The following is a 55711-nucleotide window of genomic DNA, read 5'->3' on the forward strand; positions in this document are numbered from 1 at the left end:
CCGCCTGCACCTCCGGGACCATGCCCCAGCCCAGCCCCAGGGCGATCGCCTCCACGAACCCCTCGGAGGTGGGGACGGCGTGCCGGACCGGGCCGGCACCGCCGGCGCCCTGACGCAACTCCCGGACGAAACGGTCCTGGTAGGAGTCGCGCCGGTCGAAGGTCACCACCGGCGCCTCGGCCAGCGCGTCGCCCAGCGGCCCGGCGAGAAACCGCTCCACGAAGTCGGGGGCGGCCGCCGCGACGTACCGCATCCGGCCCAGCGGACGTACCGAGCAGCCCGACACCGCGTCGGGCGACGACGTCACCGCGGCCATCACCAGGCCCTCCCGCAGCAGGGTCGCGGTGTGCTCCTCGTCCTCGCGGTGCAGTTCGAAGGAGAGCGGCGGCACGTCCGGCACCCGGGTCAGCGCGGGCAGGAACCATGTCGCGAGCGAGTCGGCGTTGACCGCGATCGAAACGCGTGTCGGCTCGCCGTCCGGGCCCGCGCCGAGCTCGGACCACGCGTCCCGCTCCAGCCGGGCCAGCTGGCGCGCGAACCGCACGACCACCTCGCCCGACTCGGTCGGCCGCACCGGCTTCGCCCGCACGAGCAGCACCCGGCCCGTGCGCTGCTCCAGCGCCTTGACCCGCTGACTGACCGCCGACGGCGTCAGACGCAGCACCGCGGCGGCCGCGTCGAAGGTGCCCTCGTCGACCACCGCGAGCAGGGTCCGCACCTGGTCGAGCGGAAGCTCTGCCATCATGACCACATCACGAGAGCTAATGATACGTAAGAATCTTTAGCTGTACTCCAGTAAGGCTCCTGACTAGCGTCGATGCCATGACCGCCTCCCTCTCCGCCGCGGCCGCCGGCTTCGGCACCGGACTCTCGCTCATCGTCGCCATCGGTGCCCAGAACGCCTTCGTCCTGCGCCAGGGCATCCGTCGCGACGCGGTCCTCGCCGTCGTCGGCATCTGCGCCCTGTCCGACGCGGCCCTGATCGCCCTCGGCGTCGGCGGGGTCGGTGCGGTGGTCGTGGCCTGGCCGGGGGCGCTGACCGCGGTGGGCTGGATCGGCGGCGCGTTCCTGCTCTGCTACGGCGCCCTCGCCGCCCGGCGCGTGTTCCGGCCGTCCGGTGGCGCGCTGCGCATGGAGGGCGACACGGCCGGCTCCCGCAGGCGGGCCGTCCTGACCTGTCTCGCGCTGACCTGGCTCAACCCGCACGTCTACCTCGACACCGTGTTCCTTCTCGGCTCCGTGGCCGCCGACCGCGGTGACCTGCGCTGGACCTTCGGCCTCGGGGCGGCGCTGGCGAGTCTGGTGTGGTTCGCCGCGCTCGGCTTCGGCGGAAGCCTGCTCGGCCGCCTCCTGTCCCGCCCGTCCGCCTGGCGCGTGCTCGACGGACTGGTGGCCGCCACGATGATCGCCCTCGGCGCCCTGCTGATCGCCGGGGCCTAGCAGGCGCCGGGTCAACGGCCGTTCCACAAGCTGAGATTGCGCGTCCCGCATGCTCGGACCGAGGTGCCATAGTGAACCCTGGTTCCGAAAGATGTAACGAGCAACCAGGAAGTCCGTGGACACGAGCGAGAGCAGCACCGAACCGCAGACGCCGACCCCGGCCGAGGAGACGCCGACCCGGCGCGGCTGGCGCCGGTGGGCGATGGACACCCGACCGCTGCGCCGCCCGGCCTACCGCAGGCTGTGGAGCTCGACCGTCGTCACGGCCGTGGGCAGCCAGCTCACCGCGGTCGCCGTACCCAAGCAGGTCTACGACATCACCGGCTCCTCGGCCTGGGTCGGCTACGCGAGCCTCGCCGGGCTGCTGCCGCTGATGGTGTTCGCGCTGTGGGGCGGCGCCGTCGCCGACAGCGTGGACCGCCGCAAGCTGCTCCTGGTCACCAACTGCGGCATCGCCGTCACCTCGCTGCTGTTCTGGCTCCAGGCCGCCGCCGGACTGGAGTCGGTGGCCGCCCTGATGGTGCTGCTCGCCCTGCAACAGGCGTTCTGGGGCCTGAACGCGCCCGCCCGCAACGCCTCCATCGCCCGCCTGGTCCCCGCCGAGGAGCTGACCGCGGCCAACGCCCTCGGCTCGACCGTCGCGCAGACCGGCCAGGTGGTGGGGCCGCTGCTGGCGGGCGCCCTGATCCCGGTCATCGGGCTGCCCGAGCTGTATCTGATCGACGCCCTCGCCCTGTGCGTGACGGTGTGGGCGGTGTACAAGCTGCCCTCGCTGCCGCCCCTCGCCGGGCAGGCCAAGCGCCGGGCGGGCCTCAGGGAGATCGTGGAGGGGTTCCGCTACATCGCGCTGCACAAGGTGCTGCTGCTGTCGTTCCTCGCCGACTTCGTCGCGATGGTCCTCGGTATGCCCCGCGCCCTGTTCCCGCAGCTCGCCTCGGAGACCTACGCGCCGTACGGCGAAGGGCTCGCCCTCGGCCTGCTGTTCGCGGCCATCCCCATCGGAGCGGTGCTCGGCGGCCTGTTCTCCGGCACCTTCTCCCGGGCCCGCCGGCACGGCTGGATGGTCATCGGCGCCGTCGTCGCCTGGGGCGTGGCCATCACCGGTTTCGGGCTGAGCGACAGCCTGTGGCTCGCGGTGGCCTTCCTCGCCCTGGCCGGGGTGGCGGACATGGTCTCCATGGTGTTCCGCGGGGCGATCCTGCTGTCCGCGGCCACGGACGAGATGCGCGGCCGGATGCAGGGCGTCTTCACGGTCGTCGTCGCCGGCGGCCCGCGGCTCGCCGACGTCCTGCACGGCACCGCGGGCTCGGCCTTCGGCCCGCGCGTGGCGGTGGTCGGCGGCGGGCTCCTCGTCGTCGCCGTCATGCTGGGGCTGGCCGCCGTGGTGCCGGCGCTGCGGCGCTACCGTGTCTGACCCGCGAGGCGAGCCCTACAAGGCATGCCGCCGCATCGAGTACTGCTCCATGAGCTTGCCCCGGGTCATCTCCAGCCGGTGCGCGAGGATCTCGGCGACGTTGCGCACCAGGACCAGACCGAGCGCCGGGTCCTCCTCGCACAGGTGCAACACGGCCGCCGCCTCGAACTCGTAGGCGCGCACCGGGCTGAAGGCCACCGCGCCGAAGTCCCATTGGTGCGGCGGGAACAACCAGGACCAGCCCAGCAGATCCCCCGAGCCGAGACTGGCCACGGTCACCCGTTGCAGGGACGTCACCTGCTGGTCGAGGGAGACCGCACCCGAGCGGATGACCCAGAACCGGTCGGCCGTGCCGCCCGCCTCGAAGATCCGGGCGTCCTCCGGGAAGGAGACCTCCCGGGCGAGGCTCATCAGCCGCTGCCGTTGGGGCGGGGGCAGGGCGGTCAGCAGTTTCGTCGCTTTGGTCATGACGCGGGGCTCCTCGCCGGCGATTCGGTTCGGGGGCTTTCCCTACGCCCCATTTCAGCCGCTGCCGCCGCCTCGGGCACCTCGGCGGACGGCACTGATTCCGCTACCGGCGCCTCGCGGGCAAGAAAAAGCCCTGGCTGGACGGGGGAGGCCAGCCAGGGCAGTTCTGGGGTGATCGGCGGAGGACTGTCGTTGTCAACTCCACGACCACGTATGGATGAACCGTAAACCATCCCGGGGGATTGTGGGAAACCCAAAGCGGGCCACGTGACCGGTTTCACTCCTCGTCGGCCTCCAGCACCCTGATCGTCCTCAGTTCGGGGTCGCTCGGATCCGGCAGGTTCATCCCCGCGTCCTTACCCGTCCGCAGATACCGCAGCACGGGCTCGGTGAGCCGCTCACCCGGCAGCACCGCCGGGATCCCCGGCGGATACGGCGTGATCATCTCGGCCGCGATCCGTCCCGCGGCCTTCTTGACCGGCACGTTCTCGGCGGGCCCGAAGAACGCGTCGCGGGGCGAGCGGGCCCGCGCCAGCCGCAGCTCGGACGGCGCCGGCACCTCCACCCGCGGGGCGGGGCGCAGCTTCGGGGCGACGTGCGCGAGATCCCGCAGCGCGGACAGCAGCTCGGCGCTCGTCTCCCGGTCGTCGCCGTGGGTGAGCTGGGCGCCCAGGCGGCGGTGGTCGGCCAGATGCGCCTCGATGCTCCGCTCTTCCCGCAGCCAGTCCGCCGCCTGGAACCCCGTGATGCCGAGACCGGTGAGGTCCATGATGACCTGCAAGGGGTCCATGTCGTCGGCGAGCCCGGGACCGCACAAGTCCTCCCGGCCCTCGACGTGCAGCCCCTCGATCCGCCCCACGGCCGACCGCAGTCCGGCCACGAGGTCCAGTGCGCCGCCCATGAGTTCCTCGCCGTGCAGGGCCATCTGGCGCCGCCAGCCGTCCAGCCCGGCGTACAACAGCACCGACGGGCTGGTCGTGCCGAGCAGGTCCGCGCGCAGCTTCAGCACCTCGGGCGGCACCAGGTCGCCCTGGAGATGGAAGACGGACCCCTGCTCCAGGCCGCTGCCCATCTTGTGGATGCTCGTCACACAGATGTCGGCGCCCGCGTCCATCGCCCAGGACGGCAGGTCGGGGTGGAACGGCAGATGCGCGCCCCACGCCTCGTCCACGATCAGCGGCCGTCCGCGCCGGTGACACACCTCGGCTACGGCCCGCAGATCCGCGGTCGTCCCGTACGGCGTCGGACTGCTCACCAACGCGCCCTTGGCGTCGGGATGGTCGGCGAAGGCCTTCTCGAAGGCGTCGGCGGACGGCGGATGCGCGAGATGCCGCTCGGGGTCCCAGCGGGGCTCGACCCACACGGGTTCGACGCCGGACAGGATGAGCCCCGAGACCACCGCCTTGTGGGCGTCCCGGCCGATCAGCAAGCGCTCGTGCGGGCCCGCCACGGACAGCATCGCCGCCTTGACCGACAAAGAGCTGCCGCACGTGCTGAAGAACGTGTGCTCGGCGTGCACGGCGTCCGCCATCAGCTCCTCGGCACGCTCCAGCACCTGGTTCCGGGTGAGCCGGTCGTCGAGCCCGCCCGACGCCAGGACGTCACCGAGGAAGACCGCGTCGCCCAGCACCCTGCGCACCGACGGGTCGGCGCCCCGGGCCTGTTTGTGTCCGGGCGGCGTGAAGGACAGAAGGCCCTCGCGGTGATAGGCCTCCAGGGCTTCCAGTACCGGTGCTCGCGTGTGATCGACTGCCATGCGACCCCGGGTTCCCGAGAGCCAGGTCGTCAATCGCGACCGTCAGTGCTCACCGGCCCGCTTGCCCGGGGACACGATCTCGTCCAGCACCCGCAGAACCGACTCGAAGGCCAGCGTTCGTACGGTGGCCTCCCGTGCGCCCTCCGGATCGGTCGGGCGCAGGGCCTCGCTCCGAGTTCGCCACGCTCGCTCCTCCTCCAGGGCGCAGGCCCGTGCCCGCTGAATGCGCCGCAACAGCTCGTCTGAGTCCACGACATCCGTCATGCGTACCGGGTACCCCGGCAAAAGGGACGGAAGGCAGGTGTCTTCCAGGTTTGGCGGGCTCCGGATCGGTCAGCCGAAGAGAAGAGACCTGCGGTGCTCACGCGGCGTAGACAGTCCGCCGCGGCCGGCCGGTCATGGGCCGAGTCGGCCACGGTGCGGCATTCCGCCGCGGCCGACCGGCCAGGTGGCGTGGCGGCGAGAGCCCGCCCGTCGCGGCGGCCGGCGACCGAGGGCACAGAGGGGTCCGGATCGTCCCGAAACCGTCCAGGGAGCCCAGAAACATGTGTAGGGAGCACGCGACCGAATCCGCCCCCAAGCCGTCGGTATCCGCCGACACCCCATCGGGGCCCGCCCTCGAACCGTCGGCCGTCGGCCGCTGCCGGCTGCGCTGCCCGTGCCGGCCCGCCGACGCGCGGCGGGCCGTGGAGAGCGCGGTGGACGCGCGCTGCCGGGCCACCGGGACCACGTGCGACCGGGAGTCCGTCGCCGACGCCCTGCTCGTCGCCTCGGAGCTGACCACCAACGCCATCCTGCACGGCGGCGGGATCACCGACTTCCGCATCGACCTCGTCGAACCCGGGATACGGGTCTCGGTCAGCGACCGCAGCGACGCCCTGCCGGTGACCGAGGAACCCGTCGACCCGCGCGGCCGACGACGGATCGGCGGCCTCGGCTGGCCGATCGTGTGCCGGCTGGCACACGACGTCCGGGTCACCGGCCTGCCCTCCGGAGGCAAGTGCATCACCGCGGTCGTGCCCCTGTCCTGACACGACGTCTGTCTTCCCCCGGGAAGCGGAGTTTGCGCCCCGGGCAGCAGGGCAGACGCACCATCGTGCTTCGGACCGGAGGCGCGCGGCGGGAGAGGTACGACTGCTCCCGGGCCCTCCGGGTGTCCGGACAGCGCTCCTCCCGCGGCAATGACCCTGAAACCTTCCTTCAGGAGCGATCCCGCATGCTTATCGATAAATCGACGAGCCGTTCCGGCCTGACCACCGGTACGCCGACCACCGCCCCCCGGCGGCGGCACGACGACGCCCCCGACACCGCCCAGCTCTTCGCCCGTCTGAACTCCCTGGAGCCGGGCCCCGAACGAGACGCCGTCCGCGACGAACTCGTCACCGCCTGGCTTCCCATGGCCCACCGCATCGCCGGCCGGTTCCGTGAACGGGGCGAGTCCCTGGAGGACCTGCGGCAGGTCGCCGCCCTGGGACTCGTCAAGGCGGTCGACCGCTTCGAACCCGAGCGCGGCGCCTTCGAGAGCTACGCCGTGCCGACCATCACCGGCGAGGTCAAGCGACACTTCCGGGACCGCATGTGGGCGCTGCGGGTGCCCCGTCGGGTGCAGGAACTGCGCAACAAGGTGCGCGTGGCCCGCCGCGAGCTCACCCAGACCCCGGGCAGCGCCGAACCCAACGCGGCCGACCTCGCCGCCCACACCGGCCTGACCGAGGACGAGGTCAACGCGGGGCTGGAGGCGCTGGAGAGCTACAGCGCGCTGTCCCTGGACGCCGAACTCTCCTCCGGCGAAGACGGATACAGCCTCGCCGACACCCTGGGATCCTCGGACGCCTCCTACGACGTCGTGATCGACCGCGAGTCCGTCAAGGCGGGCCTGAGCAGGCTGCCCGAGCGGGAACGCGCCATTCTCTACATGCGGTTCTTCGAGGACATGACGCAGAGCCGCATCGCCGACCAGCTCGGCATCTCGCAGATGCACGTCTCGCGTCTGATCAGCCGCAGTTGCGCCCGGGTACGCGCCGAGGCGCTCGGCGAACGGGCCACGCTCTGAGCGCCCGACGGGCGGGGTGTGCCGTGCGGCGACCGGGGCATTCGCAGGGCGGGAGGCCAAGATGAATCCGACTGCCATCGCGCGCAACGGTCGTATGGACGCCGAACGCGCGGCACGTGGCTCCATGACCGAGTACGCGGCCCGCGCGGGGCTCACCGCCCGCGGAGTGATCTATCTGCTGGTGGGCGTGCTGGCGCTCCAGATCGCCTTCGGCGACGGCGAACAGCAGGCGGACCGCGGCGGCGCCCTCGCCGAACTGTCGGACAAGCCCTTCGGCGCCGTCCTGCTGTGGGCCCTGGGCGCCGGGCTCGTCGGCATGGCGTTGTGGCGGCTGTCGGAAGCGGTGTTCGGCTCGGTCGGACCGGAGGGCCGCACCGCCAAGAAGCGCCTGCTGGCGGTGGTCCGGCTGGTCTTCTACAGCTTCGTCGCCTACTCGGTGCTGTCGTTCGCGGCGGGCTCCGGCGGGGGCGGCAAGGGCTCCAGCGACAAGCAGTCGCGTGACGTCACGACTAGGGCGCTGGAGATGCCGGCCGGTCAGTGGCTGGTGGCGCTGGCCGGGGTCGGGATCGCCGTGGCGGGCGTGTGGATCGGCGCCCGGGCGGTGCTACGGGCGTACCACGACAAGCTCAAGCTCGGCGAGATGTCCCGGGGGGCGCGGCGCCTGGTGGACATCACCGGGGTGGGTGGCGGCGCGGCCCGCGGCCTCATCTTCGCGACCGCGGGCGCCTTCGCCGTACGGGCCGCCGTCGACTACGACCCCGACAAGGTCAAGGGCCTCGACGACACCCTCCGCTCCTTCGCCGACACCCCCCTGGGCCCCTCGCTCCTGGCCTGCGTGGCAGCCGGCCTGGTCCTCTTCGGCCTGTTCTCGTTCGCCATGGCCCGGTGGAGGAGGGTGTAGGACCCGGAATCATGCCCCGACGACCGGCCCGCCCCCCCGGCGGGCCGTGTCGTACGGCGGCGAGGGCGAGGGTGAGGGCCTGGCCGGGCTCAGCCCCGTGGTCCGGCCACCGGTACCCGTAGGGGCCGGGCCAGGCCCGTCACCCCCTCGTCCAGTCGTCCCAGATGGCGCAGCACCCGGTCCGTGACCCGGCCGTAGCGGGGTGAGCCCGCGGTGCCGGTGTCCAGGAGCGCGGCGATGCTCGGGCCGGTGCGGAGCTCCTCGGGGGAGTGTTCGTCGGCGACATGGGCTGCGAGGGCGCGGATGTTCTGAAGGATGCGCTCCCCGGCGCCGCGCAGCCGGGGGTCGGCCGCGATGGAGGGGTGCGTGGGCAGGAGCTCGGCGGTCGCCGCCAGGGCCCGTGCCTGGTAGGCGCAGGTCTCCAGGAGGGCCACGACATAGCGCGCCGTGTCCCGCCGCGCCCGCAACGGGGTGACGGGGTGGGTGAGCGGCTTGGTGGCGGCCCGCAGATCGGCCAGCGCCTGGTCCAGCTCGCGGGCCTGGTCCAGCAGATCGCCCGGCGGCCCGCCGCTGAGCTGGTCCACGGCGGTCTCGGTGACCTCAGCCAGCCGGTCCAGCACGGCGACGAGCAGGTCGTTGGTACGGCGGTCCGTCCGCACCGGCAGCACGAACGCCGCCGCCAGCACCCCGCAGGCCGCGCCGAGCGCCGTCTCCTCGACGCGCAGCACGAGCACCGAGAAGCTGTACGTGTGCAGCAGGGTGTAGAGCAGGCCCAGCGCGGCGGTCACGAAGAACGACATGAGCGTGTACGACAGCGGCGCCGAGTAGAACATCAGGAACACGCAGACCAGGACCAGCGCGAACGCCGTCCACGTATGGTGCCCGACCAGCGCCGCCAGCCCGATGCCCGCCACCACCCCGAGCACCGTGCCGACCAGCCGCCGGTAGCCCTTGACCAGGATCTCGCCCGTGGACGCGGTGTTGATGAAGACGATCCAGCAGGTCAGCACCGCCCAGTACCAGCGCTGACTGGACAGCAGCTCCCCGCCGAGGATGGCCAGCGACGACCCCACCGCCACCTGCACGGCCGCCCGCGTCGTCGGCCGCCGCAACCCCGTGAGCTCCTCCTGCGCCTCCTCCTCACCGGCGTCGATGGCCGCGTCCTCGGCGTCCAGTTCCTCCCGGGACCGTGCCGTGGCCGGAGTGTCGTCCGACTCGTCCTGCGGCCCGTCGAGCGCGACCCGCAGCCCCAGCACCGCGCGGGCGGCCTCACCGACACCCCGGAACACGTCCTGGACGGCCGGTGGCGCGGGCGGCAGGTTCTGCTCGTCCCGGTAGCCGAGGAGCCGGTTGCGAACATGCGACAGGGCTGTGCCGTGCTGCGCCGACACCGGACGCAGGACGAGCAGCCGCAGCGCCTCCAGATCCCGGCGCAGCGTGTCGATCGCCTCGTCCCGCACAGGCAGCAGCCCACCCGAGGGCACGGGCGCGCCCGGCAGATGCAGGGTCAGTGTGTCCGCCCGCTCGGCGCTGCGCGCGGTCAGCAGCAACAGCCCCAGCCGTTCGGCGGCCACCTCGGCGTCCGCCACCCGCCGCTGCACCAGCCGGGCCACGCCCTCGTCGGCGGTCCCGGCCTCCAGGCGGCCCTGGATCATCAAGGCGGTGTCGTGCAGCCGCGCGGTGCCCTCCCGCACATGCTCCAGGGCCCCGTCCACGTCCGCCGGCCCCGCGTCGAGCAGTTCCAGTTGCGCGGCCACCAGCCGGGCCAGCCGGGCACGGAAGGCCGACCGCAGCCGCTCCAGGGTCCCCGCGGGCGTCTCCGGCACCAGGGCGAACCGCACCAGCGCGCTGCTCGCGAAGGCGACGCCGATCGCCGCGTACAACTGGGGCAGGCCCGAGACCGTCGCGCCGACGAACAGGGACAGGAAGTACACCTGGAACCCGATCAGCCCGAGCGCGGTGCCCCGGTCCCCGAACCGCCGCCCGTAGACCGCGCAGAAGATCAACGCGACGAAGAACAGGTCACCGGCGACGACCCGGGAGGCGAGCAGCGCCCCCAGTGTCACGGCGGCCAGCGCCACCGGCAGCCCGAGCGCCAGGGTGACGGCCTGCGAGGACCGCTGCTTGTCGCGGACGGCGAAGGTGGCGACCATCGCGGCGATCGCCCCCGCCACGAGATGAGGCACGTCGGCGCCCAGCGGGGCGAGCACGGCCAGCGTCAGCGCGATGGCCCCGACCGTCCGCAGCCCCGCCGTCAGCCGCAACAGCCCGGGGTCCGACGCCGCCGCGAAGTCCCGCAGCCGCACCCGCCCGGCCCCCGTCACGACACACGGCCGGAACCCGGCCGACGTCCCCCACCACAACCACCCGCCCCGGCCTGCGCGCGCGGGATGACGGTAGCCGTTGCCCGACCGCCCACACGCCCGATCCGCACCGGCCCGGCGGCCCGCCCGTTCCCGACGCGCCCACTCACCGCGGGCGTCCCGGCTTGCGCGTTCGGCGCGTGTGAGATGACGGTGGGTGTCTTTGTCTGGCCGCCCACACGCGCCGCACACCCGATCCGCACCGGCCCGGCGGCCCGCCCGTTCCTCACGCGCCCACTCACCGCGGGCGCCCAGGCTTGCGCGTCCGGCGCGTGGGAGATGACGGTGGGTGTTGTTGTCCGGCCGCATACGCGCGCCGCACGCCCGATCCGCGCCGGCCCGGCGGCCCGCCCGTTCCCGACGCGCCCACTCACCGCGGGCGTCCCGGCTTGCGCGTTCGGCGCGTGTGAGATGACGGTGGGTGTCTTTGTCTGGCCGCCCACACGCGCCGCACACCCGAAACGCACCGGCCCCGCGGCCCGCACGTCCACCACGCTCCCGACGACCGCAAGCGCCTCGTTCTGCGGGTCCGGCTTGCGGTGGATTTCCGACGGTGTCCCGGTGCGTACGTTCGACGCTCCGGCCCGCACGTCCACCACGCGCCGGACGACCGCAGGCGCCTCGGCCTGCGCATCGGGCGCGTGGCGGAATCCAGTCGGCGACCCGGCCCGCACGTTCGCCGTGCGCCCGGTCACCATCGAAGTCCCGGCCCGCACGTTCGCCGTGCGCCCGGTCACCATCGAAGTCCCGGCCCGCACGTTCGCCGTGCGCGCGGTCACCAGGGGTGTCCCGGCCCGCACGTCCACCACGCGCCCGTCCCTCACCGGCACCCCGGCCCACGGGTCCGGCGTGCCGGCGTTGCCCGCCGGGGCCTCAGCCCGTGGTCGGGAGGGGCGGAAGGGGGCGGGCCGTGGCGTGTGCGGCATTGCTGTGCTCCTGTGGCCGGGGCTCTATTCCTGTCGCTCCGTTCCGTCCACGTGTGCCCGCACCTGATCCGGTGTGAGGTAGGCGTTCGTGTACTCGAAGTCCTTGAGCCGGGCCGCCCGGCGGTGCTGGAAGCCGGTGCGGACGAAATCGTCGCCCGCGATCGCGTTGAGCGTCCAGTTGGTCGCGACGCGCACCTTGGCCACATTGGTGCGCAGCGCCGCCCAGTGGTAGCCGCGGGCCGCGACCTGGGCGGGAAGCCCGCGCAGCTCGATGCCGAGCGGCTTGGACACGGCGTCCCTGCCGCCGAGGTCCACGACCAGACCGAGGTCCTTGTGGACGTACGGCGTCGTCGACCCCCCGCGCAGGGTGGCGATGACGTTGTCCGCGACGTGCTTGCCCTGCCGCATCGCGTGCTGCGCGGTCGGCGGGCAGATAGCGCCCTCCTCACCCTTGGCCTCGTCCGGGACCGCGGCGGAGTCGCCGAGCGCGAAGACCCCGTCCTGGCCCGGCATCCTCATGTCCGCGCCGACCACGAGCCGCCCGCGGAGCGTCTCGGCCCCCAGCGTCCCGATCAGCGGACTGGCCACCACACCCGCCGTCCAGATCAGCGTGTGCGTCGGGATCACCCGCCCGTCGGTGAAGGTGACCTCCTCCGGGCCCGCCTTGGCGATGGAGGTGCCGAGGGAGATGTCGACACCGCGCTTGGTGAGGATGTTCTGCGCGGTGCTGCCCAGCTTGTCGCCCAGTTCGGGCATCAGCTTCGGGGCGATGTCGATCAGATGCCACTTGATGAGCGCCGGGTCGATGCGCGGGTAGCGCTTGACGGCGGCGTGGGTGAGCTTCTGCAGACAGGCCGCGGTCTCGGTGCCCGCGTAACCGCCGCCGACCACCACGAACTGCAGCCGCGCGGCCCGCTCCGCCTCGTCATGGCTGGCATCGGCGAGGTCGAGCTGCGAGATGACGTGGTCACGGACGTACGCGGCCTCGGCGAGGGTCTTCATGCCGAACGCGTGGTCCGTGAGGCCGGGAATGTCGAAGGTGCGGGTCACACTGCCCGGCGCCAGCACGATGTAGTCGTACGGCTCGTCGACGATCTCGTCGGTGATGGTGCGGATCACGCACACCTTCGCCTTGAGGTCCACGCCGATGGCACCGCCGGGGATGATCCGGGTGCGGTACTTCCTGCTCCGCCGCAGCGACACGGCGATCGACTGGGGTGTCAGCACCCCGGAGGCCACCTGGGGGAGCAGCGGAAGGTAGAGCTGATAGGCGAACGGTGTCACCAGCGTGACGTCTGCCTCGTCCGCACCGAGTTTGCGTTCCAGCCGGCGTACACACTCCACGCCGGCGAAGCCTGCGCCAACCACCAGGATCCTGGGTCGTGTCACGGTCTTTCTTCCCTTCTGCGGCTCCGGCGGTCCGAGTCGAACGTCGATCGTCTGCCCTGGATCGCTGCTGCCCACCCCACCGATCCCACCGTGCCTCCAGCCGTTCCGCCAGCCGGGTGCGGCAGGCAGACGAACGCGTTGAGCACCACCATGCCCGCACTGGTGCGCGAGTGCACCGAAAGCGCGTGAAAGTCGTGTGTGACTCACCAGGGCAGAAACACATGCACGTCCTTGCCGTGCGACTCCGTCACCACGCTCACCTGCTCGCACAGGGCGTGGATCAGATGCCAGCCGACACCGCCGCCGCCGGTGCTCGGGTGGAAGGGCCTCGGGGCGGGCGGGGTGGGGTTGGAGTCGTGCAGGGTCACATGCACACCGTCGAAGGTCCGCCGCATGGTCAGCGAGAACTCCCCGGGCGCGTACTGCACGGCGTTGGCCGCCAGCTCGGTGACGACCAACAGGATGTCGTGCCAGTATTCGGGCGCACCGGGCGGACGGGCGTCGGCGAGGACACACAGGAAGTCCTCCGCGGCGAGCCGAGCGCTCGTCACGCTCTGCGGCTCACCCACGAAGCTCGTGGTGCGGCTCGGGATCTCCACGGAGGCCACTAGGTCGTCCCTACGGGTCATCGGGCATGTCCTTCGTCCAGCGTCCTTCGACGTCGACGCTTGTGCGAGTTCCCGAGGTCGCTGAGGTCAATCGGACCCCAGCGGGACTCTCTGTCACCGGAACACGTCGTCCGGGTCCTCCCAGCCGGTCGGCTCCTCGGGCACCCGCTGCCGGGTGCCGTGCGAGCGGGCCTGGTACATCGCGTCGATCTCGAAGGCGTAATGCTCGACGATCGCGTCCCGGCGCAGCTTCATCGACGGGGTCAGCAGGCCACGGGTGTGGTCGAAGGGCTGCGGCAGCACCCGGAAGACCCGTACGGACTCCGACCGGGACACGGCGCTGTTGGCCGCCGCGACGGCCCGGCCGATCTCCTCCCGCAGCGCGTTCTCCTCCCGCGCCTCCCGGCTCGGCGCGTCCCCCGGCAGCGCGAGCCCGCCGCGCCAGTGGACCAGGAAGTCCGGGTCCAGGGTGATCAGGGCACCGACGCAGGGCCGGTTGTCGCCCACCAGGACCGCCTGGTGGATGAGCGGATGCATCCGCAGCCGCTGCTCCAGGAAGGCCGGTACGACACTCTTGCCGCTGCTGGTGATGATCACGTCCTTCTTGCGGCCGGTGATCGTGAGATAGCCCTCCGGGTCCAGGTATCCGAGGTCGCCCGTGGCCAGCCAGCCGCTGCCGAGCGCCGTGCGGGTCGCGGCCTCGTCGTTGACGTAGCCCTGGAACACGGAGGGGCCGTGGACCAGGATCTCCCCGTCGTCGGCCACCCGGATGTCGGTGCCCGGCAGGGGTCGGCCGACGGTGCCGGACTTCTCCCGGCCCAGTGGCTGGCCGGTGACGCCCCCGCTCGTCTCCGTCAGGCCGTAGCCGTCGTTCACGTACACGCCGATGCCCTCGTAGAACAGGCACAGTTCGCGGCCCAGCGGGGACCCGCCGGAGGTCGCCCGCAGGACCCGGCCGCCCAGCGCGGCCCGCAGTCTGCGGTACACCGTCCGTTCGTACAGGGCGTGCTGCAACCGCAGATCGAGCCCGGGGCCCGCTCCCTGGCCCAGCCGCTGTCGTTCGACGGCCGCCGCGTAGTCCCGGGCCGTCTCCGCCGCCCGCTCGAACAGCGCACCGCGACCCGCCTGTTGTGCCGTGCGCAGAAAGGTCTTGTAGATCTTCTCGAAGAGCGAGGGCACCGCACAGAAGTACGTCGGCCGGAACGACATCAGGGACGCCGAGAGCGCCGCCTGGGTCAGATCCGGCTCATGGGCCATCAGCAGCCCGCCGCGCAGGCACAGCGTCTGCACCAGCAGGCCGTACACATGGGAGAACGGCAGGAAGGCGAGGACACTGCCCTGGCCGCCCGGCGGCACCACCGTGTGACCCCAGCCCTCCAGGAGCGTGTCGCAGGCGCTCGCCAGACCGCGGTGGCTCAGCGCGCAGCCCAGCGGCCGCCCCGAGGTGCCGGAGGTGTAGACGACGGCGGCGGTGGAGTCGGGCAGCACGATCCGGCGCAGTGACTCCACCGTGGTGAACGGAATGAACTGGCCCCGCTCCACGAGCTGTTCCAGCGCCCCCGTGTCCAGCTGCCACACATGCCGAAGCCGAGGCAGCGAGGCGCACACCGACCCGACCGTCATCACGCTCTGCTCGTCCTCGACGACCACGCCCACACAGTCCGCGTCCCGGAGGATCCATTCCACCTGGTCGCGCGACGACGTCGGATAGATCGGCACGACCTCGGCGCCGACCGCCCACAGGGCGTGGCTGATGACCGTCCACTCGTAACGGGTACGCGCCATGATCGCCACTCGGTGGCCCGGCGCGATCCCCGAGGCCACCAGCCCCTTGGCCAGGTCCACCACCTCGTCCCGCAGCTCCACCGCGGTCACCTCCTCCCAGGCGGGGGAGGAGGGATGGCCGGAGCGGCGCGCGAGCGTCGGCAGGGTCGGGTTGCGGTCCGCCGTCTCGAAGACGCTGTCGGCGAGCCCGCCGGTCAACGGGGAGACGGACGGGGGAGCGAGGGCGACGTCGCGCATGCGCTGCTCCTGTTGTGTACGGGGTGTGACTCCACCGATGAGAACCGTTATCGGCGGTGCCTGAATCTAGCCCAGGCGGGAGCGGCCGGTGTCTGGATTCGACAAGTAGCGCCGGTTTGTTGATCTCGCCGTGATCGAGGGGCTCGCCGCCCGTGCGACGCCTACTCCTGGGTGAGGTGCGCGCACTCCCTGACGACCTCCCGCAGACTGCCGGTCCGCTCCATCAGCTCCCGCTGCACCCGCGCCCCGTTGCCGCGCCGCAGCAGCTTCGCACAGGCCTCGCGCGCGCAGTCGAGGTCGCCGGTGTCGGCGAGCGCCTCCCCGATGTGGTCCAGCAGGGCCCGTACGACGGTCTCCGCGGGCAGCCGGTGCATGGTCGCCGGATGCAGCAGCTCCTCCGTCAGCCCGGACCGGGCGGCCCGCCAGGCGGCCAGCCGCAGCAGGCTCACACTGTGCGGCAGCGGCTCCCGCCCCGCCCGCCACTCCCGTGCCGCCGTCTCCACCAGGCCACGGGTGAGGGTGGCGACCAGGACGGCGGTCGAGGCGTGCAGACAGACGTCCGACACCCTGATCTCCACCGTCGGATAGCGCTGGGACAGTCGCGCGTCGAAGTAGACCATCGCCTCGTCGAGGATGACCCCGGTCGCGACCATGTCCGCGACCCGCCGGTGATAGCGCTCGGCCGAGCCGAACACCTCGGTCGGGCCGGCCGACGGCCAGCGCTGCCACACCCGGCTGCGATAACTGCTGTACCGCGTGTCCCCGCCTTGCCAGTACGGCGAGTTGGCGCTGATCGCGGAGAGCACCGACAGCCACGGCCGGATCCGGTCGATCACCGCGACGCCCTCGGCGTCGGACTCGACGGACACATGGACGTGGCACCCCAGGACGAGGTCCCTGCTGGTGATGCCGTACTGCTCGGCCATCCACCGGTACCGGCGTCCCACTCCGATGGACGGCCGGACCGGCAGGGGCGAGGTCGCCAGCGCCGCGACCGTGCAGCCGATGCCTTCGGCGAGCCGCGCCGCCTCCTTGCGACAGCGGACGATCTCCGCACCGAGATCCGCCATACCCGACTGCGGGTGCGTGGCGAACTCCAGCATCTCGGTGTGCAGTTCCTTCTCGAAGACCTGCTCGTCCCCGTCGTCCAGCGCGGCGCGCGCGAGCACGGCCGCGGACAGAGCCTGTGGCTCGCCGGTCTCGGGATCGATCAGGAGGAGCTCCTCCTCCACTCCGACGGTGCGCACGTGAGGCCGCCCTTCTGTCGCGACGACGGGGTCCGTACGCCCCGACTGCCCACGGGACGGCCGGTCACACGGGCGTCAGCCACACCGTCGCGAGCGGTGGCAGGGTGAGCGGCACGACACCGTCCTCCGGTTTGACCGGATCGGAGCCGCCGACACCGCCGCCGCCGTACCGTGCCGCGTCCGTGTTGAGGACCTCCCGCCAGGCGGGGACGTCGCCGGGGACGCCGAGACGGTAGTCGTGCCGGACGACCGGGGAGAAGTTGGAGACGGCGAGGAGAGGGGAGCCCTCGGCGTCGTAGCGCAGGAAGGCGAAGACGTTGTCGTCCGCCGCGTCGCCGATCACCCACCGGAAGCCGTCGGGGGTGGTGTCCCGCTGCCAGAGGGCGGGGGTGCGACGGTAGAGGCCGTTGAGGTCGCGGACCAGGTCCTGGACGCCACGGTGATCGGCTTCGGCGCCGTAGGCGGGATCGAGCAGCCACCAGTCGGGGCCGTCGGGCTCGGACCACTCGGAGCCCTGGGCGAACTCCTGCCCCATGAAGAGGAGTTGCTTGCCGGGGTGGGCCCACATGAAGCCGAGGTAGGCGCGGTGGGTGGCGCGCTGCTGCCACCAGTCACCGGGCATCTTGGAGACCAACGACCTCTTGCCGTGCACGACTTCGTCGTGGGAGATCGGCAGCACGTAGTTCTCGCTGTAGGCGTAGACCATCGAGAACGTCATCTCGTGGTGGTGGTACTTGCGGTGCACCGGCTCATGCTCCACGTACCCGAGCGAGTCGTGCATCCAGCCCATGTTCCACTTCAGGCCGAAACCCAGACCGCCGCTCTCGGTCGGCCGGGTCACCCCGTCCCAGGCGGTGGACTCCTCCGCGATCGTCATGACCCCCGGCACCCGCCGGTACACCGTCGCGTTCATCTCCTGGAGGAACTGCATCGCGTCCAGGTCCTCGCGCCCGCCGAACACATTGGGCGTCCACTGACCGGAGTCACGGGAGTAGTCGAGGTAGAGCATCGAGGCGACGGCGTCGACCCGCAGCCCGTCGATATGGAACTCCTCGCACCAGTACACGGCGTTGGCGACCAGGAAGTTGCGCACCTCCACCCGCCCGTAGTCGAACTCGTACGTCCCCCAGTCCGGATGCTCGGCCCGCCGCCAGTCACCGGGCTCGTACAGGGGCTGCCCGTCGAACCGCCCCAACGCCCAGTCGTCCTTGGGGAAATGAGCGGGCACCCAGTCCATGATCACGCCGATACCGGCCCGATGCAGGGCGTTCACCAGGTACTTGAAGTCGTCGGGCGAGCCGAGCCGGGCCGTCGGCGCGTAGAAGCCCGTCACCTGATAGCCCCAGGAACCGCTGAAGGGGTGATGGGCGACCGGCATCAGCTCGACGTGTGTGAAGCCGAGGTCCTTGACGTACTCCGGGAGCTGATCGGCGAGTTGACGGTATGTCAACCCGGGCCGCCAGGACGGCAGATGGACCTCGTACACCGAGAACGGCGCCACGTGCACCGGGACATCTCCCCGATGAGCCATCCACTCGGCGTCGTCCCACTCGTAGCGCGACACGCTCACGATCGACGCCGTGTCCGGGGGGACCTCGGCACGACGGGCCATCGGGTCCGCCTTCAGGAAGCGGTCGCCGTGCCGTGAGGTGATCTCGTACTTGTACCGGGCACCCTCACCGATCCCCGGCAGGAAGAGCTCCCACACCCCGGCCGCGCCCAGCGAACGCATCGGGAACGCCGTGCCGTCCCAGCAGGTGAAGTCCCCGGCGACGCGCACACCCTGGGCGTTCGGCGCCCACACCGTGAAGCGGGTGCCGGTCACGCCCTGATGGGTCATGGGCTCGGCGCCGAGCGCCTTCCACAGCTGCTCGTGCCGGCCCTCCCGGATGAGATGCAGATCGGTGTCGCCCAGGGCGGGGAGGAAGCGGTACGGGTCGTGGACCTCGTGCTCGCCGTCCTCGTACGCCACCAGCAGGGTGTACGAGGGGATCGCCGCCAGCGGGAGCACACCGGAGAAGAGGCCCTCGCCCTCCGAGACGAGCCGGCTGCGCTTCCCGTCGACGACCACGCTCACGGATCGCGCGAAGGGACGCAGGGCCCGGAAGACGATCCCGCCGGGCACCGGATGGGCGCCCAGCAGGGCGTGCGGATCGTGGTGAGCGCCCGCCAGCAGACGGGCACGGTCGCCGGGGTCCAGGGCGGGCGCGGCACGGCACGGAACCGGGCCACCCGCCTCGGAGGGTGAGATGTCACGCAGAGCCATGGCTTCAGCCTCCCCTTACGGCAAGACGCTCGATCGCGGCCATCGGAACCGGCAGCCAGTCGGGGCGATGCCGGGCTTCGTACAGGACTTCGTACACGGCTCTGTCCGTCTCGTAGGCGCGCAACAGACCGTGCTTCTTTCGTGGATCCCAGCCCGCCCGCGCGGCGTACCCGGCGCAGAAGGCCTCCCGGCAGCGGCGCGCCCACTCCGGACGCCAGGGGCGGCGCTGCCGGGCCGCGTAGTCGAAGGAACGCAGCATGCCGGCGATGTCCCGCACCGGCGAGTGGGCGCTGCGCCGCTCGGCGAGCGGACGGGACGGCTCGCCCTCGAAGTCGATGACGAACCACTCACGCCCGGCCCGCAGCACCTGCCCCAGATGCAGATCGCCGTGGATGCGCTGCGCGGGCGGACCGGAATCGCAGCCTTCCAGCGCCGCGAACGCGGTCCGCAGCCGCGGGACGAAAGGCTGGAGGGCGGGCACGCAGTGCGCGGCGGACGTCAGCCGCTCGGTCATCGCCGCCGCCGTGCGGCTGTTCTGGTCGCAGGCGGGACCGCCGGAGGTCTCGGTGCCGGTCCCGTCCGGGAAGGCGGCGGCCAGCGCGAGGTGGACGTCGGCTGTGGCCCGGCCCAGCTCGTGGGCCTGCGCCGTGAAGTCGTCGCCGCGGGCCAGCGCCTCCAGGGCCAGGGTCCAGCCGTCGGAGGCGTCGGGCAGGAACGGCTGGAGCACGCCGAGCGTGGCCTGGAAGGGATGCGTCGTCCGGAACCAGGCCACGGGCGCGGGCACCCGGCGGCACCCCTGGTCGGCCAGCGCTCCCGGCACCTCCAGGTCCGGGTTGACGCCGGGCTGGACGCGCCGGAAGACCTTCAGGATGAACGCGTCGCCGTACACCAGCGAGGAGTTGGACTGCTCGGCGTCCAGCAGCCGCGGCACCAGCCCGGTCGGCACGGACACCGACGGATCGGCCTCGAAGCGCAGGGGGCCCGCCGTGCCGGGATGCCGCAGCCGCTCCAGGAGCAGCTGCGCCGAACGAGGGTCCTGCAACGCGTCGAACACCGTCAGCCCGGCCAGCGGTCCGGACTCCGCCCGCCCGATCAGGGCCCGGCCGAGCCGCGGCGACAGATGCTTGCGCACGCCGAGCAGCAGCTGGTAGCAGTCCCCGGATCCGGCCGTGGTGCCGCCGGGGGCGGGGACGGGCGCGTGTCCGGTGTGGACCAGCAGATGCAGACAGCCAGGGAACAGCTCCGTCAGGGACAGCAGCGTGAGGTCCGTGACGGGCCGGTCCTTCCCGGCGAACCAGCGCTGCCGGGGCAGCCACTCGCGCAGTAGTCCCGCCAGCGAGGCCATGGGCTCCGCGACGGCCGTGCCGCTCGGGCTCGGGAATGCTGTCTTCGGCATGGTGACGCGTCCTTTCCTCGGCACACGCTCAAAGTCGGCGACCGATGCGGGATGCCACTCGGGAGAGCCGGAACCAGTAGAAACCGTGTCCCGCCAGCGTCAGCAGGTACGGCAGCTCACCGATGGCCGGGAACCGCACCCCGCCGAACAGCTCCACCGGGTGCCGTCCGTTGAAGGTGCTCAGGTCCAGCTCCGTGGGCTGTGCGAAGCGGGAGAAGTTGTGCACGCACAGGACCAGGTCGTCCTCGTACTCGCGAAGGAAGGCCAGTACGGCGGGGTTGGACGAGGGGAGTTCCGTGAACGTGCCGAGGCCGAACGCGGGGTTCTGCTTGCGGATCTCGATCATGCGGCGGGTCCAGTGCAGCAGCGAGGAGGGCGACGCCATCGACGCCTCGACGTTGGTGACCTGATGGCCGTAGACGGGATCCATGATGGTCGGCAGATACAGGCGCCCGGGGTCGGCCGTGGAGAAGCCCGCGTTGCGGTCCGGCGTCCACTGCATGGGGGTGCGGACGGCGTCGCGGTCGCCGAGCCAGATGTTGTCGCCCATGCCGATCTCGTCGCCGTAGTAGAGGATCGGTGAGCCGGGCAGGGACAGCAGCAGGGCGGTGAAGAGTTCGATCTGGTTGCGGTCGTTGTCGAGGAGGGGGGCGAGGCGCCGTCGGATGCCGATGTTGGCGCGCATACGCGGGTCTTTCGCGTATTCGGCCCACATGTAGTCGCGTTCCTCGTCTGTGACCATTTCGAGGGTGAGCTCGTCGTGGTTCCTGAGGAAGATGCCCCACTGGCAACTGGAAGGGATGGCGGGGGTCTTGGCGAGGATCTCCGAGACCGGGTAGCGGGATTCCCTGCGTACCGCCATGAAGATGCGGGGCATGACGGGGAAGTGGAAGGCCATGTGGCATTCGTCGCCGCCGGACTGGTAGTCGCCGAAGTAGTCGACGACGTCCTCGGGCCACTGGTTCGCCTCCGCCAGCAGCACCGTGTCCGGATACATGAGGTCGATCTCGCGGCGCACCCGCTTGAGGAACTCGTGGGAGGCGGGCAGGTTCTCGCAGTTGGTGCCCTCGGCGGCGTACAGATAGGGAACGGCGTCGAGCCGGAAGCCGTCGATGCCCAGGTCCAGCCAGAAGCGGAGGGCGGCGAGGATCTCTTCCTGGACCGCCGGGTTCTCGTAGTTGAGGTCGGGCTGGTGGGAGAAGAAGCGGTGCCAGTAGTACTGCTGGCGGACCGGGTCGAAGGTCCAGTTGGAGGTCTCGGTGTCGACGAAGATGATCCGGGCGTCCGGGTACTGCTTGTCGTCGTCGGCCCACATGTAGTAATCGCCGTAAGGGCCATCAGGGTTGGCGCGGGATTCCTGGAACCACGGGTGCTGGTCGCTGGTGTGGTTCATGACGAAGTCGATGATGACGCGCATGCCGCGCTGGTGGGCGGCGTCGACGAACTCGACGAAGTCGGCGAGGTCACCGAACTCGGGCAGGACGGCGGTGTAGTCGGAGACGTCGTAACCGCCGTCGCGCAACGGCGACTTGAAGAAGGGCGGCAGCCACAGGCAGTCGACGCCCAGCCATTGCAGGTAATCGAGTTTGGCGGTGAGGCCCTTGAGGTCGCCGACGCCGTCGCCGTTGCTGTCCTGGAAGGAGCGGACGAGCACCTCGTAGAAGACGGCGCGCTTGAACCAGTCGGGGTCCCGGTCCTTGGCCGGGGTGTCCTCGAAGGTGTCGTGGACGGGCTCGTTGACAGTCATGACGCGCTTGACCCTCCGCTCTGCGGTGTCGATGGCTGGACGTGGAGCACGTGCGCGGGGGACCGTCCCGGTTCCAGGCGCACATAGTTGCTCCTGCCCCAGCGGTAGGTCTCACCCGTCAGTTCGTCGTGCACGGACATGGATGCGTTCCCGTCCAGGCCGAGTTGCGGCATGTCCAACGAGACCGTGGCCTCCTGGGTGTGGTGGGGGTCGAGGTTGGCGATCACCACAACCGTGTCCGAGCCGGTGCGCTTGCTGTACGCGAGCACGGCGTCGTTGTCGGTGGTGTGGAAGCGGATGTTCCTGAGGCGCTGAAGGGCGGGGTGGCGGCGCCTGATGTCGTTGAGGCGGGTGATGAGAGGGGCGATGGTCTCGCTGGTGTCCCAGTCGCGAGGGCGGAGTTGGTATTTCTCGGAGTGGAGGTATTCCTCGCTGCCGTCCCTGAGGGGGGTGTTCTCGCAGAGTTCGTAGCCGCTGTAGATGCCCCAGGTGGGGGAGAGGGTGGCGGCCAGGACGGCGCGGACCTCGAAGGCGGGGCGTCCGCCGTGCTGGAGGTAGGCGTGCAGGATGTCGGGGGTGTTGGCGAAGAAGTTGGGCCGCATGGAGGCGGCGGCCTCGCCGGACAGTTCGGTGAGGTACTCGGTGAGTTCCTCTTTGGTGTTGCGCCAGGTGAAGTACGTGTAGGACTGCTGGAAGCCGATCTGCCCCAGGGTGTGCATCATGGCGGGCCGGGTGAAGGCCTCGGCGAGGAAGATGACGTCGGGGTCGGTGGTGTTGATGTCCGCGATCACCTGCTGCCAGAAGAGGACCGGTTTGGTGTGCGGGTTGTCGACGCGGAAGATCCGTACTCCGTGGTCCATCCAGTGCCGCAGGATGCGCAGGGTCTCGGCGACCAGGCCGTCGAGGTCGGCGTCGAAGGCGATGGGGTAGATGTCCTGGTACTTCTTGGGCGGGTTCTCGGCGTAGGCGATGGTGCCGTCGGGGCGGTGGTGGAACCACTCGGGGTGTTTGTGGACCCAGGGGTGGTCCGGGGAGCACTGCAACGCGAAGTCGAGGGCGATCTCCAGGCCGTGTTCCTGAGCCTTGGCGACGAAGTGGTCGAAGTCCTCGATGGTGCCCAGGTCCGGGTGGATCGCGTCGTGTCCGCCCTCGGGGGAGCCGATCGCCCAGGGCACGCCGACGTCCTGGGGGCCGGCCGACAGGGTGTTGTCGGGGCCTTTGCGGAAGGTCGTGCCGATGGGGTGGATCGGGGGGAGGTAGACGACGTCGAAGCCCATGGCGGCGATCGCGGGGAGCCTGCGGGCGGCGGTGCGGAAGGTGCCGTGGGGGCGTTCGGGGGTGCCCTCGGAGCGGGGGAAGAACTCGTACCAGGAGCCGTACAGGGCCCGTTCCCGTTCGACGAGGAGCGGCAGTGGCTCGGAGGCGGTGACGAACTCCCGCAGCGGGTGCGCGGCCAGCACCGCGTCCACCTCTGGCGTCAACGCCGCCGCCAACCGGGTGGAGACGGTCAGTGAGTCGTCGTGCAAAGTGTCCGCCGCGGCCTGCACCAGGGCCCGTTCCGGGCCGTCGGGGACCCCCGCGGCCGCTCGGTGGTGGAGGTCGGCGCCCTGCTCCAGGACGAGCCCCACGTCGATGCCGGCGGGGATCTTGATGCCGGCGTGGTGGCGCCAGGTGCTGATCGGATCGCCCCATGCCTCCACGTGGAAGGTCCACCGTCCCGTCGAGCCAGGGGTGACCTCCGCACCCCAGCGGTCGGTGCCGGGGGCGAGTTCACGCATCGGCGTCCAGGGGCCGGGGCGGCCCTCGGGATCGGTGAGGACGACGTTGGCGGCGACCGCGTCATGGCCCTCACGGAACACGGTCGCGGTGACCTGGAAGGTCTCGCCGGCGACCGCCTTGGCCGGGCTGCGGCCGCCGTCGACGGCGGGCCGGACATCCCGGACCGGGATACGGCCGATGGTGTCCCTCGCGCTCATGTCCTTCGCGCTCGTGGACCTGCTCATGCGTCTCGTCCTCATGGGGGCTCGCCTCTGCCGTGCCGAGGGCCGGGCCATGAGGCCCGGCCGGGGATCCAAGCTGCGCCGGAAGGGGTCTACCTCCCCGCGGAAGAACGCGTGAGCAGCACCGGCGGCCCCCGGTGGACCGGGGTGGTGGCACAGAGCTGCGCGTCCTGCTCCTGGAGGTAGGTGACGAGGCTGGTCCGCAGATAGCGTTCGGCGGCGTCGGCGGCCTCCCGGGCACAGCGCTTCCCCATCAGCACACAGAGGGTGTAGCCCGAGTCCTCGAAGGTGGCCCGTACGGTGCGGTCGGCGGGGGAGGCGAGCATCACGCGCTCCCAGGCCCGGTACCGCCGCAGTTGCCGGGCGACTTCGGCCTTGGCCGGTAGCAGCATGGTGCGGTTCACCTTCCATGGGGAGTTTCACTCATGGTGCACGGGTGGCGACGCAACGTCTTGTTGGAGCTTCAACCATCGCTGGTGGAACGGGCCGTGGCCTGGGTCGACGCGCTCGTGTTGCACGAATGGCGTAGCCCCCGCACGCTTGAGGTCACTCAGGAGCGATCATTGCTCACGCTACGCGTTCGGGGCTCGTCCCAAAGGGGCGAGAGGCGGAAGTGGAGCTTCGCCGGTGAGGAGCCAACGAAGATGAAGACCGCAGTGCCCTGCTACTACCACCTCGACGTGGAAGTCACCCCGGAGCGGGTCGGCCAGGTCAAGCGCATTCTGGCCGCTCATCTCCGGTACTGGGATCTCGACACCCTCGTCGAGCCCGTCTGTCGCGGTGCCGAAATGCTGTTGAAGGCCATCGACGAGCACGCGACCGACAAGGAGACGTCGATCGAGATGTGGTGGAACGGCCAGCATCTGATCACCGCGATCGGTGACAACGACCGCGATCTGCGCCCGGACCAGGACCTCCGCGGCTGTCTGGCGCACATCGCCGCGATGAGCGACGGGTGGGGCTGCTGCGCCACCGAGACCGGCAGCAAGGTCATCTGGTTCTCGCAGCGCGCCCGGGCCGGCGAGCGGGTCCCGCTGGTGCCGACGGCACCAGCGCCGAGCCTGCGCGAGGTGCTTCAGGTGCCGCGCGAGGAACCGGTCGTCGGCGGCGTCCTGGAGGACGCCCGGTGACCGCGGAACGCCGACGCACGGCAGGGGTGCCCGTCTGGAACGGGCACCCCTACCCGTTGGGTGCCTCGTTCGACGGCAAGGGCACCAACTTCGCGCTGTTCAGCGAGGTCGCCGAGTGTGTGGAGCTGGTCCTCGTCGAGGACGACGGCAGCCACCACAGCGTTCCGCTCGCCGAGGTCGACGGCTTCGTGTGGCACTGCTATCTGCCCGGGATCGGTCCGGGCCAGCGGTACGGCTACCGGGTGCACGGACCCTGGCAGCCGGAACTCGGCCACCGCTGCGATCCGGCGAAACTCCTCCTGGACCCGTACGCCAGGGCGGTGGACGGCCGGATGGACAACGACCCCTCGCTCTACGACCCCGAAGCGGACAGCGCCGGGCACACCCTGCTCGGCGTGGTCACGGACCCCGCCTTCGACTGGGGTACGGACAGCCCACCCCGGCGGCCCTACGCGGACACGGTCATCTACGAGGCCCATGTCCGCGGCCTGACCCGCACCCATCCCGACGTCCCCGCCGAACTCCGCGGCACCTACGCCGGGTTGGCCCACCCCGCGGTCCTCGAACATCTGACGTCCCTCGGCGTGACCGCGGTCGAGCTGATGCCGGTGCACCAGTTCGTGCACGACGGGGTGCTCCAGGACCGCGGTCTGTCCAACTACTGGGGCTACAACACCATCGGCTTCTTCGCCCCGCACAACGCCTACGCCGCCCAGGGCGGCCGCGGCGGGCAGGTCGCCGAGTTCAAGGCGATGGTGAAGGCGCTGCACGCGGCCGGCCTCGAAGTGATCCTGGACGTCGTCTACAACCACACCGCCGAGGGCAACGAGCGGGGGCCCACCCTCTCCTTCCGCGGCATCGACAACGCCTCCTACTACCGTCTGGTGGACGGCGACTGGGGCCACTACTACGACACCACCGGCACCGGCAACAGCCTGCTGATGCGCCACCCGTACGTCCTTCAGCTGATCATGGACTCGCTGCGCTACTGGGTGACCGAGATGCATGTCGACGGCTTCCGCTTCGATCTCGCGGCGACCCTGGCCCGGCAGTTCCACGAGGTGGACCGCCTGTCGGCGTTCTTCGACCTGATCCAGCAGGACCCGGTGATCAGCCGCGTCAAACTGATCGCGGAGCCGTGGGACGTGGGCGAGGGCGGCTACCAGGTCGGCAACTTCCCGCCGCTGTGGTCGGAGTGGAACGGCAAGTACCGGGACACCGTACGGGACTTCTGGCGCGGCGAGCCGGGCTCGCTCGGCGAGTTCGCGTCCCGGCTGACCGGCTCCTCCGACCTGTACCAGCGCAACCGGCGCCGACCGCGCGCCAGCGTCAACTTCGTCACCGCGCACGACGGTTTCACCCTGCGCGACCTCGTCTCGTACAACGACAAGCACAACGAGGCCAACGGGGAGGGTAATCGGGACGGCGAGAGCGTCAACCGGTCCTGGAACTGCGGGTTCGAGGGCGACACCGACGCCTGTGACGTCCGGGAACTGCGCGCCCGCCAGCAGCGCAATCTCCTCGCCACCCTGCTGCTGTCACAGGGCATCCCCATGCTGTGTCACGGCGACGAACTGGGCCGTACCCAGCGCGGCAACAACAACGCCTACTGCCAGGACAACGAAGTCTCCTGGATCGACTGGCGGTTGACCGGGGAGCAGCGTGACCTCGCCGACTTCACCGCTCGCCTCGTCGCCCTGCGCGCCGCCCATCCGGTGCTGCGCCGCCGTCGTTTCTTCCGCGGCGAGACCGTGACCTACGCGGGCCAGCCGCTGCCCGACCTCGTGTGGTTCGCGCCGGACGCGCGCGAGATGACGGACGGCGACTGGCTGCGGCCCGACGCGCACTCCGTCGGTGCCTTCCTCAACGGCGACGCCATCGCCGAGCCGGACTCCTGCGGCCGCCCCGTGGTCGACGACTCGTTCCTGCTGCTGCTCAACAGCTACTGGGAGCCGGTGGGCTTCCGGCTGCCGGAGGCGGCGTACGGCGAACGCTGGACGACGCTGATCGACACCGCAGAACCCCAAGGGGCGGAGGAGACGGAGCACAAGGCGGAGTCGGTGGTGAGTGTCGCGGCGCGCAGCCTCGTGCTGTTGTCACGGCCCTCGGCGGGCGCCCCGGTCAGCGGGCGCGACGCGCCGTCACCGTGAACTGGGCGCCGTCGGGGTCCCGCAGCACGGCCTCGGCGCCGGACTTGGACAGGACGCTGCCGCCGTGGACCTCCGCGGCGCGTGTGCACGCGGAGACGTCGGACACGAAGAAGTGCACCTGCCAGTGCGGGCGGATCGTGGGATCGGGCGCGGCGCCCAGCGCGCCCGACTCGATCCGGGCCACGATGTCGCCCTCGCTGCGCAGCACCACCTCGCCGCCCTCGTAGGTGACCTCGCAGCCCCCGGGTCGCTTCGAGGCCCAGTCGAGGATCTCGCCGTAGAAGATGGCGGCGTCGAAGGCGTCGCGGGTGTGCAGTCGGATGAAGGTCGGGGCCGCGCGGCGCCAGCTCTCCCAGTCGGAGAAGAGTTCGCCCTCCCAGATCCCGAAGGTCGCCCCGTCCCGGTCGGCCAGCAGCGCCGCGCGTCCGGGCGGCAGGGACAGTGGCCCGACCGCGGCCGTACCGCCCCGCTCCTGGGCCCGGGCCACGGTCTCGTCCGCGCTGCGTACGGCGAAGTACGGCGTCCAGGCCACCGCCATCTGCAACATCGAGGCGACCGCGGCGATCCCGGCCACCGGCGTGCCGTCCACCAGCGCCATCCGGAACCGGTCGCCCAGCTCGGCCGACCGCCACTCCCAGCCGAGGACGGCGGAGTAGAACGCCTCGGTGGCCTCCAGGTCGCGGCTGGTCAGGCTCACCCAGCAGGGCGCGCCGAACACGGAGTGCGTGGAGACGACATCCGTCGTACCACCGGGAAGCTTCATGTCGTGATTCATGGCAGTCGCGTCCTGACCTCGCCGGCCGGCAGCCACCGGTCCTGTTTCCAGTGTCCAACCGGAACTGTGCCGGGCGCCTGCCGAGTACCCTCGCGGCGCGCCCGAAACGACCTCGCGGGCCCAGTGGCATTGGGCCGGTCGAATGACGAGGATGGGGGATGTGACCCCAGGATCGCACGACCCGTCCGACGAGGTCGGCCGCATCTTCGAGCTGCAGGAAGAAGTCGAGCAGCTGAAGGAGGCCGTCACCTCGCACGCCGTGGTGGACCAGGCGATCGGCATGATGGTGGCCCTGGGGCGGGTGACGCCGGACGAGGGCTGGGTGGTCCTGAAGGACGTGTCCCAGCGCACGAACATCAAGCTCCGCAACGTCGCCGACCTCATCCTGATCTGGGGCCGCGACGGGGAGATGCCCCCGGAGATCCGGGCGGAGCTGGAGGCCGCTCTCGACCGTCACGGTCCGACCCAGATCCCCGAGGCCCCCTCGGAGTGACGGCTCAGCGCGCCTCCTCCTCCAGTTCGGTGCGCAGCTTGGCGAAGCAGGCGGTGAGCAGCCGGGAGACGTGCATCTGCGAGATGCCGAGCTGCCGCGCGATGCTGCTCTGCGTCATGCCTCGGAAGAAGCGCAGGTAGAGAATGGTCTGCTCGCGTTCCGGGAGGGCCAGCAGGCAGGGTGCGACGGAGACCCGGTCGACGACCACGTCGTAGCCGGGGTCGGCGTCGCCGAGCGCGTCGCCGAGGGCGTACCCGTCGGTGCCGGGCATCTCGGCCTCCAGTGACAGCGCGGAGAAGCACTCCAGCGCCTCCATGCCGGTGCGCACCTCGTCCTCGCTCAGCTGGGCGTGCTCGGCGATCTCGGCGACGGTCGGGGCGCGGCCGGGCGTCGTCTGTGACAGCTCCTTCGCGGAGCGCCGGACACGGTTGCGCAGGTCCTGGACCCGGCGCGGTACGTGCAGCGTCCACATGTGGTCACGGAAGTGGCGCTTGATCTCGCCGGTCACGGTCGGGACGGCGTACGCCTCGAAGGCGTGCCCGCGCTTCGGGTCGTAGTGGTCCACGGCCTTGACCAGGCCGAGGGCGGCGACCTGGTACAGGTCCTCCAGGGACTCGCCGCGGCCCTTGAAGCGGACGGCGATCCGCTCGGCCATGGGCAGCCACAGGCGGATCAGCTCGTCGCGCAGGGCTCGGCGTTCGGGTCCGTCCGGCAGGTCGGCCAGACGTACGAAGGCTTCGGTGGTGTCGGGGGCATCGTCGTGCGGGTGCGGCTTCGTCCTGGTCGTGACAGGCATCGTGCGCACCTCCCTCAGCGGGGGTCGGCTGGGACAGACACCATGGGAGGAGGGCTGCGCGGACGAGAGCGGAGGACGCCGGGGCCGAGGAGCGGCTCCCATGGACGTGCCTCCTGTCCGAAGCACATAAATGCGAATTCCCGTTATAAAACCTCCCAAACGACATTCGGCTCATCGCTTTGACTCTCTCTTGGGTTCATTACCTCTGCTACAGAGCTAATGTCGGCGATGTGGAACAGGAGACCTTCCCGGACGAGCTGGCCGACGCGCTCGTCGGGGTCCAGCGGCTGATCCGGCGCCGGCTGCGTCGGGAGATGCCCGCCCCGCAGCTGCGCGGCGCCGAGGTGGAGCTGCTGCGGCTCGTGGTGGCCCGGCCCGGCATCGGCATCTCGGACGCCGCCAAGGACCTCTACCTGGCGGGCAACTCGGTGTCGACGCTGGTCAACCAGCTGGCCCGGCAGGGCTATCTGGTCCGTGAGACCGACCCCGCCGACCGGCGGGCGGCCCGGCTGATGCCGACACCGGCGGCCGAGGCGCGGCTCGGCGAATGGCGCCGGCGGCGCGCCGACCTCGTACGCCAACAGGTCGCCAGGCTCGACGAGGCGGACCGGGACGCACTGGCCGCGGCCGTACCGGCCCTGCGGCTGCTGGCCGGGAACCTGCGTGAGGAAGGGGAGGAGTCATGACCCAGGACGCCGTCGCGTGCACCGGGCTCGCCTACGCCTTCGGCGGCACGCGCGCCGTGGACGGACTCGATCTGACCGTGGCCGAGGGAGAGGTCTTCGGACTGCTCGGCCCCAACGGTGCCGGGAAGACCACCGCGATCCGCTGCATCACCACCCTGCTGCCGGTACCGGCGGGCATGGTCCGGGTCTTCGGGCACGACACCGCCACGGAGCGGATGGCCGTACGACGGCTGCTCGGTTACGTCCCGCAGCAGCTGTCCGCCGACCAGAGCCTGACCGGCCGCGAGAACGTCGCCCTGTTCGCCCGCGTCTTCGACGTGCCCCGCCGGGAACGCGCCGCACGCGTCGGACAGGCCCTCGCCGCCGTCGACCTCACCGATGCCGCCGACCGGCTCGCCAAGACCTACTCCGGCGGCATGGTCCGCCGCCTCGAACTCGCCCAGGCCCTGGTCAGCGCGCCCCGGCTGCTGATCCTGGACGAGCCGACCATCGGCCTCGACCCGATCGCCCGCACCGGGGTGTGGGAGCACATCAACGCCGTCCGCGCGGCCACCGGCATGACGGTCCTCGTCACCACCCACTACATGGACGAGGCCGACCAGTACTGCGACCGGGTCGGCCTCATGCACCACGGCCGTGTCCGCGCCCTCGGCACCCCCGCCGAACTGCGCCAGGGCCTCGCCGCACGCCGCGGCACGACCACCCTGCCCACCCTTGAGGACGTCTTCCGCGAGGTCGCGGGCAGCGGTCTCGACGACGAGTCAGGAGACTTCCGCGATGTCCGAAGCACCCGCCGTACCGCAGGCCGTGTCGGCTGACGGCATCAACCTGCTGCTCCAGGCGCCCCGGCCCCGGGCGGGCTGGCGGCTGCTGCCCGCCCGGGTCGGTGCCATGTGCGTTGTCGAACTGCAGAAACTGCGCCACGACCGCACCGAGCTCTACACCCGCGCGGTCCAGCCGGCCCTCTGGCTGCTGATCTTCGGCCAGACCTTCACCCGCATCAAGGCGATCCCCACCGACGGCATCCCCTACATCGACTACCTCGCGCCCGGGATCATCGCCCAGTCCGCGATGTTCATCGCCATCTTCTACGGCATCCAGATCATCTGGGAACGCGACGCGGGCATCCTCAACAAGCTCCTCGTCACCCCGACCCCGCGCTCGGCGCTGATCACCGGCAAGGCCTTCGCGGCCGGTGTGAAGTCGCTCGTGCAGGCCGTGGTCGTCGTCCTCATCGCCGCCGTGCTCGGGGTCGCCCTGACCTGGAACCCGCTGAAGCTGCTCGGTGTCGCCGCGGTCGTCGTCCTCGGCTCGGCGTTCTTCTCCTGTCTGTCGATGACCATCGCCGGCATCGTCCTCAGCCGCGACCGGCTGATGGGTTTCGGACAGGCCATCACCATGCCGCTGTTCTTCGGCTCCAACGCCCTCTACCCGCTCTCCGTCATGCCCGGCTGGCTCCAGGCGGTCAGCAAGGTCAACCCGCTCAGCTATCAGGTGGACGCCCTGCGCGGCCTGCTCCTCGGCACGCCGGCACACCTCGCGCTCGATTTCGCGGTGCTCCTCGTCGCCGCCGCGCTCGGCATCGCCGCGGCCTCCTCACTGCTCGGCCGGCTCGCGCGCTGATCATGCGCGCGGACGTGATGTGCGGCACGCCCCGCCCACCGCGCGAGCACCGCTCCGGGCGGATTCTTCCTGCGCACGGCATGATCGCTGATCAAAGGGGGTGAATGGGCTGGCCACAGCGCATTCTGCTCATTTGACAGTGCACTGAGCACACAGATAGGAAGCAGCTCTCTGAGGGTGGAGAGGTGGATTGTGTACGAGCCGAACGTGGTCGGGGACTGGCAGGAGTACGACGAGCATGCCGGTCTGCGTGTCCGCGTCCACCGTCTGGAGGCCTCGGAGCCACCACGCGGACGGGACGACGCCGCTGAGGGGCTCACGTACTTCAGTGTCCGGGTGACCGTCGAGAACCGTGGCAGCCGGCACTCCACCATCCACCTGGAGGACGGCCAGATCGACGTCCGGGTCGGCCCCGACGGCGAGAGCGCGTTCATCGACTGGCGCAACTCGCAGTTCATCGAGGGCTTCGACGTCTACCCCCTGCGCCGGGCCACGGTGGTGCTCTACGCGGCCGGCCCCGAGGCGTCCCTGCACCAGGTCGACGTGCAGATCCAGCTGCGCGTCGACGAGGAGTGGGCCGAGCGCCGGCTGTGGAGCGGCGGGATCGGCCTGCTGGAGGGAACGGTCCAGCCGGGGGCCGCCCGGGAGGGCCTGGCCTGCCAGGTCAGCAACTTCCTGCGGGACCAGGCCGAAGAGGGCACCGCCTGACGGCGGTGCCGCGTACCGGTGCCGCGGTCAGTGCGGGATGCCGTCGATGATCTCGCGGGCACCCTGACGCAGCAGCGCCACGGCCACCGAGGTGCCGAGCGTCGCCGGGTCGAGACGGCCCGCCCACTCGTGGGCGTTCAGCCGCGTCTTGCCGTCCGGGGTGAACACGCAGGCCCGCAGCGACAGTTCGCCGCCGTGGTCCACGCGCGCGTACCCGGCGATCGGGCTGTTGCAGTGTCCCTGGAGGACGTGCAGGAACATGCGCTCCGCGGTGGCCTCCCGGTGCGTGTCCGGATCGCCGAGGCCGCTGACCGCGTCGATGAGCGCGGTGTCGCCCTCCCGGCACTGCAGGGCGAGGATTCCCGCGCCGATCGGCGGCATCATCGTCTCGGGGGACAGGATCTCGCTGATCACGTCCTCGCGGCCGATGCGTTCGAGGCCCGAGGCCGCGAGCAGCAGGGCGTCCGCCTCCCCGGCCGCCAGCTTCGCCAGCCGGCGGTTGGCGTTGCCACGGAACGGCACACACTGTAGATGCGGGTGCGTGGCGGCCAGTTGGGCCACCCGGCGCACCGAGGAGGTGCCGATCCGGGTGCCCTCGGGCAGCTCGTCCAGGGTGAGCCCGGCGGGGTGGATCAGCGCGTCGCGGATGTCGTCGCGCTTGAGGAAGGCGGCGAACGTGGTGCCGGCCGGAAGCGGCCGGTCGGCGGGCACGTCCTTCACACAGTGCACCGCGAGATCGGCCTGGCCGGCCAGCAGGGCCGCGTCGACCTCCTTGGTGAACGCCCCCTTGCCCTCGACCTGGGACAGGTCGCCCAGCCACTTGTCGCCGGTCGTCCTCACCGGCACGACCTCGGTGCGCACCCCGGGATGAAGGGCGGTCAACTCGGCGCGGACACGCTCCACTTGGGCCAGCGCCATGGGCGAGTCGCGGGAGACGATACGGATCAGTTCGGGCACGGACATGCGGACACGATAGACCCTCCCGGTGGAGTGTCCGTGCCGTACCGGCCGGATCAGACCAGGGGGTCGCTCATCTCCATCGAGCGCAGCGCCGCCGCCAGCGCCTGCTCGTCGCCGACGTCCAGGGCCGTGTCGGTGAGTTTGATGACGTGCTCGTCGCCGTGGGCGAGGGCGCGCTCCAGGACCTCCTCCGCGGTGAGACGGGCGGGCGGTGTGTGGACCACCGGTTCCACCGGGGCGTACATCGCGGTCACCGCGGCGGACGCGGTCCACGCCGCGTGCAGGCTGGGTGCCCACAGCTCGCGGGGCAGCGAATCCAGGCTGCGCAGCACGGCGTTGGGGGCGGTGGCCGCGTGCACCAGCATGGTCGGCTCGCCGTGCCCGTGGGTGGCGTAGCGGTGGGTCGCCGCGTGGACGAGCTCGGTGAGCCGGGCGCGGGCGGTGTCCGGGTCGCTCACGTCGTCCGCCCAGAGGGGCAGTTGGCGTACGGCGGCCAGTCGGTTCCTGAAGCCGACGGTGCCGGGCGCGATGGCCGGTACGGCGTCCAGGGCCCGGGCGGCGGTCGGCGCGCCCGGCAGGGTGGCGACGCCGGTCACCGGCTGATGCCGGGCCGCCCAGTAGCCGAGGGCGTGCGCGAACTCGGTCAGGCGGGGCGCGTTCTCCTCGGCCTCCAGGGCGCGCACGGCGTGGCCGACGCGGATGATGGTGTGGGTGGCGCCGCCGTACATGCCGGACAGCAGGCGTGGCCACCAGGTGGCGAGGACGTCCCGCCAGGGGTGTTCGGCCAGGGTGCGGGAGTAGAAGTCGATCCAGTCCGCTATCCGGCGCGGATCGCCCAGCGCCTCGGCCCAGTTGGCCTCCGTGACCGGCTCCGCGCGGTCGGGGAAGTCCTCCAGCCTGTCCCGGTACAGGTCCACCCAGCGGTGGACCGCGCCCTCCTGCCCGTGTGCCGCCAGTGCCTCGACGACCATCGGCGCGTGGTTCGTGAGCCAGCCGTCGAACTCCGGGCCGGCGGCGTGGAGGCGGTCGAGGGCTTCTTCGAGGTGTCCGGTCGTCGTCATGGTCGGACGGTATGCCGGGCGGGGGTGCGTCGTGATCGGGCGGGGGACGGAAACCCGCGGGCGCGGGACCTAGGTCCCGCGCCCGAGGACGTGACGGGTCAGGCGTTGGGGTCGAACGCGATGCCGGACGGCTTGGCCGAGGTGAGATGCGCGGCGAAGTTCGCGTCCTTGAGACCGAAGTTGGCGCTGCCGAAGTCGTAGGCGCTGAGCTTGTCGCGGAGGGCCGTGGACGGGTAGCCGTTCCAGCCGACCAGCGGCGGGTACTGCCAGGTGCCCTTGGCGTTCTCCGGCGGCTCGTCATTGGAGTTGGCGAGCCGGAAGCAGTGGGTGCTGATGCCGTCCTTGTGGTAGACGATCTTCGCGTGGGTGCCGTCGAAACGGACAGCGGAGGCGGCGCTCACCGTGAACGAGCCGTGGTTGGACGTCGACACGTACTGGACCGTGCCGTTCTGCACCCAGATCACGACGTGTTCCCAGTCGTGCCGGTGGCCGCCGATGCTGCTGTTGGCGAGGGCCTGGTCCTTCTCGAAGTACAGGCCGTACATGTAGGCGCACCAGCCGTTGTTGCACTTGTAGCGCGAGTAGCTGTTGGTGTTGTTCAGGTCCGAGAGGTCGTGGCAGTCGCCGCTCAGCGAACCGGTCGGGTTCAGGCCGCCGTTGACGGTCCCGTCGGGGCCGATCGCCGGCGAGGAGTAGCAGCCGTCGGTGTCGTAGTCGAAGGCGGGCTGGTAGGTGTACTCGGCGGCCTCGGCGTTGGTCGGCAGCGCCGAGGGCGGGGCGGCCAGGGCCGTACTGGGGAAGCCGAGCACGAGGGCGGCGGCGCCGGCCAGGCCGACGACCCATCTCTTGCGGTGGGTTCCGGAGGTTTTCGACGACACTGCGTCCTCCTCTTGGTGCGGGCGCAGCCCAACGGCTGTGGGGGAGAGGGAAGTTCCACTTCCCGGGCCAGGACAGCTTCCCGGCTTTTCATGTCCGCGCCAAGAGGTCGTAAGCGACTCATAGGTAACAAGCGTCCGAACGCTTGGATCTTGTTCGAGATCTCAGACCGGATCGTCCGGCAGATCGGCCGCCGAGTCCTCCGCGGCGAGGTCGGGACGCAGTCGCAGCCATGAGGGTTGGCGCAGCAGGCCCGCACGCGTCCGGGTGCTGTAGCGGACCTCACCGACCAGGCGGGGCAGGACCCAGTGGGCGCCCGCGACGCGCGGCACCGGGTCGAAGGGGCAGCCGTCCGTGGCGGCGGCCCGCAACAGCTCGGCGAGCTGCGTCCGTTCCGCTTCGCTCCACCCCGTACCGACACTGCCGACGTAGCGCAGTCGCCCGGCGCTCCGTTGCCCCACCAGGACCGAGCCCGGCAGCCCGGTGAGCCGTCCCTTGCCGGGCAGCCAACCGCCGACGATCACGTCCTCGCTGTGCATGTTCCGGATCTTGATCCAGGCGCGGGAACGCACCCCGGGCTCGTACACCGAGTCCAGCCGCTTGCAGACGAGGCCCTCCAGGCCGTGCGCGCGGGTCGCCTCCAGGGCCTGCGCGCCGTGTCCGACGAGGGCGCCGGGCGTGGACCAGAACGGGCCCTCCAGACCCAGCTGCTGAAGCTGTTCGCGCCGTCGCAGATAGGGCCGCGCGATCAACGGCCGCCCCGCCAGGTGCAGCAGGTCGAACAGCACCAGATGGACCGGCGTCTCGGCGGCCTTCCGCGCGGCCCGGGCGGGTGCGTGGGCCAGTCCCATCCGCGACTGGAGCAACTGGAAGTCGGCGCGCCCCTGTTCGTCGAGCGCCAGGATTTCCCCGTCCAGGACGGCTGCGGCCCCGCCGAGCGTGCCGCCCAGTGAGCCGAGTTCCGGGTAGGCGGCGGTGATGTCCTCCCCGGAGCGGGCGCGCAGCAGCACGCTTCCGTCCCCGGCCAGGTAGGCCACGACGCGCTGGCCGTCCTGCTTGGTCTCGTAGGCCCAGCGGTCGTCCTGCGTGGCGGGCGGCAGGGTGCCGGGGGTGGCCAGCATGGGTGGGATCAGGGGGAGGCTCACGGCTCAGTTGTCGACGCGCCCCCGCTCCCGCACGCGCGCGGGGGCGCGGTTTCCCCTGAACGGCGGCGAGGAGGCGGCCTCAGATGATGCCGCCGTTGGCCCGCAGCACCTGCCCGTTGACCCATCGGCCGGCGGGACCGACCAGGAACGACACCACCGAGGCGATGTCCTGCGGGGTGCCGAGGCGCTCCAGCGGGGGCTGCGCGGCCAGCCGGGCGACCGTCTCCTCGTCCTTGCCGTCCAGGAAGAGGTCGGTGGCGGTCGGTCCCGGCGCCACCACGTTCACGGTCACGTCACGGCCACGCAGCTCCCGCGCGAGGATCAGCGTCAGCGCCTCGACCGCGCCCTTGCTCGCGGCGTACGCCCCGTAGCCGGGGAAGGCGAGACCGACGACCGAGGACGAGAAGTTGACGAGGGCCCCGCCCGGACGCAGTCGTCGGGCGGCCTGCTGGTCGACGGCGAAGGTGCCGCGGATGTTGGTGCGGTACAGCGCGTCGAGGTCGGCGAGGTCCAGCTCCGCGACCGGGGCCAGCGGCATCCGGCCCGCCGCGTGCACGACCACGTCCACCCCGCCGTACACCGTCTCCGCCTGGTCGAACAGTGCGGCGACCTCGGTCTCGTCGCCCACGTCCGCGCGAGTGGCGACGGCGCTGCCGCCCTCCGCCCCGATCGCGGCCACGACCTCGTCGGCCGCCTCCTTGTTGCCCGCGTAGCCGACCACGACGGCGAAACCGTCGGTCGCGAGCCGGCGGGCGACCTGTCGTCCGATGCCGCGCGAACCGCCGGTCACGATCGCGACGCGCTGTCCGGTGCCGGGGTCGATGGTGGTCATGATGGCTCCCTCATGAGTTAGCGACGCTACGTTCATCTCGTAGCGACGATAACACAGGGCCGTAGCGATGCTATTCCCTCTTCGTATCGGCGCTACGAATGTCGTACCGTGCACCCATGGACGCGAGGGAAAAGATCCTGGAAGCCGCCGCGCGACTGCTGGCCGAGGCGCCGGCCGCCGAGGTCTCGACGCGGGCCGTGTGCGAGGCGGCCGGGGTCGGGGCACCGATGCTCTACCGGCTCTTCGGCGACAAGGCCGGACTGCTGGCCGCCGTGGTGGACCGGGGATTCGAGCAGTACCTCGCCTCCAAGCGGGCCGCCCGCCCCGGCGACGACCCGGTCGCGGACCTCAGGAGCGGCTGGGACAACCATCTGCGCTTCGCGCTGGAGCACCCCCACCACTACCGCCTGATGTACTCGCCCGAGCTGACCGTCCCGCCCGCCGCGGCACGCGAGGCCCACGCCCTGCTGCACGCGATCCTCGAACGCTGCGCGGCGGCCGGACGCCTCACCGTGCCGCCCGCCGTGGCCACGCAGGTGATCATGTCGGCCAACGTCGGGGCGGCCCTGTCGATGCTCACCAGGCCGGAGCAGTACCCGGACCCCGGCTTCGCGGCACGGCTGCGCGACGCGGTGATCGACTCGCTGACCCGCGCCGCCGCGCCGCAGCCGGCGGACGGGGTGCCCGTCGTCGCCGCCACGCTCGGGGCCCGGCTGCGCGCCGACCCGCCGCAGACCTTCACCGGGGCGGAGTCGGCCCTGCTCCAGCAGTGGCTGGACACCCTCGCCGACGGCTGAGTCAGCCGCGCGGCGAGGCCTGCACCAGCCCCGACTGGTAGGCGATGACGACGAGCTGCGCGCGGTCCCGGGCGCCCAGTTTCGTCATGGCCCGGTGCACATGCGTGCGTACGGTCAGCGGGCTGACGACCAGCTTCCCGGCGATCTCCTCGTTGGAGCACCCCTCGGCCACCCATGCCATCACCTCGCGCTCCCGGGCGGTCAGCGCCGCCAGGTCCTCCGGCACCGCCGGCCGGACGCCCTTCGCCGGAGCGGCCAGGAACCGGGTGATCACGGTACGGGTGGCGAGCGGGGAGAGCAGCGAATCGCCCGCCGCCACGGTCCGCACGCCCGCCAGCAGCGCGTCCGCGGTGACGTCCTTGCCGAGAAAGCCGCTCGCCCCGGCCCGCAGCGCCTCCGCGACGTACTCGTCGATCTCGAACGTGGTGAGGATCAGTACCCGGGTGTCCGCGAGGTCCGGGTCGGCGCAGATGGCGGAGGTGGCGGCGAGGCCGTCGGTGCCCGGCATCCGGATGTCCATCAGGACCAGGTCGGGACGGTGGGTGCGGGCCAGGGCGACGGCCTCCTCGCCGTCGGCGGCCTCGGCCACCACCTTCATGTCGTCGCAGGAGTCGATCAGGATCCGGAAGGTGGCCCGCAGCAGGGCCTGGTCGTCGGCGAGCAGTACACGGATGGTCATGGGTTCCGATCTTCCGGTTCCGGTGCGGTGGGTGCGGTGGGGTAGAGCGGCAGACGGGTGGTCACCTCGAAGCCGCCCTCGACGCGGTGACCTGCGTCGAGAGCGCCGCCGACGGACCTGGCCCGCTCCCGCATGCCGATCAGGCCGAAGCCCTGACCCGCGGAGGTGGGGACGGCCGCGGTGCCGTCGTCGGTGACGGTGAGCGTCAGATGGTCGACGGCGTAGCGCAGACGCACCCGGGCCGCCCCGGCCGCGGCGTGTTTGGTGACGTTCGTCAGCGCCTCCTGCACGATCCGGTACGCCGTCAGGTCCACGCCGGGCGACAGCGGTCGCGGCACCCCCTCGACGGCGACCTCGACGGACAGCCCGGCCGTCTCGAACGAGTCGGTCAGGTCGGCGAGTTGACCGAGGCCCGGACTCGGCGCGAGCGGCAGGTCGGGGTCGTCCGTCTGGCGCAGCAGGCCCACGGTCGCCTTCATCTCGCGCAGCGCCGAGGAGGTCGTCCCGGAGAGTTCGCTGAGGATCCGGCGCATCTGCTCGGGGTGGGTGTGCGCCAGATGGGCGGCCGTGCCGGCCTGGGCGTTGGCCAGGGCCAGATGGTGGGCGACGACGTCGTGCAGCTCTCGGGCGATGCGCATGCGCTCCTCGGCGACGCGGTGCCGGGCCTCCTTCTCCCGGCTCTGCTCGGCGTACTCGGCGCGGGCCTGAACGGCCTCGACGTAGGCGTCCCGGAGCCGGACCGCGGTGCCGACGGCGACCGGCAGCAGCAGCCAGGCGGCGGGGCCGATCGTCTTCAGCGGCCACGGATGGCCGACCGGATCGGCGAGGAACGCCGTGACGGCCAGCAGGGTGAGCGCGCCGAAGAAGGCGAACCGGGTGGTCCGGCGGTCGGTGCCCAGGGCCAGCCGGTAGAGAGCGATGATGAGCGGGCCCATGATCAGGGGCGTGAGGAGGTGCCCGAGGGCGCCGGCCCCGGCGGTGCACAGGGCGGTGACGGCGACGACCGTCCGTGGACGGCCGCGCTGCCAGAACAGGGAGCCGCAGGCGAGGGCGGCCAGGGCGAGGGTGGGCCCGACCGCGTCCGGCGGGTTCTCGTGCGGGAAGTGGATCTCGCTGCCGAGCAGGAAGCACGCGAACAGCAGCGCGGCCGTCATCGTGTCGACGGTGCGGGTGTGCTCGTCCGCGTAACGCTGCCAGGGGATGCTCATCGCGCTCTCCGCTCGGGGTCCTCAGGACATGGTCGGCGATGCCCGCCGGTAACGACGGGTGAGGGCCGCCCGTGTCGGGCGACCCTCTCGGGGGCCGGCGGTGCCGGGCGCCCCTCTTCGGGCGGAGAAGAGCCGGACGCGCGGTCGCCCGCGCTCCAGTCTTCCGGCCGGAGCCGCGCACGTCGTCGTCCGCCTGCCGACCATCCCGCTACTGAGTACGCAGTACGCGCCCCCGTGCCGGTCGTTCCCGGGTAGCACGGGCGGCACGGGGGTGTAGTCCGCTGCACCACCGTCCGGGAGCGCACACCCTCGTCATGGTGATCACGCGCCGGAATCGTGGACGCCACAAGGCCGACACCGTTCACCGTCCCGGAAGGACACCCCGATGAAGCCTCTGCTCTCCTCGCGTCCCGTGCTCTGGTTCCTGTTCGTGTTCAACCTCGCCGTCGCCGCGGCGGCCCCCTTCGTCGTGAGCGGTGGGCAGGCCGTCCTGACCGGTGTCGGCATGGGCGTCGTGTCGCTGGGGGCCGGGGTCAGCCTGCTGCGGACGCGGGACCGTTGAGGCGCCCCTGACGTGCGGTTGCGTAGGCTTCCGTCCTCGGGGCGGCAGCATCACGGGACATTGGACGGAAGGCGACGATGGCGGCAGGCAGGGCGGTACGGGCGGAGCAGGTCAGCGCGACCCGGGAGCTGATCCTGACGGCGGCCGAGCGGCTGTTCGCCGAGCGCGGTGTCTACGCCGTGTCCAACCGTCAGGTCAGCGAGGCCGCCGGACAGGGCAACAACGCCGCCGTCGGCTACCACTTCGGCACCAAGGCCGACCTGGTCCGCGCCATCATCCGCAAACACGCGGCCCGGATCGAGGAGATCCGGGTCCGGCTGCTGGCCGGCATCGGCGACTCCACGGACGTACGGGACTGGGTGGACTGTCTGGTGCGTCCGGTCCCCGAACACCTGGCGGCCCTCGGCAGCCCCACCTGGTACGCGAGGTTCTGCGCCCAGATCGTGACCGACCCGGCCCTGCACGAGATCATGGTCGAGGAGTCCCTCTCCTCGCCGTCCCTGCGGCAGATCGTCGAGGGGCTGCGGCGCTGTCTGCCCGAACTGCCGGTCGAAGTCCGCGCCGAACGCGGAGAGATGGCCCGCCATCTCATCCTGCACGTCTCCGCCGAGCGCGAGCGTGCCCTGGCCGACAACAGCCCCACACCGCGCGCCAGTTGGCAGGAGGCCGCCTCCGGTCTGGCCGACGCGATCATCGGGCTGTGGCTGGCTCCCGTGACCCCGGAACGCTGAGCGAACACTTCTCGGTATGTGAGCCGGGTCACGTCAGGAAGCCGTCAGGCATCTGACCGGAAGGCGTCAGCCGCCTCTGTTTGCCTGTGCATCGAGGCCTCGACCCCTTCCCCCCGGCGCTCCGCTCGCGGAGCCCCCCACCACCGAGGAGAACCATGGCCGACATCCTGGCCGTCCCCGTGTCCCAGGAGCCGGACACCACCCCCGAGTTCCCGATGCCCCGCGCGGCCCGCTGCCCCTTCGACCCGCCGCCCGCCCTCAAGGAGTTGCAGCGGGAAGCGCCCCTGACGCGGGTGCGGTTGTGGGACGGCAGCGAGCCATGGCTCGTGACCCGCTACGCCGAACAGCGCGCCGTCCTCGCCGACGCCCGGGTCAGCGCGGACCCCGACCGGCCCGGCTACCCCACCAAGGCCTCGCCCGACGCGGGCGAGGGCAAGCTCAGCTTCATCATGATGGACGACCCCGAACACGCCCGGCTGCGCCGGATGGTGACGGCCCCGTTCGCCATCAAGAAGGTCGAGGCGCTGCGCCCGGCCGTGCAGCGGATCGTCGACGGACTGATCGACGACATGCTGGCTCGGTCGGGACCCGTGGACCTGGTGGAGGCGTTCGCCCTGCCCCTTCCCTCCCTGGTCATCTGCGAACTGCTCGGCGTGCCCTACGACGACCACGCGTTCTTCCAGGACAGCACCAAGACCATGGTCCGTACGACCGCCACCCCGGCGGAACGGGGCGCGGCGAGCCGAGAGGTGGCCGGCTATCTCACCGAGCTCCTCGGGAAGCGGATCGCGGACCCCCGGGACGACCTGCTGTCGAGCATCGCGGGCCGTGTCACCGCCGGGGAGATCGACCACCGGCAGGCCACCGAGATGGCCCTGCTCCTGCTCATCGCGGGCCACGAGACGACGGCGAACATGATCGCCCTCGGTACCCTCGCCCTCCTCGAACACCCCGACCAGCTCGCCCTGTTGCGCGAGACCGACGACCCGAAGCTCGTCGCCTCGGCCGTCGAGGAACTGCTGCGCTATCTCCACATCACCCACCTGGGCCGGCGCCGCGCGGTCACCGAGGACATCGAGATCGGCGGCCAGGTCGTCCGGGCCGGCGAGGGCGTCATCATGGCCAACGAGATCGCCAACCGCGACCCCGAGGTCTTCCCCGACCCCGACCGCCTCGACCTCACCCGCGACGCCCGCCGCCACGTCGCCTTCGGCTTCGGCGTCCACCAGTGCCTCGGCCAGCCGCTGGCCCGCATGGAACTCCAGGTCGTCTACGGCACCCTCTACCGCCGTATCCCCACGCTGAAGCTCGCCTGCTCCCTGGAGGACGTGCGCTTCAAGGACGACGCGTTCATCTACGGCGTGCACGAACTGCCTGTCGCCTGGTGACGGTCGACCGTCCCGCGAGCAACGACGAAGCACATGTGAGGAAGAGGAAAGATATGAAGGTGGAACTGGAAGCCGACAAGTGCGTCGCCTCGGGGCAGTGCGTCCTCGCCGCGACGGACGTCTTCGACCAGGACGACGACGGCATCGCGATCCTCCTGGAGGACAGGCCCGCGCCCGAACTCCTCGACGACGTCGAGGAAGCGATCGCGGTCTGCCCGGCCGCCGCGATCCGACTGGTCGAGCGGTGAGCCGACCCGGCCCGCTGAACCGGATCGTGGTCGTGGGCGCCTCGGCCGCCGGACTCGCCGCCGCCGAGACGCTCCGCCGCGAGGGCCACGGGGGCCCGCTCACCCTCGTGGGCGACGAACCGCTCGCCCCGTACGACCGCCCGCCCCTGTCCAAGCAGATCCTGTCCGGGCAATGGCGGCCGGACCGGCTGCCCCTGCGCACGCCCGCCGATCTCACCGCCCTCGACCTCGACCTGCGCCTCGGCGTCGCCGCGACCGGCCTCCAACTCGCCGAGCGCACGGTCCGGTTGGCCGACGGGACGGCGCTGCCGTACGACGGACTGATCCTCGCCACCGGAGTCCGGCCGCGCCGGCTCCCGGGCGAGGGCGCGCATGTGCTGCGCACCCTGGACGACGCGCTGACCCTGCGGGACAGCCTCGGCCGGGGGCGCCGGCTGGTCGTCGTCGGTGCCGGGTTCCTCGGGGCGGAGGCCGCCGCGACGGCCCGGCGCCTCGGGGCCGAGGTGACCCTCCTCGAACCCGCCCCGGTGCCGCTGGCCCATGCCGTCGGTGCCGAGGTCGGGCGGATGCTGGCCCGGGTGCACCGGGACGAGGGTGTGGACCTGCGGTGCGGGGCCGCCGTCACCGAGGTGACCGAGGACGGGGTGCTCCTCGCGAGCGGTGAAGTCGTCGAGGCGGACGAGGTGTTGGTGGCGATCGGCTCGGTGCCCAACACCGCGTGGCTCGACGGCAGCGGCCTGGCCGTCGGTGACGGCGTGGTCTGCGACGCGTACGGCGAGGCGGCCCGGAACGTGTACGCGGCGGGTGATGTGGCCCGCTGGTACAACCCGCTGTTCGCGGCGTCGATGAGGATCGAGCACCGGACCAACGCGGCCGAGATGGGCATGACCGTGGCCCGCAACCTCCTCGCCCCCGAGGCGCGCAGGCCGTTCGCGCCGGTGCCGTACTTCTGGTCCGACCAGTACGACATGAAGGTGCAGGCGTACGGATTCCTGCGCGGCCATGACGAAGTCGCCGTGGTGGAGGGGGCGTTGGCCGAGCGGCGGTTCGTCGCCGTGTACCGCACGGGTGAGCGGGTGAGCGGGGCGCTGGCCGTGGGCATGCCGCCGAAGGCGATCCGGGGGTGGCGGCAGGCCGTCGCGACCGGGGCGGGGTGGTACGAGAGCGTGAGCCCCGGCGACCGTTCCGTCGTACGTCCGTAGTCGTCCCTGAGGAGGAGAGCGGGTACACGCACGCAGTATTTTACTTGAGTTACGCAACAAGATGGTAAAGTGGCTTCCATGGCCACACCACCGCTGCCCGAGATCCCCGTCGGCCCCGTGTCCCCGCAGGTGACCGAGATCGAGCGGGCGCTGAACCGCATCACGTACCTGAGCACCCGCGCCCGGCAGCACGAGCGGCTCATGGCCCTGGCCGGGGTGCCGCTGGACCGGGCCGCCGTGGCGCTGCTGCGGCAGGTCGCCGACTCCGAGCCGCTGCGCCCGGGGGAGCTGGCCAACCGGCTGGGTGTGGAGGCCTCGCACGTGACGCGCACGGTGCAGCAGCTCCAGAAGTCCGGCTACGTCACCCGGGTCCCCGACCCCGACGACCGGCGCGCCCAGCGCATCGAGCTCACCGACGCCGGCCGGCAGGCCGTCGACCGGGTCCGGGACGCGGGCGCGCGCGGCATGATGCTCGCGCTGTCGCAGTGGTCGCCGGAGGAGCTGGGCCAGCTCGCCACGCTGTTCCACCGCATGGTCGACGACTTCCTGGCCTACGCCGTCGACGAGGAGACGGAGCCGGCCGGCACGACCTGAACCCTCGGGTCCGGCTCCCGCAGTCCGCACAGCAGGAGCCGGCCCACGAGGGGCAGCGCGATGAGCGGGGCGAGCGCGAGCTGGAGGGACGTCGCGTCGGCGAGCGCGCCCACCGCCGGGGCGGCGAGCCCGCCCACGCTCACGGTCAGCCCGAGCGTGACCCCGCTCGCGGTACCGACGCGCCGCGGCAGATAGTCCTGGCCGAGCGTGACGTGCAGCGAGAACGGCACGTACAACCCGGCCGACGCGAGCCCGAGGAACAGATAGACGCCCGGCCCGGGCACCAGCACCACCCCCGCGACGGCCGGCACCGCGAGGACGTACGACCGCCGCACCACCGTCAGCCGCCCGTACCGCTCCGCCAGCCGTCCCCCGAGCACCGTGCCGAAGGCCCCGCCCGCGTAGAGCACGCACAGCGCGGCCGTGCCCGCCGCGTCCCCGCCCCCGGTGCGCTGACGGACGTAGAGCGAGACGAAGGCGCTCAGCCCGACGAAGACCACCGACCGGCAGACGATCGCCCCCGACAGCCGCAGGAACGACGGCCAGTCGTCGCCATCGGAACCGACAGGGCCACCGGCCGTTCCCGCGCGGTCGCCCGCATCGCGCACCGCCACCGCGCACAGGACCGCGCCCACCAGGGCGGGCGCGAGCAGCAGCGGAGTGGCGTGCAGACCGCCCGTGGCGACCACCGCCATCACCAGCAGCGGCGCCGCCGCGAAGCCGACGTTGCCGCCCAGCGCGAACCAGCCCATCGCCGTGTGACTGCCCCGCGCGGCGGCACGGGCCGCACGCGCGGCCTCCGGATGGTAGGCGGCCACCCCGACGCCCGACACGGCCACTGCGGCCAGCGTCAGCCCGTACGAGTCGGTGACCCCGCTCAGCGCCACCCCGGCCCCGCTTGTCAGCGTGCTCAGCGGCAGCAGCCACGGCAGCGCCCACCGGTCGGTGAGCGCCCCGAACAGCGGCTGCACCACCGACGACAGCAAGGACGCGGCGAGGACGACGCCCGAGGCGGCGGCGTAGCCGTAGGCGCGCTCGGCGACGCAGTACGGCACCAGGGCGGCGACGGCACCCTGGTAGACGTCGACGCAGGCGTGCCCCAGCGAGAGATGGCGTATCGCGGTCATGAGTCGATCGTCCCGACCCCGGGCCATGGCGCGCTTTCGATAAACTGCCTACTTGTGCCGGACATCCGCCACACCCCCCAGGCGCCGACCCGGGCGCAGAGCCTCCTCGCCGGCGAACGCATCGACGCCCACCGGCACGACGACCACCAGATCGTCTACGCGGGGTCTGGAGTCCTGGCGGTCACCACCGACGCCGGTACGTGGTTCGCGCCCGGCAACCGGGCCATCTGGGTCCCCGCGGGCACCGTCCACGCACACCGCGCCCACGGGCAGCTCCACCTCCACCTGGTCGGCCTGCCCGCCGACGACAACCCGCTCGGCCTGGACGCCCCCACGGTCCTCGCCGTCGGCCCGCTGCTGCGCGAGCTGATCGTCGCCTACACCCGCGACCCCGACGACCACGGCCCCGAACGCCGGCGTCTGCTCGCCGTCCTGCGCGACCAGCTCCGCGCCTCACCCCAGCAGCCCCTGCGCCTGCCGACCGCCACCGACCCGCGCCTGACCGCCGTCTGCGCGATCCTCCACGCCGCCCCGGCCGACCCGCGCACCCTCGCCGCCCTCGGCGCCGCCACCGGCGCGAGCGAACGCACCCTCAGCCGGCTCTTCCGCACCGAGTTCGGCATGACCTTCCCTCAGTGGCGCACCCAGTGCCGCCTCTACCACGCCCTGCGCATGCTGGCCGACGACCAGCCCGTCACGACCGTCGCCCACCGCTGCGGCTGGTCCTCCACCAGCGCCTTCATCGACGTCTTCCGCCGTTCCTTCGGCCACACGCCAGGGACCCACAACCGGCTTTCCCGGTAGGGGAAGAGGCCGCGGTACGACCTGCTTGTACCGTCCAGTAATATCGCGCGGCAGGCCCCCCGAAGGAGGAACCGTGCCGCGGTCCCCACGCTCACCCCTGCTGCTCGCCGGCCTGCTGGCCACAGCGGGCGTCGCCCACTTCGCCAACCCCCGCCAGTTCGACGCCCTCGTCCCGAGCGCCCTTCCCGGCACGCCGCGGACCTGGACGTACGCCAGCGGCGCCGTGGAGCTGGCCCTGGCCGCCGGGGTGGCGCTGCCGCGGACCCGGCGCGCGGCCGCGCTGGCCACGGCCGCGTTCTTCGTCGGAGTGTTCCCCGCCAACGTCAAGATGGCCGTCGACTGGCGCGACCGGCCCGCTCCGCAGAAGGCCGCCGCCCTGGGACGGCTGCCGCTGCAACTCCCCCTCGTGCTGTGGGCACGCAACGTCGCGAACAACGGAAAGGACCCGGCATGAGCAAGGCGATAGCGGTCGGTGACACGATCGAGGACTTCGAGCTGCCGGACGAGACCGGCACGCCCCGCACCCTGACCTCGCTGCTGGCCGACGGGCCGATCGTGCTGTTCTTCTACCCGGCCGCGCTGACCGCCGGCTGCACCGCCGAGGCCTGCCACTTCCGTGACCTCGCCGCCGAGTTCGCCGCGGCCGGCGCCCGGCCCGTCGGAATCAGCGGGGACTCCGTGGAACGCCAGCAGGAGTTCGCGGGCGCCCACTCGCTCGGCATGCCGCTGCTGTCCGACCAGGACGGGGCGATCCGGGAGCGGTTCGGCGTGGCCCGGGGCTTCTCGCTGGCGCCCACCAAGCGGGTGACCTTCGTCATCGCCGAGGACCGTACCGTCCTGGAGGTCGTCCGCAGTGAGCTGCGGATGAACACCCACGCCGACAAGGCGCTCGCCGCCCTGCGGGCCCGGCGGAAGTGACGCCCGGGCCCGGGAGGCCGTACCGCGGTTGATGCGGTGCGGCAAAGGGACCATCCTGGACGATATGGAGCATGCCTCCGCCGCGGCGATCATCGACGCCCACGGCACGGTGACGGGGTGGAGCGACGGTGCCCGACGACTGACCGGCCTCCCGGCCGAGGAGGTCGTGGGGCGGGCGGTGCGTGAGCTGCTCGCCGAGGACCCGCCGCCCGAGACCGTCGCCGCCCGGGTCGGCACCGTCGTCCTGCGGCACCGCGACGGCACGCCTGTCACCCTGCCGGTGCGGGCCTGCGAGGTCCTCGGTCCGGACGGGGCGCCCGGCGGATTCGTGATCACCGCCGAGCAGCCCGGCGGAGCCGAGCCCACCCTGGCCGGACAGGCCTTCCAGCAGGCATCCATGTCCATGTCGGTCTTCGACCCCGGCCAGCGCTATCTGCGGCTCAACGAGGTCGCCTGCCAGGTGATGGGCGTCCCCGAGGAGGCCCTGCTCGGCCGCTACTTCCCCGAGACCGTGGAGGAGGCCGAGCACAGCCGGGGCTTCAACTGGCACCTGCGGCACGTCGTCGAGACCGGCCGGCCCATCCACTACGAGAGCTACACCCGCGCCCCCTCCGGCAGCCGCTTCCACGCCTGGAACATCGAGATGTGGCCGGTGCGCAACGCCCTCGACGAGCTCGTCGGCGTCGCCCTCGCGGCGTTCGACAGCACCGAGCAGCACTGGGCCCGGCAGCGCCTCGCCCTGCTCAACGAGGCCGCGGACGCCATCGGCACCACCCTGGACGTGGTCCGCACCGCCGAGGAACTCGTCTCGCTCGTGATCCCGCGGTTCGCCGACTTCACCAGCGTCGACCTCCTCGAATGGGTGCTCGGCCCCGACGAACCCCCGAGCGTGCTGCCCCAGGACCTCGTCCTGCGCCGGGTCGCCCACGGCTCGGTGACCGAGGGCACCCCCGAGGCCGCCGTGCACCTGGGCTTCACGGACGTCTACCCGCCGTACTCGCCGCCCGCGCGGGCCATGCGGGAGGGCCGGGCCGTACTCAGCCGCGCCGGGGAGCCCTCCTTCGACCGCTGGGTGCGGGAACGCAACGCCCGCGCCCCGAAGGGCAAGCCCTACCGGGAAGGCGCCCACTCACTGATCGCGGTGCCGCTCCGGGCCCGGGGCACCACCCTCGGCGTCGCCGTCGCCATCCGTATCGGCCACTCCGACCCCTACGTCCCGGACGACGCCGCCCTCGCCGAGGAACTCGCCAGCCGGGCCGCCGTCTGCGTCGACAACTCCCGCCGCTTCGCCCGCGAACGCAGCACGGCGCTCGCCCTCCAGCACAGCCTGCTGCCCCGGGGCCTGCCGGGGCAGGCCGCCGTCGAGGTCGCCCACCGCTATCTGCCGTCCGGCTCCCTCGCCGGCATCGGCGGCGACTGGTTCGACGTCATCCCACTGTCCGGCAGCCGCGTCGCCCTCGTGGTCGGTGACGTGGTCGGCCACGGCATCTCCTCCTCGGCGACCATGGGACGGCTGTGCACCGCCGTCCGCACCCTCGCCGACGTCGACCTGCCGCCCGACGAACTCCTCACCCACCTCGACGACCTGGTCACCCACCTGGCCGCCTACGACGGCGACGACGAGGTGGCGGAACTGGGCGCCACCTGCCTCTACGCCGTCTACGACCCGGTCTCGCGGCGCCTCAACTTCGCCGCCGCAGGTCATCCGCCGCCCGCCCTCGTGCTGCCCGACGGCACCTCGCAATGCGTCCCCATGACCGCGGGACCCCCGCTCGGCGTCGGTGGCCTGCCCTTCGAGGCCACCGAGGTGGAGCTCCCCGAGGGCGCGATCGTCGCCCTCTACACCGACGGCCTCGTGGAGGACCGCGACCGCGACATCGACCACGCGACAAGCGAACTGTGCCGGGCCCTGACCGCGCCCGCCAGCTCCCTCGACGCCCTGTGCGACACCGTCCTCAAGGCGGTGCTGCCCGAGGAGCCCAGCGACGACGTGGCCCTCCTGCTGGCCCGCACCCGGGCGCTCGGCGCGGACCGCGTCGCCACCTGGGACATCCCGCCCGATCCGGCGCACGTGGCCCAGGCCCGGCAGGCCGCCACCGAGCAGCTGACCGCGTGGGGACTGGACGAGGCCGCGTTCGTCACCGAACTCGTCGTCAGTGAACTGGTCACCAACGCCATCCGGTACGGCGAACCCCCCGTCCAGCTCCGGCTGATCCGCGACCGGACCCTCATCTGCGAGGTCTCCGACGGCAGCTCCACCTCACCGCATCTGCGGCGCGCCCACGCCTACGACGAGGGCGGCCGCGGACTGCTCCTCGTCGCCCAGCTCACCCAGCGCTGGGGCAGCCGGCAGACCGGCTCCGGCAAGACGATCTGGGCCGAACAGTCACTGACCCCGGACTGACGGCCCGGGTCCGCTGCGCGAGGTCCGCTATGCGAAGGGGCAGCCGGGGTTGGGCGCGTCCTCGGAGAACGGCGAGCCGTGCGGCAGCACGTACAGCACGTCCAGGACGAGCGGGGTGTCCCCGAGGTTGCGCCCGATGTGCACATGGTCCGGACCGGCCGGCTCCTGGATGAAGTCACCCTTGGCGTACACGCCGTCCGACGCGCAGTCGGAGTCGAAGTGGCTCAGCGTGCCCTGCCGCACGACGGCGTGGAGCGGGCCGTCGTGGTAGTGCCAGCCGGTGGCCTGGCCGGGCGGAACGGTGATCTCACGGACGACGTAGTCCGTGTCGCCCACGGTCTTCTGGCTGATCAGCTTCGCGGTGACCCCGGGACCCGGCGGTGTCGCCCGGGCGGTGCCACCGGTGAGGACGGTGGCCACGGCCACCGCCCCGGCGATGCCGACGCGGAGTGAAGTGCGCATACGGGCCCTCCAGAGTCTCGAACGAACGATCGGCGAGGTACCGCAGCGACCATAGAGGCAGGGACCGGGAGCCGGGGGCGCCTTCAACAAAGCCTCACTTGTAGTACCGGCCCGCTCAGAACTCCTCGTGCGTCTGCGGGTCCCCGCCCATCCGCCGGTGGCCCCGGTCCGCGATCGCCGCCAGCTGGCCGGGGCTCAGCTCGAAGCCGAAGACGTCGAGGTTCGCGCGCTGCCGCTCGGGGTCGGCCGACTTGGGGATCGGCACCGCGCCGAGCTGGGTGTGCCAGCGCAACACCACCTGGCCGGGAGTCACCCCGTGCGCCTCGGCGACGCTGATCACCACGGGGTCGTCCAGCAGGCCGGAGCCACGGCCCAGCGGGCTCCAGCTCTCGGTGAGGACGCCCTTCGCGGCATGGAAGGCGCGCAGCTCCTCCTGCGGGAAGTGCGGATGCAGCTCGACCTGGTTCACGGACGGAAGGACGCCCGTCTCCTTCTCCAGCCGCTCGATGTGCTCGCGCGTGAAGTTGGAGACCCCGATCGACCGTACGAGACCGTCCTCCCGCAGCTTGATCATGGCCCGCCAGGAGTCCACGTACTTGTCGACGCGGGGCAGCGGCCAGTGGATGAGATACAGGTCCACGTAGTCCAGGCCGAGACGGCGGCGGGACTCCTCGAAGGAGGCCAGGGTCTCCTCGTAGCCGTGGTGGCGGCCCGGGAGCTTCGTGGTCACCACGACCTCCTCGCGGGGCACGCCGGCCCGGGCGACACCGAGACCGACACCGGCCTCGTTGCGGTAGTTCGTCGCCGTGTCGACCAGGCGGTAGCCGAGGCCCAGGGCCGCGGTCACCGCGCGTTCCGCCTCCGCGTCGCCCAGGGGCCAGGTGCCCAGGCCGATCGCAGGGAAGCGTGTGCCGTCGTTGAGCGTGTGTTCCGGGATGTTGATCACTGCCGGACCTTTCCCTCGACCATGTCGTCCCTCCAGCGTCACGGATAGGGTGAGCGGTGATCAAGCGGACGGGCGGGGATGAGGACAGCGGACGGCATGGGCAGCACCGAGGAGAAGCAGCCGGCGGGCAAGGGACGCCCCACGTCACGGGACGTGGCACGGCTCGCCGGGGTCTCGCACACCGCCGTCTCCTTCGTGTTCAACGGCCGCGCCGAGGGCAATCTCTCGCCCGCCACCCAGGAACGCATCCGCCAGGCCGCCGCCCAGCTCGGCTACCGCCCCGACCCCGTGGCCCGCGGCCTGCGCCGCCGCCGTACGGCCGTGATCGGTCTGGTCACCGATGAGATCGCCTCCTCGCCCTTCGCCGGCCGGCTGCTGCGCGGTGCCATGGAGACCGCCTGGGACAGCGAGCACCTCGTCCTGACCGTCGACTCCGGTGGCGACCCGGCCAAGGAGGACGCGGCGGTCGCCGAGCTCCTCGACCGGCGCGTGGACGGCATCATCTACGCCGCCTTCTCCCTGCGCCGCGTCCGGGTCCCCGAGGGCCTGCACCGCACCCACTCCGTCCTCGCCAACTGCGTCCCCGAGGACGACTCCCTGCCCGCCGTCATCCCCGCCGAACGCGCCGGGGGCCGTACGGCGGCCCGGTTGCTGCTGGAGCAGGGGCACCGCAGGATCGCCCATGTCGGCGGCCTCGACGACATCGCCTCCGTGGAACGCCTGCGCGGCTTCCGCGACGCGCTGCGCGCCGAGGGGATCACCGTCCCGAAGGAGTGGGTCGTGCGGACGGGCGGCGAGATCTCCGGCGGCCACGAGGGAGCGCTGCGGCTCTTTGACGGCGTACCCGCCGACCGTCGCCCCACCGGCGTCTTCTGCTACAACGACCGGGTCGCCGCGGGCGTCCTGCACGCCGCGACCCGTCTCGGGCTCGCCGTCCCCGAGGACCTCTCCGTGGTCGGCTACGACGACCAGGAGCACATGGCCGCCCATCTCTCCCCGCCCCTCACCACGGTCGCGCTGCCGCACCGGGCGATGGGCGAGGCGGCGACGCGGCTGCTCCTGGACGCCATCGACACGGGCAAGACGCCGCCCGCGACGGTACGGCGTCTCGCGTGCCCGGTGATCAGCCGTGCGTCGGTGGGACCTGCTCCCATCCGATGACGGTCGCCCCGGCTCCCGTCACGGTCAGCTCCGCCACGTCGCCGTCCCGCCGGTAGACCCGCTCGGTCACCGTCGCCCGGTCGTCGACGAACACCTCCAGCAGGGAGCCGTCGACGAGGACCCGTACTTGCCGCGCGGGCGACCGTACGACGACCGGCGCCGCGTTTCCCACGCCGCGGTCCACGCTCACCCTGCCCTCGTCGGGGTCGAGCACGACGGTCAGTTCCGTGCCGTCGGCGGACCGCAGCAGGCCGACGGCCGTCCGGGCGCGGGCGGTGACCGTCAGGTCGTACGACCGCGGCAACGGGGTCGCTCGGGCCGGCTCGGTCACGAACGGCTCCGGCGCGCGCAGCAGTTGGAGCTCAGGCGCCGGTACGACGCTCAGGGCCCCGTCCGCGTGGACGCCCACGGCCCTCGGTGCGGTGAGGGTGCCGGCCCAGCCCGCGCGGTCGATCTCGCCCTGCTCGCGGGACTCCCACGACCAGCCCCACATCAGGGCCCGGTCGTCCTCCTGGAGCACGGCGGGGGCGTAGAAGGCCCGTCCGTGGTCGAGTTGGCCGCCGCCGCGGGCGACGAACCTCAACCCGGCCTCGGAGGAAGCCTCCAGACGACCCGTCAGATATCCGGTGCTCATCGGGTCGCCGTCCCACAGCGACACCACCAGCACCCACTCGCCGCCCCCGGTCGTGTACAGCTGCGGGCATTCCCACCCCACCGCCTTGTCACCGAACACGTCGGTCGCGACGGGGTCGTTGCCGTCCAGGAGGACGCCCGCGAACCGCCAGGCGGCCAGGTCGTCGCAGTCGTAGAGCAGCACGGAGGGCGTGCCGTCGGCGTGGCCCGCGCCGACCAGGGCCCAGCGTCGTCCGCCGTCGCGGAAGACGAACGGGTCGCGGAACATCACGACGTCCAGACCGTCCGGCGGGCCGCTCACGACGGGCGTCGGCAGCGGCTTCCAGTCGGTGAGTGTCTCGTCGTCCGGGACCACCGCCCGGGCCAGGCAGAGCGCGCCGAGGCCGGTGTGGTGGCGGTCGATGCCGGTGTAGACGGCGGTCGGCGTGCCGTCGTCGTCGACCAGGCACCCCGACCAGCAGCCCGCCTCGTCGGGGCCGCCCGGGGTGGGGGTGAGCGCGATCGGGTGGTGCTCCCAGTGGGCGAGGTCGGGGCTGGAGGCGTGGCCCCAGTGGACGTTCGCGTGGACCGGTGCGGCAGGGTTGTGCTGGTAGAAGAGGTGGTAGCGGTCCCGCCAACGGAAGGGCCCGTTCGGGTCGTTGATCCAGTGGGCGGGCGGACGGACCCTGAAACGCGGGGCGTCGGGGTCAGTGTTCAACGGTTGACTCCTGCGGACGTGATGCCCTCGCGCAGAGGGCGCTGGCCGACGACGAACACGGCGACGGCGGGGATCATGGAGAGGACGACACCGGCGAGGACCACCGAGATGGAGCCGGTGCCGAGGTTGCCCTGGAGCGAGACGAGGCCCAGCGGCAGGGTGTAGTTCTGGCCGGAGGTCTCCAGGATCAGTGGTCGGAAGAACTCGTTCCAGTGGTAGTTGAAGGCGAGTACGCCGACGATCGCGAGGCCGGGTGTGGCGAGCGGGGCGTAGACCGAGCGGAAGGTCCGCCAGGGCCCGCAGCCGTCCAGCATCGCCGCCTCGCCCAGGTCCTTCGGCATACCGAGGAAGTACTGCCGCATCAGGAAGGTGCCGAAGGCGGTCGGGAACGCCGGAATGATCAGACCGAGCAGTGTGTCGGTCAGACCCATCGACTTGAGCACCAGGAACACCGGAACGATCGTGACCTGCAAGGGGACCATCATGGTCGCCAGGACCAGACCGAACAGCGGCTTCTTGAAACGGAACTCCAGGCGGGCGAACGCGTACCCGGCGAGCCCGGCCGTGATCATCTGGCCGATCGCGATCAACGCGGTCACCAAAGTGGAGTTGAGGGCCAGCAGCCACACATCGATCTGATCGAAGACACCACGGTACGACTCGATCGTCGGGCTGGTCGGAATGATCTTCGGGGGGAGGTCGAAGGACTCGGCGGGCGTGCGCAGCGAGGTCGAGACGGTCCAGATGACCGGTCCCAGGGTCAGCAGGGCGCAGATCGCGAGGCCGGCGATCCGCGCCCAGGGCGAGAGCGTGCGCCGTGCCCGGCTCGCGGTCAAAGTCGCTTGGCTCATAGGGGAGTTCACCCGGCTCACTGGTAGTGGACGAAACGCCGGCTGAGCCGGAACTGGAGGGCGGTGACCGCCATGACGAGGACGAACAGCAACACGCCCACCGCGGACGCCTCGCCGAAGCGGAGCTGCTCGAACGCGGTCTCGTAGATGACCATGACGACCGTGCGGGTGGAGTCACCGGGCCCGCCGTTGGTCAGCACGTACGGCTGCTCGAAGACCTGAAGGGCGTTGATGATGCCGACGACCGACGCGACCAGGAGGGTGGGTGACAGCAGCGGCAGGGTGACGGTGAGGTGCTTGCGCAGTCCGGTCGCGCCGTCGAGGGAGGCGGCCTCGTGGATCTCCTTGGGGATGTTGTTCAGACCACCGACGAACAGTAGGAACGAGAAGCCGAACTGCTGCCAGACATAGACCAGGATGACCGCCGCCATCGCGGAGTTCTCCGAGGTCAGCCACGGCACGGGAGCGATCCCGATCAGCCCGAGGAGCCAGTTCACGACCCCGAAGTCCTGGTTGAACAGGTACTTCATCACCACCGAGATCGACGCGGCGGACAGGATGAGCGGGAAGAAGAAGGCCGAGCGGAACACCGACCGCAGCCACACCGGCATGCGTCCGTTCACCGCCAGGGCGAGAGTGAGCGCGATGAGCAGCTGGAGCGCCACCGCGAGCACCATGAACACGAGCGTGTTGCGGAAGGAGACCAGAACGGTCGAATCGCTCACCATCTCGCGGTAGTTGGCCGCTCCGGCGAAGGTGGGCGAGTCGATCACGTTCCAGTGGAAGAGGCTGAGCACGACCGATCCGGCGATCGGGACGACCGTGAAGATCACGATCCCGACGATCGTCGGCGCCAGGAACAGCGCGGCCAGCAGCCGGGTGCCGCGCTCGCGGGCGGACGGCCGGGGCGCGGGGGCGGCTTCGGCCACCCGCTGCTTCGGCCGTACGGGGGGTATCTGGGTGTTCGTCATACGTCACGCTCCATGGCCTTCTCCAGATCGGACTGCATCCGGCGCAGCGCGGGGGCCACCGAGCGGCGCGAGGCGAGGGCGGTCCCGGTGTGCTTGA

54 protein-coding genes (2 of these 54 only partly in view) are annotated in these 55711 nt (G+C 71.6%); 24 read left to right on the forward strand and 30 right to left on the reverse strand.

The window, feature by feature from the left end; all coding sequences use genetic code 11:
- A protein-coding gene (locus ACIHIX_RS15260; RefSeq protein ID WP_399955140.1) for a LysR family transcriptional regulator ArgP crosses the window boundary here: on the reverse strand, window positions 1–745 show its 5' portion. 155 nt of this gene lie to the left of the window's left edge; 745 of the gene's 900 nt are visible here — the first part of the coding sequence; the start codon lies at window positions 743–745; its stop codon lies off the left edge, out of view.
- Between the two features lie 77 nt (window positions 746–822).
- On the opposite strand from ACIHIX_RS15260, the gene ACIHIX_RS15265 reads away from it, so the two are divergent.
- Window positions 823–1440 carry a LysE/ArgO family amino acid transporter gene (locus tag ACIHIX_RS15265; protein WP_399955142.1) on the forward strand — a complete coding sequence of 206 codons (618 nt, stop codon included), beginning with the start codon at window positions 823–825 and terminating at the stop codon, window positions 1438–1440.
- 115 nt (window positions 1441–1555) lie between these two features.
- A complete protein-coding gene (locus ACIHIX_RS15270; protein ID WP_399955144.1) occupies window positions 1556–2854 on the forward strand; it encodes an MFS transporter in 1299 nt (432 codons plus the stop codon).
- A 15-nt stretch (window positions 2855–2869) separates the two neighbouring features.
- Here the strand turns inward: ACIHIX_RS15270 and ACIHIX_RS15275 are convergent, their stop codons facing one another.
- The 3 genes from ACIHIX_RS15275 to ACIHIX_RS15285 all read right to left on the reverse strand — a co-directional run bounded on the left by ACIHIX_RS15275 (window position 2870) and on the right by ACIHIX_RS15285 (window position 5342).
- The gene (locus tag ACIHIX_RS15275) at window positions 2870–3322 is read right to left on the reverse strand and encodes a cyclic nucleotide-binding domain-containing protein (RefSeq protein ID WP_399955147.1); all 453 of its coding nucleotides are present in this window, start codon (window positions 3320–3322) and stop codon (window positions 2870–2872) included.
- Window positions 3323–3599: 277 nt separating this feature from the next.
- A complete protein-coding gene (locus ACIHIX_RS15280; RefSeq protein WP_399955150.1) occupies window positions 3600–5078 on the reverse strand; it encodes an aminotransferase class I/II-fold pyridoxal phosphate-dependent enzyme in 1479 nt (492 codons plus the stop codon).
- Between the two features lie 42 nt (window positions 5079–5120).
- The gene (locus ACIHIX_RS15285) at window positions 5121–5342 is read right to left on the reverse strand and encodes a hypothetical protein (protein WP_399955153.1); all 222 of its coding nucleotides are present in this window, start codon (window positions 5340–5342) and stop codon (window positions 5121–5123) included.
- A gap of 281 nt (window positions 5343–5623) precedes the next feature.
- Between ACIHIX_RS15285 and ACIHIX_RS15290 the strand changes: the two genes are divergently transcribed.
- The 3 genes from ACIHIX_RS15290 to ACIHIX_RS15300 all read left to right on the forward strand — a co-directional run bounded on the left by ACIHIX_RS15290 (window position 5624) and on the right by ACIHIX_RS15300 (window position 8032).
- The gene (locus ACIHIX_RS15290; RefSeq protein ID WP_399955156.1) at window positions 5624–6109 is read left to right on the forward strand and encodes an ATP-binding protein; all 486 of its coding nucleotides are present in this window, start codon (window positions 5624–5626) and stop codon (window positions 6107–6109) included.
- Window positions 6110–6294: 185 nt separating this feature from the next.
- Complete coding sequence (locus tag ACIHIX_RS15295) at window positions 6295–7131, forward strand: SigB/SigF/SigG family RNA polymerase sigma factor (RefSeq protein ID WP_399955159.1); 837 nt, start codon at window positions 6295–6297, stop codon at window positions 7129–7131.
- A 61-nt stretch (window positions 7132–7192) separates the two neighbouring features.
- Window positions 7193–8032: a DUF1206 domain-containing protein gene (locus ACIHIX_RS15300; RefSeq protein WP_399955162.1), complete on the forward strand. Its 840-nt coding sequence runs from the start codon at window positions 7193–7195 to the stop codon at window positions 8030–8032.
- Window positions 8033–8121: 89 nt separating this feature from the next.
- Here the strand turns inward: ACIHIX_RS15300 and ACIHIX_RS15305 are convergent, their stop codons facing one another.
- From ACIHIX_RS15305 to ACIHIX_RS15350, 10 genes are all read right to left on the reverse strand, one after another.
- On the reverse strand, window positions 8122–10356 hold the full coding sequence (locus tag ACIHIX_RS15305; protein ID WP_399955166.1) for an FUSC family protein: 2235 nt from the start codon (window positions 10354–10356) through the stop codon (window positions 8122–8124).
- A 989-nt stretch (window positions 10357–11345) separates the two neighbouring features.
- A complete protein-coding gene (locus ACIHIX_RS15310; RefSeq protein WP_399955169.1) occupies window positions 11346–12710 on the reverse strand; it encodes an NAD(P)/FAD-dependent oxidoreductase in 1365 nt (454 codons plus the stop codon).
- Between the two features lie 203 nt (window positions 12711–12913).
- Window positions 12914–13339, reverse strand: a complete 426-nt coding sequence (locus ACIHIX_RS15315) for an ATP-binding protein (RefSeq protein WP_399955172.1) — start codon at window positions 13337–13339, stop codon at window positions 12914–12916.
- A 93-nt stretch (window positions 13340–13432) separates the two neighbouring features.
- On the reverse strand, window positions 13433–15340 hold the full coding sequence (locus ACIHIX_RS15320; protein WP_399955175.1) for an AMP-dependent synthetase/ligase: 1908 nt from the start codon (window positions 15338–15340) through the stop codon (window positions 13433–13435).
- Between the two features lie 161 nt (window positions 15341–15501).
- Window positions 15502–16587 (reverse strand): glutamate--cysteine ligase, encoded by a 1086-nt coding sequence (locus ACIHIX_RS15325; protein ID WP_399955178.1) that lies wholly within the window; start codon window positions 16585–16587, stop codon window positions 15502–15504.
- A 64-nt stretch (window positions 16588–16651) separates the two neighbouring features.
- Complete coding sequence (glgB, locus tag ACIHIX_RS15330; protein ID WP_399955181.1) at window positions 16652–18853, reverse strand: 1,4-alpha-glucan branching enzyme; 2202 nt, start codon at window positions 18851–18853, stop codon at window positions 16652–16654.
- Between the two features lie 4 nt (window positions 18854–18857).
- A complete protein-coding gene (locus tag ACIHIX_RS15335) occupies window positions 18858–20249 on the reverse strand; it encodes a maltokinase (protein ID WP_399955184.1) in 1392 nt (463 codons plus the stop codon).
- 28 nt (window positions 20250–20277) lie between these two features.
- Window positions 20278–21996: a maltose alpha-D-glucosyltransferase gene (treS, locus tag ACIHIX_RS15340; protein ID WP_399955186.1), complete on the reverse strand. Its 1719-nt coding sequence runs from the start codon at window positions 21994–21996 to the stop codon at window positions 20278–20280.
- The gene (locus ACIHIX_RS15345; RefSeq protein ID WP_399955620.1) at window positions 21993–23972 is read right to left on the reverse strand and encodes an alpha-1,4-glucan--maltose-1-phosphate maltosyltransferase; all 1980 of its coding nucleotides are present in this window, start codon (window positions 23970–23972) and stop codon (window positions 21993–21995) included. The genes treS and ACIHIX_RS15345 overlap by 4 nt, the downstream gene beginning before the upstream one ends.
- A 116-nt stretch (window positions 23973–24088) precedes the next feature.
- Window positions 24089–24388 carry a DUF5133 domain-containing protein gene (locus tag ACIHIX_RS15350; protein WP_399955188.1) on the reverse strand — a complete coding sequence of 100 codons (300 nt, stop codon included), beginning with the start codon at window positions 24386–24388 and terminating at the stop codon, window positions 24089–24091.
- A 252-nt stretch (window positions 24389–24640) separates the two neighbouring features.
- Between ACIHIX_RS15350 and ACIHIX_RS15355 the strand changes: the two genes are divergently transcribed.
- Complete coding sequence (locus ACIHIX_RS15355; protein WP_256783453.1) at window positions 24641–25126, forward strand: pep a2; 486 nt, start codon at window positions 24641–24643, stop codon at window positions 25124–25126.
- Window positions 25127–25152: 26 nt separating this feature from the next.
- The gene (glgX, locus tag ACIHIX_RS15360; protein ID WP_399955623.1) at window positions 25153–27276 is read left to right on the forward strand and encodes a glycogen debranching protein GlgX; all 2124 of its coding nucleotides are present in this window, start codon (window positions 25153–25155) and stop codon (window positions 27274–27276) included.
- On the opposite strand, the gene ACIHIX_RS15365 is transcribed toward glgX, so the two are convergent.
- Entirely contained in the window at window positions 27248–28051 is an 804-nt protein-coding gene (locus ACIHIX_RS15365; protein WP_399955190.1) for a VOC family protein, read from the reverse strand. The genes glgX and ACIHIX_RS15365 overlap by 29 nt on opposite strands.
- Before the next feature lie 160 nt (window positions 28052–28211).
- Between ACIHIX_RS15365 and ACIHIX_RS15370 the strand changes: the two genes are divergently transcribed.
- Window positions 28212–28544: an ANTAR domain-containing protein gene (locus ACIHIX_RS15370; RefSeq protein ID WP_399955192.1), complete on the forward strand. Its 333-nt coding sequence runs from the start codon at window positions 28212–28214 to the stop codon at window positions 28542–28544.
- A 4-nt stretch (window positions 28545–28548) separates the two neighbouring features.
- Here ACIHIX_RS15370 and ACIHIX_RS15375 read toward each other — a convergent pair whose 3' ends face one another.
- Window positions 28549–29340: a SigB/SigF/SigG family RNA polymerase sigma factor gene (locus ACIHIX_RS15375; protein ID WP_399955194.1), complete on the reverse strand. Its 792-nt coding sequence runs from the start codon at window positions 29338–29340 to the stop codon at window positions 28549–28551.
- Window positions 29341–29570: 230 nt separating this feature from the next.
- On the opposite strand from ACIHIX_RS15375, the gene ACIHIX_RS15380 reads away from it, so the two are divergent.
- The 4 genes from ACIHIX_RS15380 (at window position 29571) to ACIHIX_RS15395 (ending at window position 32357) form a co-directional block, all read left to right on the forward strand.
- Entirely contained in the window at window positions 29571–30026 is a 456-nt protein-coding gene (locus tag ACIHIX_RS15380) for a MarR family winged helix-turn-helix transcriptional regulator (RefSeq protein WP_399955196.1), read from the forward strand.
- A complete protein-coding gene (locus ACIHIX_RS15385; RefSeq protein ID WP_399955198.1) occupies window positions 30023–30844 on the forward strand; it encodes an ABC transporter ATP-binding protein in 822 nt (273 codons plus the stop codon). The genes ACIHIX_RS15380 and ACIHIX_RS15385 overlap by 4 nt, the downstream gene beginning before the upstream one ends.
- Window positions 30804–31649 (forward strand): ABC transporter permease, encoded by an 846-nt coding sequence (locus tag ACIHIX_RS15390; protein WP_399955200.1) that lies wholly within the window; start codon window positions 30804–30806, stop codon window positions 31647–31649. The genes ACIHIX_RS15385 and ACIHIX_RS15390 overlap by 41 nt, the downstream gene beginning before the upstream one ends.
- A 192-nt stretch (window positions 31650–31841) precedes the next feature.
- A complete protein-coding gene (locus ACIHIX_RS15395) occupies window positions 31842–32357 on the forward strand; it encodes a hypothetical protein (RefSeq protein WP_399955201.1) in 516 nt (171 codons plus the stop codon).
- Window positions 32358–32384: 27 nt separating this feature from the next.
- On the opposite strand, the gene hemC is transcribed toward ACIHIX_RS15395, so the two are convergent.
- The 5 genes from hemC to ACIHIX_RS15420 form a co-directional block, all read right to left on the reverse strand.
- Window positions 32385–33320, reverse strand: coding sequence for a hydroxymethylbilane synthase (gene hemC, locus ACIHIX_RS15400; RefSeq protein WP_399955203.1), 936 nt, complete (start codon window positions 33318–33320; stop codon window positions 32385–32387).
- A gap of 50 nt (window positions 33321–33370) precedes the next feature.
- Window positions 33371–34378 carry a questin oxidase family protein gene (locus ACIHIX_RS15405; protein WP_399955206.1) on the reverse strand — a complete coding sequence of 336 codons (1008 nt, stop codon included), beginning with the start codon at window positions 34376–34378 and terminating at the stop codon, window positions 33371–33373.
- A gap of 98 nt (window positions 34379–34476) precedes the next feature.
- Window positions 34477–35256: an NPP1 family protein gene (locus ACIHIX_RS15410; protein ID WP_399955209.1), complete on the reverse strand. Its 780-nt coding sequence runs from the start codon at window positions 35254–35256 to the stop codon at window positions 34477–34479.
- Window positions 35257–35418: 162 nt separating this feature from the next.
- Window positions 35419–36399 carry a non-homologous end-joining DNA ligase gene (gene ligD / locus ACIHIX_RS15415; RefSeq protein WP_399955211.1) on the reverse strand — a complete coding sequence of 327 codons (981 nt, stop codon included), beginning with the start codon at window positions 36397–36399 and terminating at the stop codon, window positions 35419–35421.
- Between the two features lie 79 nt (window positions 36400–36478).
- Complete coding sequence (locus tag ACIHIX_RS15420) at window positions 36479–37231, reverse strand: SDR family oxidoreductase (RefSeq protein WP_399955214.1); 753 nt, start codon at window positions 37229–37231, stop codon at window positions 36479–36481.
- Window positions 37232–37347: 116 nt separating this feature from the next.
- On the opposite strand from ACIHIX_RS15420, the gene ACIHIX_RS15425 reads away from it, so the two are divergent.
- The gene (locus ACIHIX_RS15425) at window positions 37348–38028 is read left to right on the forward strand and encodes a TetR/AcrR family transcriptional regulator (RefSeq protein WP_399955217.1); all 681 of its coding nucleotides are present in this window, start codon (window positions 37348–37350) and stop codon (window positions 38026–38028) included.
- A gap of 1 nt (window position 38029) precedes the next feature.
- On the opposite strand, the gene ACIHIX_RS15430 is transcribed toward ACIHIX_RS15425, so the two are convergent.
- Window positions 38030–38707 (reverse strand): response regulator, encoded by a 678-nt coding sequence (locus tag ACIHIX_RS15430; RefSeq protein WP_399955220.1) that lies wholly within the window; start codon window positions 38705–38707, stop codon window positions 38030–38032.
- A complete protein-coding gene (locus tag ACIHIX_RS15435; protein WP_399955223.1) occupies window positions 38704–39915 on the reverse strand; it encodes a sensor histidine kinase in 1212 nt (403 codons plus the stop codon). The genes ACIHIX_RS15430 and ACIHIX_RS15435 overlap by 4 nt, the downstream gene beginning before the upstream one ends.
- Window positions 39916–40300: 385 nt before the next feature.
- Between ACIHIX_RS15435 and ACIHIX_RS15440 the strand changes: the two genes are divergently transcribed.
- From ACIHIX_RS15440 to ACIHIX_RS15465, 6 genes are all read left to right on the forward strand, one after another.
- A complete protein-coding gene (locus tag ACIHIX_RS15440; RefSeq protein ID WP_399955226.1) occupies window positions 40301–40477 on the forward strand; it encodes a hypothetical protein in 177 nt (58 codons plus the stop codon).
- 77 nt (window positions 40478–40554) lie between these two features.
- Window positions 40555–41208 (forward strand): TetR/AcrR family transcriptional regulator, encoded by a 654-nt coding sequence (locus ACIHIX_RS15445; RefSeq protein WP_399955229.1) that lies wholly within the window; start codon window positions 40555–40557, stop codon window positions 41206–41208.
- A gap of 155 nt (window positions 41209–41363) precedes the next feature.
- Window positions 41364–42596: a cytochrome P450 gene (locus tag ACIHIX_RS15450; protein WP_399955232.1), complete on the forward strand. Its 1233-nt coding sequence runs from the start codon at window positions 41364–41366 to the stop codon at window positions 42594–42596.
- A 53-nt stretch (window positions 42597–42649) separates the two neighbouring features.
- Window positions 42650–42844 carry a ferredoxin gene (locus ACIHIX_RS15455; RefSeq protein WP_399955234.1) on the forward strand — a complete coding sequence of 65 codons (195 nt, stop codon included), beginning with the start codon at window positions 42650–42652 and terminating at the stop codon, window positions 42842–42844.
- 14 nt (window positions 42845–42858) lie between these two features.
- Entirely contained in the window at window positions 42859–44046 is a 1188-nt protein-coding gene (locus ACIHIX_RS15460; protein WP_399955626.1) for an NAD(P)/FAD-dependent oxidoreductase, read from the forward strand.
- 78 nt (window positions 44047–44124) lie between these two features.
- On the forward strand, window positions 44125–44640 hold the full coding sequence (locus ACIHIX_RS15465; protein WP_399955237.1) for a MarR family winged helix-turn-helix transcriptional regulator: 516 nt from the start codon (window positions 44125–44127) through the stop codon (window positions 44638–44640).
- On the opposite strand, the gene ACIHIX_RS15470 is transcribed toward ACIHIX_RS15465, so the two are convergent.
- A complete protein-coding gene (locus ACIHIX_RS15470) occupies window positions 44598–45767 on the reverse strand; it encodes an MFS transporter (protein WP_399955240.1) in 1170 nt (389 codons plus the stop codon). The genes ACIHIX_RS15465 and ACIHIX_RS15470 overlap by 43 nt on opposite strands.
- A gap of 54 nt (window positions 45768–45821) precedes the next feature.
- On the opposite strand from ACIHIX_RS15470, the gene ACIHIX_RS15475 reads away from it, so the two are divergent.
- From ACIHIX_RS15475 to ACIHIX_RS15490, 4 genes are all read left to right on the forward strand, one after another.
- On the forward strand, window positions 45822–46571 hold the full coding sequence (locus tag ACIHIX_RS15475) for an AraC family transcriptional regulator (RefSeq protein ID WP_399955243.1): 750 nt from the start codon (window positions 45822–45824) through the stop codon (window positions 46569–46571).
- A gap of 73 nt (window positions 46572–46644) precedes the next feature.
- On the forward strand, window positions 46645–47025 hold the full coding sequence (locus ACIHIX_RS15480; RefSeq protein ID WP_399955246.1) for a MauE/DoxX family redox-associated membrane protein: 381 nt from the start codon (window positions 46645–46647) through the stop codon (window positions 47023–47025).
- Complete coding sequence (locus tag ACIHIX_RS15485; RefSeq protein ID WP_399955249.1) at window positions 47022–47489, forward strand: peroxiredoxin; 468 nt, start codon at window positions 47022–47024, stop codon at window positions 47487–47489. Before ACIHIX_RS15480 ends, ACIHIX_RS15485 begins: the two co-directional genes overlap by 4 nt.
- Window positions 47490–47553: 64 nt before the next feature.
- Complete coding sequence (locus ACIHIX_RS15490; protein WP_399955252.1) at window positions 47554–49893, forward strand: SpoIIE family protein phosphatase; 2340 nt, start codon at window positions 47554–47556, stop codon at window positions 49891–49893.
- Window positions 49894–49920: 27 nt separating this feature from the next.
- Here the strand turns inward: ACIHIX_RS15490 and ACIHIX_RS15495 are convergent, their stop codons facing one another.
- Both ACIHIX_RS15495 and ACIHIX_RS15500 read right to left on the reverse strand, forming a co-directional pair.
- Complete coding sequence (locus ACIHIX_RS15495; RefSeq protein ID WP_399955256.1) at window positions 49921–50355, reverse strand: cupin domain-containing protein; 435 nt, start codon at window positions 50353–50355, stop codon at window positions 49921–49923.
- Window positions 50356–50470: 115 nt separating this feature from the next.
- Window positions 50471–51301 (reverse strand): aldo/keto reductase, encoded by an 831-nt coding sequence (locus ACIHIX_RS15500; RefSeq protein ID WP_399955259.1) that lies wholly within the window; start codon window positions 51299–51301, stop codon window positions 50471–50473.
- Window positions 51302–51397: 96 nt separating this feature from the next.
- Between ACIHIX_RS15500 and ACIHIX_RS15505 the strand changes: the two genes are divergently transcribed.
- Entirely contained in the window at window positions 51398–52462 is a 1065-nt protein-coding gene (locus ACIHIX_RS15505; RefSeq protein ID WP_399955262.1) for a LacI family DNA-binding transcriptional regulator, read from the forward strand.
- Here ACIHIX_RS15505 and ACIHIX_RS15510 read toward each other — a convergent pair.
- The 4 genes in view from ACIHIX_RS15510 to ACIHIX_RS15525 are tightly spaced (at most 17 nt apart) and all read right to left on the reverse strand, a layout consistent with a single transcriptional unit that may run on beyond the window.
- Window positions 52425–53792 carry a glycoside hydrolase family 32 protein gene (locus ACIHIX_RS15510; protein WP_399955265.1) on the reverse strand — a complete coding sequence of 456 codons (1368 nt, stop codon included), beginning with the start codon at window positions 53790–53792 and terminating at the stop codon, window positions 52425–52427. The genes ACIHIX_RS15505 and ACIHIX_RS15510 overlap by 38 nt on opposite strands.
- The gene (locus ACIHIX_RS15515) at window positions 53789–54643 is read right to left on the reverse strand and encodes a carbohydrate ABC transporter permease (RefSeq protein WP_399955268.1); all 855 of its coding nucleotides are present in this window, start codon (window positions 54641–54643) and stop codon (window positions 53789–53791) included. The genes ACIHIX_RS15510 and ACIHIX_RS15515 overlap by 4 nt, the downstream gene beginning before the upstream one ends.
- 17 nt (window positions 54644–54660) lie before the next feature.
- Window positions 54661–55614 carry a carbohydrate ABC transporter permease gene (locus tag ACIHIX_RS15520; protein WP_399955272.1) on the reverse strand — a complete coding sequence of 318 codons (954 nt, stop codon included), beginning with the start codon at window positions 55612–55614 and terminating at the stop codon, window positions 54661–54663.
- On the reverse strand, window positions 55611–55711 hold the final stretch of the coding sequence (locus ACIHIX_RS15525; protein ID WP_399955274.1) for an extracellular solute-binding protein. Its footprint extends 1309 nt past the window's final position; 101 of the gene's 1410 nt are visible here — the last part of the coding sequence; its start codon lies beyond the right edge, outside the window — the gene reads right to left on this strand; it ends in the stop codon at window positions 55611–55613. Before ACIHIX_RS15525 ends, ACIHIX_RS15520 begins: the two co-directional genes overlap by 4 nt.

It is taken from the genome of Streptomyces sp. NPDC051913 (assembly GCF_044593635.1).
Taxonomy (GTDB): domain Bacteria; phylum Actinomycetota; class Actinomycetes; order Streptomycetales; family Streptomycetaceae; genus Streptomyces.

What these genes read in the sequence shown, in the direction of transcription:
- ACIHIX_RS15265 (WP_399955142.1), top strand. Translation starts at nt 823, where the DNA reads ATGACCGCCTCCCTCTCCGCCGCGGCCGCCGGCTTCGGCACCGGACTC.
- ACIHIX_RS15275 (WP_399955147.1), bottom strand. Translation starts at nt 3,322, where the DNA reads ATGACCAAAGCGACGAAACTGCTGACCGCCCTGCCCCCGCCCCAACGG.
- ACIHIX_RS15280 (WP_399955150.1), bottom strand. Translation starts at nt 5,078, where the DNA reads ATGGCAGTCGATCACACGCGAGCACCGGTACTGGAAGCCCTGGAGGCC.
- ACIHIX_RS15285 (WP_399955153.1), bottom strand. Translation starts at nt 5,342, where the DNA reads ATGACGGATGTCGTGGACTCAGACGAGCTGTTGCGGCGCATTCAGCGG.
- ACIHIX_RS15290 (WP_399955156.1), top strand. Translation starts at nt 5,624, where the DNA reads ATGTGTAGGGAGCACGCGACCGAATCCGCCCCCAAGCCGTCGGTATCC.
- ACIHIX_RS15295 (WP_399955159.1), top strand. Translation starts at nt 6,295, where the DNA reads ATGCTTATCGATAAATCGACGAGCCGTTCCGGCCTGACCACCGGTACG.
- ACIHIX_RS15300 (WP_399955162.1), top strand. Translation starts at nt 7,193, where the DNA reads ATGAATCCGACTGCCATCGCGCGCAACGGTCGTATGGACGCCGAACGC.
- ACIHIX_RS15315 (WP_399955172.1), bottom strand. Translation starts at nt 13,339, where the DNA reads ATGACCCGTAGGGACGACCTAGTGGCCTCCGTGGAGATCCCGAGCCGC.
- ACIHIX_RS15320 (WP_399955175.1), bottom strand. Translation starts at nt 15,340, where the DNA reads ATGCGCGACGTCGCCCTCGCTCCCCCGTCCGTCTCCCCGTTGACCGGC.
- glgB (WP_399955181.1), bottom strand. Translation starts at nt 18,853, where the DNA reads ATGGCTCTGCGTGACATCTCACCCTCCGAGGCGGGTGGCCCGGTTCCG.
- ACIHIX_RS15335 (WP_399955184.1), bottom strand. Translation starts at nt 20,249, where the DNA reads ATGCCGAAGACAGCATTCCCGAGCCCGAGCGGCACGGCCGTCGCGGAG.
- treS (WP_399955186.1), bottom strand. Translation starts at nt 21,996, where the DNA reads ATGACTGTCAACGAGCCCGTCCACGACACCTTCGAGGACACCCCGGCC.
- ACIHIX_RS15345 (WP_399955620.1), bottom strand. Translation starts at nt 23,972, where the DNA reads ATGAGCGCGAGGGACACCATCGGCCGTATCCCGGTCCGGGATGTCCGG.
- ACIHIX_RS15350 (WP_399955188.1), bottom strand. Translation starts at nt 24,388, where the DNA reads ATGCTGCTACCGGCCAAGGCCGAAGTCGCCCGGCAACTGCGGCGGTAC.
- ACIHIX_RS15355 (WP_256783453.1), top strand. Translation starts at nt 24,641, where the DNA reads ATGAAGACCGCAGTGCCCTGCTACTACCACCTCGACGTGGAAGTCACC.
- ACIHIX_RS15365 (WP_399955190.1), bottom strand. Translation starts at nt 28,051, where the DNA reads ATGAATCACGACATGAAGCTTCCCGGTGGTACGACGGATGTCGTCTCC.
- ACIHIX_RS15375 (WP_399955194.1), bottom strand. Translation starts at nt 29,340, where the DNA reads ATGCCTGTCACGACCAGGACGAAGCCGCACCCGCACGACGATGCCCCC.
- ACIHIX_RS15385 (WP_399955198.1), top strand. Translation starts at nt 30,023, where the DNA reads ATGACCCAGGACGCCGTCGCGTGCACCGGGCTCGCCTACGCCTTCGGC.
- ACIHIX_RS15390 (WP_399955200.1), top strand. Translation starts at nt 30,804, where the DNA reads ATGTCCGAAGCACCCGCCGTACCGCAGGCCGTGTCGGCTGACGGCATC.
- hemC (WP_399955203.1), bottom strand. Translation starts at nt 33,320, where the DNA reads ATGTCCGTGCCCGAACTGATCCGTATCGTCTCCCGCGACTCGCCCATG.
- ACIHIX_RS15405 (WP_399955206.1), bottom strand. Translation starts at nt 34,378, where the DNA reads ATGACGACGACCGGACACCTCGAAGAAGCCCTCGACCGCCTCCACGCC.
- ACIHIX_RS15420 (WP_399955214.1), bottom strand. Translation starts at nt 37,231, where the DNA reads ATGACCACCATCGACCCCGGCACCGGACAGCGCGTCGCGATCGTGACC.
- ACIHIX_RS15425 (WP_399955217.1), top strand. Translation starts at nt 37,348, where the DNA reads ATGGACGCGAGGGAAAAGATCCTGGAAGCCGCCGCGCGACTGCTGGCC.
- ACIHIX_RS15430 (WP_399955220.1), bottom strand. Translation starts at nt 38,707, where the DNA reads ATGACCATCCGTGTACTGCTCGCCGACGACCAGGCCCTGCTGCGGGCC.
- ACIHIX_RS15435 (WP_399955223.1), bottom strand. Translation starts at nt 39,915, where the DNA reads ATGAGCATCCCCTGGCAGCGTTACGCGGACGAGCACACCCGCACCGTC.
- ACIHIX_RS15440 (WP_399955226.1), top strand. Translation starts at nt 40,301, where the DNA reads ATGAAGCCTCTGCTCTCCTCGCGTCCCGTGCTCTGGTTCCTGTTCGTG.
- ACIHIX_RS15445 (WP_399955229.1), top strand. Translation starts at nt 40,555, where the DNA reads ATGGCGGCAGGCAGGGCGGTACGGGCGGAGCAGGTCAGCGCGACCCGG.
- ACIHIX_RS15450 (WP_399955232.1), top strand. Translation starts at nt 41,364, where the DNA reads ATGGCCGACATCCTGGCCGTCCCCGTGTCCCAGGAGCCGGACACCACC.
- ACIHIX_RS15455 (WP_399955234.1), top strand. Translation starts at nt 42,650, where the DNA reads ATGAAGGTGGAACTGGAAGCCGACAAGTGCGTCGCCTCGGGGCAGTGC.
- ACIHIX_RS15465 (WP_399955237.1), top strand. Translation starts at nt 44,125, where the DNA reads ATGGCCACACCACCGCTGCCCGAGATCCCCGTCGGCCCCGTGTCCCCG.
- ACIHIX_RS15470 (WP_399955240.1), bottom strand. Translation starts at nt 45,767, where the DNA reads ATGACCGCGATACGCCATCTCTCGCTGGGGCACGCCTGCGTCGACGTC.
- ACIHIX_RS15485 (WP_399955249.1), top strand. Translation starts at nt 47,022, where the DNA reads ATGAGCAAGGCGATAGCGGTCGGTGACACGATCGAGGACTTCGAGCTG.
- ACIHIX_RS15490 (WP_399955252.1), top strand. Translation starts at nt 47,554, where the DNA reads ATGGAGCATGCCTCCGCCGCGGCGATCATCGACGCCCACGGCACGGTG.
- ACIHIX_RS15495 (WP_399955256.1), bottom strand. Translation starts at nt 50,355, where the DNA reads ATGCGCACTTCACTCCGCGTCGGCATCGCCGGGGCGGTGGCCGTGGCC.
- ACIHIX_RS15505 (WP_399955262.1), top strand. Translation starts at nt 51,398, where the DNA reads ATGGGCAGCACCGAGGAGAAGCAGCCGGCGGGCAAGGGACGCCCCACG.
- ACIHIX_RS15515 (WP_399955268.1), bottom strand. Translation starts at nt 54,643, where the DNA reads ATGAGCCAAGCGACTTTGACCGCGAGCCGGGCACGGCGCACGCTCTCG.
- ACIHIX_RS15520 (WP_399955272.1), bottom strand. Translation starts at nt 55,614, where the DNA reads ATGACGAACACCCAGATACCCCCCGTACGGCCGAAGCAGCGGGTGGCC.